The organism is Pseudoduganella sp. OTU4001, assembly GCF_038440195.1.
Lineage (GTDB): Bacteria > Pseudomonadota > Gammaproteobacteria > Burkholderiales > Burkholderiaceae_D > Rugamonas.
In genome coordinates, this window is sequence record NZ_JASATG010000004.1 from 167,825 (window position 1) to 224,383 (window position 56,559).

Below are 56,559 nucleotides of genomic sequence, written 5' to 3' on the forward strand. Positions count from 1 at the left end.
CTTGGCATGCGCACCGCCCTGGTGGAGAAGGCCGAACTAGGCGGCATCTGCCTGAACTGGGGCTGCATCCCCACCAAGGCGCTGCTGCGCTCCGCCGATGTGCTGCGCCTGGTGCGCGACGCCAGCAAGTTCGGCATCGAAGTCGCCGCGCCCAAGCCCGACCTGGCCGCCATGGTGGAACGCTCGCGCAAAGTGTCCGCGCAGTTGAACAAAGGCGTAAGCCACCTGATGAAGAAGAACAAGGTTAGCGTCATCCACGGTCACGCGCGTCTGGCAGGTCGCGGCCAGCTGCAGGTGCGTGGGGAGGCCGGGGAAACAACCGTGCTGGCCAAGCACGTCATCCTGGCTACCGGCGCCCGCGCCCGCGAACTGCCAGGTCTGAAACCGGACGGAGAAAGCGTCTGGAGCTACCGTGAAGCGCTGGTGCCGCGCAGCTTGCCGGGAAGTCTGCTGATCATCGGCGCCGGCGCCATCGGCATCGAATTCGCCAGTTTCTACAATGCGCTCGGCGTGCAGGTCAGCGTGGTTGAAATGGCGCCCCGCATCCTGCCGGTGGAGGACGAAGAGATTTCCGCGTACGTCGCCGGCCAGCTCATTGAGCAAGGCATCCAGCTGCACACCGGCTGCGCCGTGCAATCGACCAGGCGTGAAGGCAGTAAATGGCAGGTGGCCCTGACCGGCAAGACGGTCGAAGCGGACGTGATCCTGAGCGCCGCCGGCATCGTCGGCAATGTGGAGAATCTTGGCCTCGAGGGCACCGCTGTCAAGGTCGAGAAAAGCCACATCATCACCGACGCCTTCGGCCGTACCGGCGAACCCGGCGTCTATGCCATCGGTGATGTTGCCGGCGCCCCATGGCTGGCGCACAAGGCCAGCCACGAAGCCATCATCTGCGTGGAAAAGATCGCCGGCCTGCATCCGCACGCGCTGGACGCCAGCCGCATCCCAGCCTGCACCTACAGTCATCCCCAGGTGGCGAGCATCGGCATGACCGAGGCCCAGGCACGTAATGCGGGCCGTAAGACCAGGGTCGGCAAAGCGCCGTTCGCCGCCAACGGCAAGGCCATTGCCATGGGCGAGCCTGGCGGCTTTATCAAGACCGTATTCGATGCCGCCAGCGGCGAGCTGCTGGGCGCCCATATGGTCGGCGAGGAAGTAACGGAAATGATCCAGGGCTATGCCATCGCGCGCGAACTGGAAAGCACCGAGGCCGAGTTGATGGCCACCATCTTCCCGCACCCGAGCCAGTCCGAATCCATGCACGAAGCGGTGCTCGCCGCTTACGAGCGAACCGTCAATATGTAGAGGAAGCCAATGAGCCATCCAGACCTGCTGCGCCAGCAGTGCTACATCGGCGGCGAGTGGTGCGACGCCGACAGCGGCGCCACTTTCGCCATCCACAACCCTGCCAGCGGCGAATGCATCGGCGCGGTGCCCTTGATGGGCGCTGCCGAAACCCGCCGCGCCATCGCCGCCGCCAACAACGCCTGGCAAGGCTGGAAGAATACGAGCGCCAATGAACGCGCCGCCATCCTGCGCCGCTGGCACGACCTGATGCTGGATAACGCCGCCGAACTGGCGCGCATCCTGACCACCGAGCAGGGCAAACCGCTGGCCGAAGCGCTGGGCGAGATCCAGTATGCCGCCTCCTATCTGGAATGGTTTGCCGAGGAGGCCAAGCGCGTCTACGGCGACACCATTCCCGGCCCCGCCGCCGACCGTCGCATCGTGGTCACGCGCGAGCCGGTCGGCGTGTGCGCCGCCATCACACCCTGGAACTTCCCCGCCGCGATGATCACGCGCAAGGCCGGCGCCGCGCTGGCCGCCGGCTGCGTGATGATCGTCAAGCCCGCCGAACAGACGCCGTTCTCGGCGCTGGCCATGATGGCGCTGGCCGAACAGGCGGGCGTGCCGAAAGGCGTGTTCTCGGTGCTGACCGGCGATGCCCCGGCCATCGGCGGCGAACTGACCGCCAGCCCGCTGGTGCGCAAGCTGAGTTTTACCGGCTCCACCGAAATCGGCCGCCTGCTGATGCAGCAGAGCGCCGCCACCGTCAAGAAGCTGTCGCTGGAACTGGGCGGCAATGCGCCCTTCATCGTGTTCGACGACGCCGACCTCGACGCCGCCGTCGAAGGCGCGATGCTGAGCAAATTCCGCAATGCCGGCCAGACCTGCGTGTGCGCCAACCGCATCTACGTGCAGGAAAACGTGTACGACGCCTTCGCCGCAAAGCTGGTGCAGGCGCTGGACCGCCTCAAGGTGGGAAATGGCCTGGAGCCCGGCGTTACGCAGGGACCGCTGATCGATGCCGCCGCCGTGCGCAAGGTGGAGGAGCATATCGCCGACGCGCTGGAAAAGGGAGGCCGTTTGCTGGCCGGCGGCAAGCCGCACCGCCTGGGCGGACACTTCTACGAGCCGACCGTGATCGCCGGCGCCACGCAGGCGATGAAGGTGGCCAAAGAGGAGACGTTCGGCCCGCTGGCGCCGCTGTTCCGCTTCCACACTGAAGAAGAGGTGGTGGCCATGGCGAACGATACCGAATTCGGCCTGGCCTGCTACTTCTACACCCGCGACCTGGGGCGCAGCTGGCGCGTCGGCGATGCGCTGGAATACGGCATGGTAGGCATTAACACCGGCGCCATCTCCAACGCCGCCGCACCGTTCGGCGGCGTCAAGCAGTCCGGCATCGGCCGCGAAGGGTCGAAATACGGGCTGGACGACTACCTGGTCACCAAGTACCGCTGCATCGGTCTCTGATAAACTTCGGCGCATCTATGGATACGCCGGAGTTTTAAAATGGTTTCGTTGCAAGAACAATTGATGAAAGCTGGCCTGGTTGACAAGAAAAAGGTCAACAAGGTGCAGCAGGAGAAGTCCAAGCAGTACAAGGAAGGGCTGCGCACTGGCGTGCAGGCCGTGGATGAAACCAAGGAAGCGGCGCTGGAGCTGCAGCGCAAGAATGCCGAGCGGGCGCGCGAGCTGAACGCCCAGCGCGACGCCGCCGCTGCGCAAAAAGCCCTGATGGCGCAAGTGCTGCAGATGGTGCAGCAGCACCGCCAGCCGAAAGGCAATGGCGACGTGGCCTACAACTACACGCTGGGCAGCAAGATCGACCGCATCTACGTCTCGAACGCGGTGCAGCAGCACCTGGTCAATGGCCGCCTGGTGATCGTGGTCCTGGACGGCAACGTGGAACTGGTGCCGCGCGTGGTCGCCGACAAGATCGCCGAACGCGCGCCGGAAGTGGTGGTGAACGTCAAGAAGGCCGCCACCGAGCCGGTCGAGGACGATCCATACGCCGACTACAAGATCCCGGACGACTTTACCTGGTAAGCAGCACGCCCTTATCGGCCGACAGCGTATAGTTCGCCGTCGCGCCGTCATAGCTTGCCCAGTTGCGCAGGTCGAAGCTGCCACCGCCAGCCATGCGCTGTGCTTTCAGGTTGAGGTAGGTCAGCGGCTGTTTCGGCTTGCACACCTGCGGCACGCCGACCGATTGGATGAACGTCACGGCGCCCAGCCCAACGCGCGTGCCTTTGCCATCCTCCACCAGCAAGGCGGTTTCGACATCGACCGCCAGCCCGCGCGCCATCGGCGCCCAGCCATCGTTGACAATGCGTGCCAGGAACGCCACGACACGCCCCAGCCGGTCGCGTGTATCGACGTGGGCGTCGGTGATCACGCTGCCCATATCCTGCAGGTTGAGAAAGTCGCGTTCAAGCGTCATGCGCCTGTCGTAGGGATTGGCCAGCGCCTCAGCGGAAGTAATGCTGCCGTTCAGCGCAGCGAAGCCGAAGCGGCCCATCACCGCCAGGCCGGCGCTGGTGCCGCCGACCGGGATATTGCGGTTGGCCAGTTCCTGGATCGCCGCCTGCACCGGCGTGCCTTGCCAGTAGTTGATGTAATCGGACTGGTCGCCGCCGGCGATGAACAGCGCTTCCGCGCCGCGAATGCGTTGCGCCACGAAGGGATCGTTGGCTGCTTCGCGGCTGGGGATGACCAGCGTCTCGACCGACTGCACGCCGCCCATGGCGTAGATATAGGGGTTATAGGCATCTGTGCCACGGCTGCGGATCACCACGAAATTGCCGCCGCCGCCTTTCTGGATCATCCAGGCGAAAGCCGCATCGACATCCGGTCCGCCGCCCATCAGCACCATACTGGGCTTGTTCGGCTGCGGCAGCACTACATTGGTGGCATTGCCCACCACATAGTGCTGGAAAGGCTTGCCCGCGTAGGCTGCGGGGGCTGCCAGCCAGGAGGCAAGCAGCAACAGGGTGGCGGCAAATCGTGTCAGGCGTTGCATGGCAATGCTCCTCAATGGTTGGCGGCAGCTGCCAACCATTGTACGCCTGACAAGTATCCCGGGTCAGCCCCGCGCCGGAATTTTGAGCCCGCGCGCAACAGCCGGGCGCTCCAGGAAGGCGGCCAGCACGCGCCGCACATTGGCGAACTTGTCGTAGCCCACCAGGTCGCCGGCGCCGTAGTGTTCCACCAGGTTGCGTACCCAGGGGAAGATGGCGATGTCGGCGATGCTGTACTCATCACCCATGACCCACTGGCGGCCGGCCAGGCGCTGGTCCAGGACGCCCAGCAGGCGCGCCGCTTCCGTCACGTAGCGGTCGCGCGGGCGTTTGTCCTCGAAAGCCTTGCCGGCGAATTTGTGGAAGAAGCCGACCTGGCCGAACATCGGGCCGATGCCGCCTTTCTGGAACATCAGCCACTGCAGGGTTTCGTAGCGCGCCGCCGGCTCGGCCGGCAGCAGCTGGCCGCTCTTTTCCGCCAGGTAGATCAGGATGGCGCCGGATTCGAACAGCGGCAGCGCTTTGCCGCCCGGACCATCGGGATCGATGATGGCCGGGATCTTGTTGTTCGGGTTCAGCGACAGGAATTCCGGCGACATCTGGTCGTTTTTCTCGAAGTCGACCAGGTGTGCCTCATAGGGCAGGCCAATCTCTTCCAGCATGATCGACACTTTGACGCCGTTCGGCGTGGCCAGCGAATACAGCTGCAGGCGGTCGGGATGTTGCGCGGGCCATTTGGCGTTGATAGGGAAATCGGTGATACCAGTCATGAAAATTCTGCTCGTGGTTGGAGAATGTCCACGATTATGCCGTCTTTTTTTAACTAGTGAACGAAGTGCTCAGGTTCTTGTTGTGTTGTCAGAAATGCATAGTATGATGGCCCGTCGGTTACCCCCAAACAAGCAGAAAAAGACAGGAGATAATGTGAGGAAAAGTAACTTATACCGTTTTTTGAAGTTAGTCCCCCTGGCCGTGCTGGCAGCCTGCGGCAGCAGCAGCGACGATGCGCCAGCGCCTACCGGCCCCACCACGACGCCGATTACAGGCACCAATTTCGTCGCTTCGATCCGCTACACCACCCATAATGTGCCGCATATCAAGGCCGCCAATTTCAAGGGCGCCGGTTACGGCTACGGCTATGCCTTCGCCAAGGACAATATCTGCCTGTACGCGGAGGAACTGGTCACCTTGCACGGTGAGCGCTCCAAGCATTTCGGCGGCACCGGCGGCTACCTGGGCCAGCTGGGCGATACGTTCCCGAACGTCGACTCCGATTTCTTCTACAAGCTGCTGTTTACGCCGGCGCTGGCAGCCAGGATCAAGGCCGCCTCCAGCCAGGACGCGCAGGACCTGACCTCCGGCTTCGTCGCGGGCTATAACCGCTACCTGAAGGAGACCCCCCCGGCCAGCCTGCCCGCCACCTGCCGCGGCGCCGCCTGGGTGGTGCCGATGACCGAAGACGATGCCTACCTGCGCTTCGCCCAGGCCGCTATGGCCGGCAGCTCGATGGCCTTCATTAAGGCGATCGGCTCGGCCCAGCCGCCAGGCCCGAAAGTCGCATCCGCCGCGCCGAAGCAGGCCAGGGCGCGCCTGCTGGCCGCCGCCGATTACACCCAGTCCTCGATCTTCCGCAATCTGCAGGCGCTGCACGAGCACACCATCGGCTCCAACGGTTTCGGCCTGGGCAAGGAAGTCACCCAGAACGGCAAGGGCATGGTGTTCGGCAACCCGCACTTCCCATGGTGGGGCGCGCTGCGCCTGAACCAACTGCACCTGACCGTCACCGGCAAAGGTTATGACGTGATGGGCGCCACCCTGCTGGGCGTGCCGATCCCGCTGATCGGCTTCAACGACAAGGTGGCCTGGACCCACACCTTCTCGACCGACAACCGCTTCACCCTGCGCTATCTCGCGCTCGACCCGACCAGCCCGACCCGCTACATCAAGGACGGCAAGCCGGTGGCGATGACGGCGGTGCCGCTGACCATCAGCGTCAAAGGCGCGGACGGTGCGGTCACCCCGCTTTCGCGCACCCTGTACACCACCGAGTACGGCCCGATGCTGATGGACAGTTCCTTCGCCTGGGGCAGCAGCACGGCCTTCGCGATCCAGGACGCCAACTACAGCAACTACAAGCTGATTGACCAGGTGATCCTGAACGGCAAAGCCACCAGCGTGGATACCCTGCGTGAAGCGTCGGCCACCCATACCGCGCTGCCGTGGGTGAACACCATGGCGGCGGACAAGGCCGGCGACGCGTTGTACGCCAACTACTCGGTGGCGGCCAATGTGCAGGATCCGCAACTGGCCGCCTGCGTCCCGGGCCGGGCCCAGGGCGCGCCGTTCCAGGACATCATGGCCTCCACCGGCGTGGTGGTGATGGCGGGCACCACCGCAGCCTGCGACTATGCGGGCGCCATCGGCGCTGCCCAGCGTCCATGGGTCAAGCGCAGCGACTACATCGTGAACGCCAACGACAGCCACTGGTGGCCAACGGTCGGCAAGTTCCTCACCGGCTATCCGAAGATCATCGCCACCGGTCCCAATGCCGAAGGCATGCCGCAGAACAACCGTACCCGTACCGGCCACGCCATGGTGCGCGACCGCCTGGCCAGCGCGGACGGCCTGACGGGCAACCGCTTCACCATGGCCAACCTGCAGCAGCTGTACCTGCAAGCGCGCTTCTTCAAGGCGCAGAAATGGCTGCCGGAATTCACCGCCGCCTGCCTGGCTTCCACGTCGGCCAGCGCTGCGGCCAAGGATGCCTGCACGGTGCTGAAGGACTGGGACAAGACCCATGCGCCAAACAGCGCCGGCGCCATCCTGTTCTATGAGCTGTATGCGGGACTGGGCGAGCTGAATGCGGCGTCCTGGTGGAGCGTGCCTTACGACCCGGCCGACCCGCTGGAAACCCCGCGCGGCGCCGCAGCCGCCAGCGTGCCGGCCGCCCTGGCCAAGCTGGAAGCGCTGGTCGCCGGCAGCCAGTTCGACACCGCCGCCAAGCGCCGCACCACGCCGGCCGCGGTGCAGACCGTGTCGCGCCCGGACGGCGCCCTGCCGATCCCGGGCGGCCGCTACACCTTCAACAACTGGCGCGGCGTGCGCAACGAGATCTATCCGGGCATCGTGATCTATACGGCGGACTCGAAGACCAATGCTGGCGCCTACGGCAACAGCTATATCCAGTTCGTGACCTGGGACGACGGCGGGGCCCCGCAGGCGGAAGGCATCCTGACCTACAGCCAGTCGTCGGACCCGGACAGCCCGTACTTCAGCGACCAGACCAAGCTGTATGCCAAAGGACAGTGGGCCAAGCTGCCATACACCGAGGCGCAAATCACGGGCGATCCGAACTATAAGGTGATCGACATCTCCGAATAAGCTTCCAACGCCACCTCCGGGTGGCGTTTTACTGTATCCTCAAGGCATGACTGATGCATTACAGCGCCTGCCCGAGCTGCTCCTGGACGCCGTTTTCCTCGTAGAAGAGGATGGGCGCATAGCCTTTGTCAACCCTGCCTGCCATGCCATCTTTGATTACAAGCCGGAAGAGATGATTGGTCGTTATGTGCTGGAGTTCATCCATCCCGACGACAAGGCCCGCACTGTGGCGGAAATGGGACATGTGCGCGACGGCAAGCCGCGCCTGGGTTTCGAAAACCGCTACCTGCGCAAGGATGGCGGCGTAGCTCACATCATGTGGTCGGCCCGCTGGTCGCCGGAAGACCGCCTGCGCATCGGCGTCGCGCGCGATATCAGCCGCCGCAAGCGCGCCGAGGAGCGCCAGGCTGGCATGCTGGCCCTGGCCACCGCCGCCCACAGCGCGGAAATGCTGCCGGAGCTGTTCCGCAGTTTCCACGAGATCCTGCAGGACTTGCTGCCAGTGTGCGGCATGATGGTGGTGCTGCAGCCCGGCGAGCGGGTGGTGTATGCCAGTAGCCCGGCCGGCACCGCACCGTCGCGAACCCAGGGCTGGCACCACGTGTCGCTGACCGCGCCGGGCATGCTGTTTGGCGAAATGCAGCTGGACCTGGGCCGCTCCGGCAGCCTGACTGCCGAGGAACTCGATTTACTGGAATTTACCGCCGGCCAGGCCGGCGCCGTGATCGAGCGGCTGGCGCTGCATGCCGACCTGGCCCACGCCGCCCGCTACGATGAGCTGACCGGCTTGCCGAACCGCCGCCTGTTCCAGGACCGTATCCTGTCCGCCATCGCGCGCTGCCGCCGCGGCCAGTCGCGCGGTGCGCTGTTGTTTATCGACCTGGACGACTTCAAGCAGGTCAACGACCAGCATGGCCATATGGCGGGCGACCAGCTGCTGCAATCGATCGCGCGCCGCATCACCTCCTGCGTCCGCGAAGCCGATACCGTGGCGCGCATCGGCGGCGACGAGTTCGTGGCCCTGCTTGAGAACGTGCCCAACCTGGAGCAGGCCGAAGCCGTGGCCGGCAAGATCCAGCAAGTGATTTCCACCCCGCTGGTGCTGGGCGGCTGCACGCTCGTGCCGCACGCCAGCATCGGCATCGCCCTGTATCCCGAACACGGCGAAGTGATCGACCAGCTGATGCGGCATGCCGACCAGGCCATGTACGCCTGCAAAGCCGCCCGCAAAGCCGCCGAAGCGTAAAAACTGGTTAAAATGTCATCCTTTTGTACCGAATAATTACAATGGGTATTCTGTCGCGTACAGCGGGTGCAGTCATGGCATGGGCCTTCCTGGCGGCGAGCGCTCCGGCGGCGCCGGCCGCCGCACCTCTGCTGGGCGCCACGCCCGACCGCGCGCTGAGCCAGTACCGGCTGGACGGCTGGCAGGTCGAGCAGGGCTTGCCGCAGAATGCCGTGTCGGCCCTGGTGCATGCCAGCGACGGCTACCTGTGGGTCGGTACGCTGGCCGGCCTGGTGCGCTTTGACGGCAACCGCTTCACCAGCTTTGAGGTGGCCGAGTCGGCCGACATTGCCGCGCAGCCGGTGCTGGGCCTGATGGAGGACGCCCAGCACAACCTGTGGATCGGCCATAACAAGGGCGCCGCCATTTACCGCGACGGCAAGTTCCGCCAGATGTTTTCGGCCGGCCTGCTGGGCGACCAGCGCGTGTGGAGCTTTGCCCAGGCGCCCGACGGCGCGGTGTGGGCCGCCACCAGCAATGGCCTGGTGCGCTGGGACAAGGGCGTGGCGCGCTACTTCCGCCAGGCCGACGGCCTGCCCACCGACCGCCTGCGCGCGGTAGCATTCGACCGCGACGGCGTGCTGTGGATCGCCAGCTCCGGCGGCGGCCTGATTTCCTATAGCGGCGGGCGCTTCCGCGTCTACAACCCCGACAACGGTTTCCCACACTTGCAGGTGCGTTCGGTGCTGGCCGATCCGGCCGGCGGCGTCTGGGCTGCCACCGCCGGCGGCGGCCTGGCGCGCGTACTGGGCGAGCGCATCAAGGTGTACACCGTGGCCGACGGCCTGCCGACCGACCAGCTGACCGCACTGACGCGCGACCCGCAAGGCACGCTATGGGTCGGCACCTGGGGCAGCGGCGTGGTGCGCATGGTGGGTGAACGTTTCAGCGCCATCGCCAGCAATGGCGGCCTGGCGGGCGACCATATCTGGTCGCTGCTGGCCGACCGCGAAGGCAGCATGTGGGTCGGCACCTGGGTCAGCGGCCTGGCGCGCCTGCGCAGCCGGCCGTTTTCCGTGGTGGGCATGCCGGAAGGCCTGTCGCACGACAATGTGCGCGCCATCCTGCCGGCGCGCAATGGCGTGACGTGGGTGGCGACGGCGGGCGGCGGCTTGAACCGGATCGACGCCAACGGCATCCGCGTGTTGGGCAAACAGGCCGGCCTGCCGAGCGAAGAGATTTCCAGCCTGCTGGAGGAGGCCGACGGCACGCTGTGGATCGGCACCTACACCAACGGCGTGGCGCGCCTGCGCGAGGGCAAGGTCACGGTGTTCGACACGCCGCAAGGCTTGCCCAGCTCCGACGTGCGGGTGCTGTACCAGGACCGCCAGGGCGTGCTGTGGGCCGGTACCCAATCGGGCGTGGCGCGCCTGGCCGGCAAACAGTTCGAGGCGCTGCGTGCGGCCGGCGCTCCCAGCGGGGTAGTGTCGTCCATCCTGCAGGACCGCGCCGGCACGCTGTGGCTTGGCACCGCCGGCGAAGGGCTGGTGCGCTACCGCGATGGCGTGTTCAAGACCATGACCGCAGCCGACGGCCTGCTGTCGAACTGGATCATGTCGCTGTACGAGGATGCCAGCGGCACGCTGTGGATCGGCAGTAATGGCGATGGCCTGAACCGCCTGCGCGGCGAGCACCTGGGCCGTATCCGCCCGGCCGACGGCCTGTGGGACGGCACCTGCCTCAGCATCCTGGAGGACCGCGACGGCTACCTGTGGATGACCACCAACCGCGGTTTCTACCGCGTGGCGCGCAGCGAGCTCGATGCCTTCGCCGAAGGCAAGCTGGCGCGCGTGCGTTCGGCAGGTTTCGGCCCGGCCGACCTGATGCGCAGCACCACTTTTGCCGGCGGCCTGCAGCCGACCAGCGCGCTCGATAGCGCGGGCAACCTGCTGCTGCCGTCGGCCAAGGGCGTGGTCACGGTCGACCCGCGCCGCCTGCCCGATTCGGCGCGGCCGCCGCAGGTGGTGCTGCAAAGTATTACCGTGAACGGCGCCGTGCAGGCGGCGGCAGCGGAACTGCAGCTGCCACCGGGCCCGCTGACCGTATCGATCCAGTACAACGCCACGAATTTGATGAATGCGGAGCGGGTGCGCTTCCGCTACCAGCTGGAAGGCCTGGCGCGCGACTGGATCGATGTCGGGCCAAACCGCGTGGTGACCTTCCCGGCACTGGCGCACGGCAATTACCGCTTCCGCGTGGTGGCCAGTATCGACGGCCAGCGCTGGAGCGATGCCGGCAGCGCGATGTCCCTGCGCGTGCCGCCGTACTTCTACCAGACCCGCTGGTTTGCCGTGCTGCTGGCGCTGGCCACCATGGGCGCGGCATATGGCCTGTACCGCTTGCGGGTACGCCACCTGCGCCGGCGCCAGGCCGAAATGGAGCGCCTGGTGGCGGAAAAGACGGAAGCGCTGAAGCAGGCCAACGAGCATCTCTCGCGCCTGTCTTTTGTGGATGCGCTGACCGGCCTGGCCAACCGCCGCCGCTTCGACGACGCGCTGCGCGACGAATGGCAGCGCGCCGCGCGCAACGGCGCCCCGCTGGCGCTGGTGATCTGCGATATCGACTATTTTAAGGATTACAACGACGCGCTGGGCCACCAGGAGGGCGACCGCTGCCTGGCGGCGGTGGCCTCGGTGTTCCAGCACCATGTGCGGCGCGGCGGCGACCTGGCGGCGCGCTACGGCGGCGAGGAGTTCGTCTTCTTGTGCGCCAACACCGAACTGCACGGCGCGCTGGCCATTGCCGAAGAGCTGCGCGCCGCCTGCGCCGGGCTGGCGATCCCGCACCCGGCTTCCGCCGTGGCGCCGGTGATCACCCTCAGCCTGGGTGTCGCCGTATGCCAGCCGGCGCGCGGCGAGCCGCTCGAAGCGCTGGTGCAGCAGGCCGATGCCGCGCTGTACTGCGCCAAGCGCGAAGGCCGCAATCGCGTGTGCGGCCCGGCCGGCGCGCCATCAGCGGAAGTACTCGCCAGCCCGCTCGGGCTGGTATAACACCTCCAGCAGGCGCACCTGCACCAGCTGGCCGTCCGGACGCGGCCAGCTGATGCTGTCGCCCACGGACAGGCCGAGCAAGGCGCTGCCGACCGGCGTCAGGACGGAAATGCCGTCCTCCAGCTGCGGCATGTCTCTGGGGTAGGCCAGGGTCAGGCAGCGCTGCTCGCGCGAGCCTTCGATTTCAAAGCGCACGGTGGAATTCATCGTCACCACGTCGGGCGGCATGTCTTGCGGCGCGCGGATATCGGCGCGCGCCAGTTCATCGAGCAGGGCGCGGCTGGCAGCGTCGCCGGGACGCGCGGTGCCGAACAGGGCTTCCAGCCGTTCGGCGTCGAGCGATGAAATGGTGATGTGGGGTTGCATGGGTACTCTCCTGGTTGTCCGTTCAGATGGGTGCTGGGCGGCTCGGTGAGGCGAGGGTGGCCGGAGCGGATCCGGCCCAGGCCTCACCGAGCCCGGAAAAGCCAGGTAATGACAGGCGTGCGCGCAGCGCTCCCCGGCAGGGAGGCGGCATTGGGTTGCGCAGCAATGGCGGCCATGGTCATCATGGCCGCGAGTATAGCGTGGTTTAGTTTTTCAGGTTGCGCGACATCACGATGCCGTAGTTGTAGCTGTCGAATATGATGTCCGGCATGCCGTCGCCGTCCATGTCGCCGACCGCGATGTTGGGCGGATATAAGGTCTCGAACATCGGCATCCGCAATTGGTGCGAGAACTCCAGCGCGAAATTCGGACCGACCGAAACGATGGCAAACATGGCGTTACCGACCACGAACAGGTCGGGAACTTTGTCGCCATCAACGTCCTGCACCGAGAACACCAATGCATCGTGGCCAAGCGAAGCCTGGAACACTTTATCCAGTCCACCGCCGGCACGGCGGTTGAAGGCGAGCGTGTATTGCTCGGTATTGGAACCGTCGGCCAGCATGCCGGCAAAGACCAGCTCGGGCTTGCCATCGCGATTGATGTCGGCGACCTTCATGCTACGGCAATAGTTGATGTTGATGTTGCTGCAGAAGCCCGCCGTTTCATTGGTCAACGCGCTATTCAGGGTGAATGCTGCGGCTGCGCCCTGGGAGAAGATCAGCAGCTCGCTGGTCAACGGACCGGTAGCCGGCTTGGCGAACACGCGGTTGACGATCAATTCGCGCTTGCCATCCTGGTCGAAATCGGCGCTCGCGATTTCGTAATTGCCGGCGGCCATTGGAACAGGCGACAGCGCTGTGAAGCCCTGCGCGCCGCCGCGCAAGACCTGGAAGCCGCCAGTCACCTGGTCGACTGCGTCGGGCGAGCTGCCGATCAGGTCAGTCTTGCCGTCGCCGTCGATATCGACCGCCATCAGGGTCTGGGTGTACTTCGTTGCGACAAACGCGCTGGCCACGTATTTGCCGTCCGCGCCGGCCTTGAAGATGCGGATGCCGGATTGGGTATCACCCTCGCCCGCGCGGTACTCGGGCACCAGCAGTTCCGGCTTGCTGTCGCCGTCGATATCCAGCGCGATCAGGTTGTTGACGTACTTGGCGTAGCCGGTCTGGTCGGCAATCAATTCAAGCGTCTGGAACTTGTCCATTCCACCGCTGGCGTTCTGCAGGTAGATGTTGAGCCGGTAGCCGTTTGCCGCCGGCAGGTCGGAGCGCCCAAGTGCGGCCAGTTCCACCAGGTCAGGTCGGGCATCGCTGTTGATGCTGGCGATGACGATGCGCGGCAGGTTGTTCCCGTAGACGGTGCGGTCAACAGGCACCAGTTCCTTCGATTCATACTCCGCCATGACGGTCTTGAATTTCAGGATGTAGTCGCTTTTCAGCATGCTGCCATCAGCGGCGCTGGCGCCAGCCTTGATGGTCAGACGGTATTCGGTCTTGTAGCGCAAGCGAGCCGCTGGCGTAATGGTGATTGCCTGGCCGGCAATCTCGCTGCTGAACGGGACATTGTTCACACCGTCGCTGAGTTGCACGTTGCTGGCGCCCAAACCATTGGCGCCAAGGGGGGCATTGAAGGAAATTGTGAGCCTGGCGCTGGTTGCCACGGCTTTGGCGCCGTCGGGAATGTTGGAGAGGGTGACCTCCAGGGCTTTGGCCGGTACCGGCGTACCGCCGGTGTTATTGCTTGGATTGCTGCTTGTCCCGCCGCCGCCGCCGCCGCAGGCCGCCAGGACGGCGGCAATGAATAGCATCAGCGCTGCTTTTACGATTCCCATGGATCTCCTTATCTGTGTGATGGATAGTTGGTTGTCAAATTGTAAAGCAAATCAGGCGCCGAAGCGCTCGACAACGAACTCGACGAAGCTGGCCAGCTTGGGCGTTGACTGGCGGTCGCGCGGGTAGATCAGGTGCATCGGGCGCGGCACCGGCCAGTAGGGGCGCAGAATAGGCACCAGGCGGCCGCGCGCAATCTCGTCGGCCAGCACGGCGTCGGCCTGCATCACGATGCCGAGGCCGGCCACGGCGGCCAGGCGCAGCGCCTCGCCATTGTTTGAGCGCATGCGGCACACCGGCGCAGTGCCGCCGGATTCTCCCAAGGCACCCAGGCGCCAGCGCGCATCGTGGCGCCAGTGCGAGAAATCCAGGCAGCGGTGCTGCGCCAGCTGGTCCGGCGTTTGCGGGGTGCCGTGCTGCGCCAGGTAGCCGGGGGCGGCGCAGACGATCATCTGCAGCGGCGCCAGGGGCCGCGCCACCATTGAGGAATCCTTGAGCGGGCCAATGCGGATTACCGCATCCAGTCCTTCCTCCACCACATCGGCCAGGCGGTTCGACAAGTCCAGGTCGAGGTTCACTTCGGGATAGCGGGCCAGGTACTCGGCCATGGCGGGCGCCAGGCACTGGCTGCCGAAAGCGGCCGGCGCGCTGACTTTCAGGGTGCCGCGTGGTGTGGTGCGCATCGCCAGCGCGCCCGTCTCGGCGGCCTGCACCAGTTGCAGGATATGGCGGCACTGCTCGGCATATTGTTCGCCGATTTCACTGAGGCGCTGGCTGCGCGTGGTCCGGTGCAGCAGGCGCGCCCCGACCAGTTGCTCCAGCGCCGCCACGTGCTTGCTGACCATCACGGTGGACATGTCGAGCGTGCGCGCGGCAGCGCTGAAGCTGCCGCAGTCGACCACCCGCACGAAGACTTCCATGCTGCGCATCTTGTCCATCGATTGTTAAGCTGGAGTTAAAGATCTTATTAATTTTATAGGATTTTTAATTCCTTCTGCTGGCTCGATACTGGCGGCATGATGACTTTCTCTCTTTGGCTGGCCTTCCTGGCCCTGGCCCTCGCCACCACCTTCAGCCCTGGCCCGGCGGTATTGCTGGCCGTCTCCAGCACCCTCGAACTGGGGCCGCGCCGCGCGGCGTTTGGCTCCGCCGGTAATGCGGTTGGCGTGTTCCTCGTGGCTTGCGTTGCCGTCGGCGGGGTAGGGGTGCTGCTCAAGGCGTGGCCGTCCGCATTCGCCGTGCTGAAGCTGGGTGGCGCGTGCTACCTTGGCTGGCTGGGCGTCCAGCAATGGCGCCGCGCAGGCCGCGGCGGCAGTGTCGCCATGGCAGCCGCAGCGGAAGGCGGCAGCCGCCTGCTGGTATTCCGGCGCGGCATGCTGGTCGCCTGCAGCAATCCCAAAGCCATCCTGTTTTTTGCTGCGGTGTTCCCGCAATTCATGCCGGCCGGCGCGATTGCCATCGGCCGCTTCCTGCTGCTCAGCCTGACCTTTGTCTGCTGCACCCTGCTGGCGCACACCGCCTACATCGGACTGGCCGCAACTGCGGGCCCGCGCATGCTGGCCGGCCCGCGGATGGCCGGCTTACAGCGCGGCATGGCCGTGCTGCTTATCTGCCTGGCCATCGCCATGGCGCTGCTCAGCTGACGCGCCTGCTGTATTTAGAAGTAGAAGTTGCCGGAGATGCCGACCTGGTTGGCTTTCACTTCAGCGCCGTTGGATTTGGCTTCCAGCTTTTCGTTCACGAAGCGTACTTTCAGGCTGTACTGAGGCGAGAACATGTATTCGGCCTCCACCACACTGCTCAGCGTGTTGTCGAACTTGACGTCGCGGATGTCGGCCGCGCCGCTGCCGCTCAGTTTGGCACCAGTGACGTAGCGCAGGCCGGTACCGATCTTCCAGTTCTGGTCGATATGGTAGAAGGCCAGGGCTTCGATCGGGAAGCGCTGGAATTTCAGGCTGCCGTTCTCGGCGGTCTGGTCGTCGATGTGGAAGTTCACGCTGGTTTGCGCGGAGAACTGCTGGTTGATGCGGAAATCGACGCCGGCGGTGAAGTACACGCCACCGCCGGCTTTGATATTGACGCTATCGCCGTTGGTGTAGTGGGCGGTCGCCAGCTTGTCGCCGCCGCCGGTGGCGCCAATGCCAACGAAACCGCTGACAGTCTTGACTGGCAGAGGGGTTGCTACGGATTGGGCTTGGGCGGAGGCCGCGAGGGCCAAGGCAACACAGGCGAATACTGCTTTTTTCATGCTGAAGTACTGGTAAGTGAGAAAGGGCGGGAGGTTAGCATAAAGATAGTCGCCCAAAATGCGCCAATTCTCACGCGCCGTCGCAGCCGAGGTCCAACGAGGCGCGAAACGAAAAACGCCGACCACAAGGGTCGGCGTTTTCACTTTTTATTCTTGGTGGCCCGGGGCGGAATCGAACCACCGACACAAGGATTTCAAGACAAGGTTTCCCGAGTATTTAACGGTCGAGCGCAATGGCGAATTAGCTAGTCCGTCAAAGCGGAAACTGGATTTCTGACTGATTGTCTCGTACCCGCTGCGCACCGTGGAAACGTAGCAGTAATGGGGCCACGTAGGAGGCCAGCGCAACGGAACTGATGTGTTGTTGTAGGTAATGTCCGAGCGAACCTGGCGGCGCGGCGTTGCGCGAAGTTCCTACGGGAACCTTGCGACCTGCGAAATGGGTCAGAACTCCGGCAATCTGTGCATTGGTGATAAGTGCACGCGTTCCTGAGCCAAATGTAATGAGATATCCGCCATCGGGCGTGATTTCAAAGGCGAACTGAGAGCGTGCGGCCCAAGTTGGCATTATCTCCATAGGCTCGCCGACCCGCATTCTACGTGGAAACTTGACTGGTGTACTGGCTTCAAGCCGCTTCCCAAGCTGAAAATATTTCATGTCAACAAGACGACCGAAAGCGCCATGCCTGACTAACCAAAGTATCTCTCCCTCCAACATGGTGCCCAAAGGGAGAGCCGTACGAACTTCGACGGCCATCAATGCCCACAGGTCGAGAAGACGCAGTGCTGCAGGCGCGTTGGCATCTTCTGGGATCTTTTCCGATAAGCGTGTCCAGCCCGGAAAACCCTGCGCGACAAGAGCTTCGCGTACTCGACTATCGGGTGCTGGGCCGAGCCCGGTAAGCAGCATGAGCATCTTGAGAGGATAGAGCACATTTGTTGTCACTGGCGAGAAGACACGTTGTGCGAACACATGCAACAAGTGGATTGCCTCTATGTGGTAGCTCGAGCTAATTGCCGAATTCCGCCACTGACCGACCAAGCGACGTTGTCGCGTACACATACGCCGCACGTCTTCATCAGCCAGCAGCGCTTCAAAATCACTGACAGGGCCAAGCTTAGGCGCTCGGCGCATACCAGCACCGTACACGCGAAGGCAGTGACGTAGCAGCATGGCAGACTGCTTAATTTCTTCGGCGGAGCCGCTTCGATCTTCGGAAATATAGCTGGTTGCAGCCCAGACGTCATGAAACAACCGAGTATAGCTAGGCTGCTCAAGACAAAATTCTTGGCAAAGATCAATCATTTTTGCGCAGTGTATGTCGAAATCTAAGCTAAGCGTATATAGAATTCAAAAAGTTTGCAAATAGTAGTTGATACTGGTGCGGAAGGCCCTTAACTTGTGGACCGAGTACGACGATTTTCCGGTGCCGGAAACAAAAACGCCGACCACAAGGGTCGGCGTTTTCACTTTTTATTCTTGGTGGCCCGGGGCGGAATCGAACCACCGACACAAGGATTTTCAGTCCTCTGCTCTACCAACTGAGCTACCAGGCCAAGGCGCGCAATTATAGCAGAGGGATTTTCTGTTTGCCAAGGCTTGATTTTATGGCATCAGTTTCCAGCTCCAGGGCGCCAGCTCGCCGCCGGTGTACTTCTGCGTTTCACCGGACAGGTTGACGGCGACCTGCACCGCATTGCCATCTTTCTGGCGGCGGAATTCGAATACCTTGTCGTTGCCGGAGTCGAGCACCTGCACCGGGCCGCCGAACTGGCCGGCTGCCAGGGCGGGGTTGGCTTTCTTGAACTGCATCAGCCGCGTGTAGAAGCTTTCCAGCTCATAGGTTTTCCACGGGATCGGGTCTTTCTGGAAAAATTCCAGGCGCTTCTCGAGCCGCGCCTCCTGGCCGTTGTAGACCAGCGGCATGCCGGGCAGGGTGAAGGTCAGCACCGCCATGGCCTGGTAGGCCGGGCCGTACATTTCCTTGTCGGTGCCTTGCCAGGAGTTGAAATCGTGGTTGCTGGTGAAGCGCATGCGGTAGGCGCTGGCGGGGTAGGCGGTGGGCGGGCGCTCCACCCATTCCTTCAGCGCGCGGGCATCGGCCTGGCCTTTGGCGATCTTTTGCAGCACTTCGGTCAGGTCCCAGCCGTAAGTCATGTCGAAGGCCTGCTCGTGCAGCTCGGGCTCGGCCGCTTCGGCCAGCATGAACATCGGCTTGATCCTGTCCAGCTCCACGCGCGCCTTGTTCCAGAAAGCGGTCGGCAGCAGGTGGGCGGCGTCGCAGCGGAAGCCGTCGATATCGGCTTCGCGCACCCAGAACGCCATGGCGTCGATCATGCCGTCCCACAGCGCCTTGTTGTTGAAGTCCAGGCCCACCACATCGGTCCAGTATTCCGGCTCGGGGCCGTTGGTGTAGGTGACCGGATACATCTGGCCGTTGTCGTTCTTCTTGTACCAGTCCGGATGCTGCTTGACCCAGGGGTTGTCCCAGGCGGTGTGGTTGGCGACCCAGTCGAGGATCACCTTCATGTCCATGGCATGCGCCTGTTTCACCAGCGCTTTCAGGTCGGCCATGCTGCCGAATTCCGGGTTCACCGCCTTGTAGTTGGCGGAGGCGTAGTAGCTGCCCAGCTTACCTTTGCGGTTCTTCTTGCCGATCGGGTGCACCGGCATCAGCCAGATGATGTCCACCCCCATGCGTTTCAGGCGCGGCAAGTCGGCGGTGAAAGCTTTCAGGGTGCCTTGCTGGCTGTACTGGCGCAGGTTCACTTCGTAGATCGTGGCATTACGCGTCCACGGCAAGTGTTCGTTGGCGGGATTGGCGTGGGCCAGCGGCAGGCTGGCGGACAGCGCAAGCAGCAGGGCGGCAAGGCGGGTAGGGCGCATGGGCAAGACCTTTCCAGTCGGGGAGAGTGGCCATATTACGATAGAATCTTGCCATGAGCGCACCAGACCTCGATCCCGGACAAATCGCCTTCATGCGCGGCGGCGTGTCGATCAGCGTGGCCAGTTGCGGCAGCAACGGCATGCCGCAGCTCGTGCGCGCCATCGGCTGCCGGGTCAGCGACGATGGCCGCCGCGTCACGGTCTTTGTACCGGAAGCGAAATCGCAGGCGGTGCAGCGCGATATCTTTGCCACCGGTGCGATTGCGGTGGCCTTTACCCAGCCTTCCACCCACCGCACCATGCAGCTGAAGAGCCGCGATGCGCGCGTGACCGCGCTGGCGGCGGATGATGTGCAACTGGTGGAAGCCTACCGCGATGCCTTCGTGGCGGAAGTGGGCGCCATCGGCTTCCATGAGCACATGGTGCGCACCTTGCTATCCTGCCCGCCGGAGCAACTGGTGGCATTGAGTTTCTGCCCAAGCGAGGCGTACAGCCAGACCCCCGGCCCCAACGCCGGCAAGAAGCTGGAGGCCGGCGAATGAGCGACGTCACGCTGGACACCATCCGCGAGTGCTTTGAGGGTGTGGTCCCGGCGGTGCTGGGCACGGCCGGCCTGGATGGCATGCCGAATGCCTCCTACTTGTCGCAAGTGCAGTATATGGACCGCGAACACGTGGCGCTGTCCTATCAGTTCTTCAACAAGACGCGTGTCAACATCCTGGCCAACCCGCATGCGCGGCTGACGGTGATCAACCCTTACACCGGCGCCCAGTACTCGCTGGCGCTGCAATACCTGCGCACCGAGACCTCGGGCCAGCTGTTCGAGAGCATGAAAGCCAAGCTGGCCGGCCTGGCATCGCACACCGGCATGAGCGGCGTCTTCAAGCTGCTCGGTTCCGACGTGTTCCGCGTGACCGAAATCGTGTGCGTCGACCGCGATGTGGCGCCGCCGCCCCCGCCGCCGCGCAATCTTCTGGCCGCGCTGCGCCTGTGTTCCGAACGCCTGCTGGCCTGCCGCGACCTGGCGCAGCTGTTCGATGAAACCATGGCGTGCCTGGACCAGAAGCTGGGCATCAGCCATGCCATGCTGCTGTTGCACGACCCGGCGGCCGGCTGCCTGTACACGGTGGCCAGCCACGGTTATGAGCAATCCGGCGTGGGTTCGGAGATCCCGCTGGGGCAGGGCGTGATCGGGGTGGCGGCACGCGAAGGCACGCCGATCCGCATCAGCCACATGACGGCGGAGTACAGCTACAGCCGCGCCATCCGTCAGCAGACCGAGGGCACCGAACTGGCGCAGGCGCTGCAGACCGAGATCCCTTATCCCGGCCTGGCCGAATCGCGTAGCCAGCTGGCGGTGCCGATCCAGGGCTGCGAACGTTTGCTGGGCGTGCTGTACGTGGAAAGCCCGCAGGACCTGCGCTTCACCTACGACGATGAAGATGCCCTGGTCACGCTGTGCGGCCAGCTGGCGATGGCCATGCACATCCTGCAGAACGTGCCGGCGCCGGAGCCGGAACCGGAAGAGCAGGCGGCGCCCCATGTGCAGGGCGTGCCGCTGGTGGTGCGCCATTACGCCGACAATGACTGCGTCTTCTTCGGCAACGACTACCTGATCAAGGGTGTGGCGGGCGCCGTGCTGTGGGCGCTGCTGCAGGACTTTGTAGCCCATGGCAAAACGGCCTTCTGCAACCGCGAGCTGCGCCTGGACCAGCGTGTGCGGCTGCCCGATGTCAGCGACAACCTGGAGGCGCGCCTGGTGCTGCTGGCGCGCCGCCTGTGCGAGCGCGAGGCGCCGGTGCGGATTGAAAAGACGGGGCGCGGGCATTTCCGCCTGTGCGTCGAACGCCCGCTGCAGCTGGCGGAAGGCTGATCACGCAGCCAGCGCTTGCGGGGCGGCCAGAGCCGCTTCCAGCTTCTGCATATCGCGCGCGCTGATCAGGCTGCGCGTCATGGCCAATACTCCCTCGAACACCGGCGGCGGCATGCCGGCCCGCATCCCCAGCAGCATGCCCGCGCGCTCGGCCGGGTTCAGCGACGGGATCATCCAGCGCATGGTGGCCTGCATTTCTTCCGGAGGGATGGCGGCGACGATGCGGTCGTGGATCTCGTGCAGCTCCTCGTCGGTATAGCAGGCCCACAGTACGGCGTTGTTCTCGGTTTCCTCCAGGTTCATGTGCACCAGGTTTTCGCCCACGAACACCGACAGCTGCAGGTGCAGGTGGTCCAGATGCTGGAAGCGCGCGCTGCCGATGGCGGTGGCGCAGTGGTCGCACAGGGCCAGCAGCTTGTCGATGGCCCAGTCGTGGTGGTCATGGTCGCCTTCCGTCACTTGCGCGGAGCCCGGGCGGCGCGCGTTCATCGCCGGATGCACGAAGGCGCCTTCATGCTCCAGGTGTTTGCGCATGGCCTGCAGCAGCTCACGCGTCTGCGCCAGCGCGCCGTGCAGGTCTTCGTTATCGGCGGCATCGGTGCGCGCCAGGCGCGCTTGCGTATCGCTCATGAAGCTGCGCAGCGCCTTGTGGATGCCGGAATACATATTGATTCGTGGTTTGCTCATTTCATTCACCCTCTGGTTGGTACGGAGTGAATGGTAGACATTAAGGCATCGGCGCGTTCTTAAAAACTCCCTCACCAAACCTTAAAAACTTCTTAAGGGGCGCGCTGGCGGGTTTTTAAGGTGGCGCCGGCGGGGCTGAACAGCAGGACGTGCTCGCCCATGCGCGGGCGTCCGTCCGGGCCTGGCGGCAAACTGGTGGGCGGGGCGGACTGGTATAGCCATACTTCGCGTCCGCTGTCGAAGCGCAGGCGGGTCTGGGGCGGGCCGAGGGCGGCCAGGGCGGCGGCGCGGTCCTGCGGTGCGGCGGCGCTGGCGGCGGGCGGCGCGTCGGCATAGTCGAAGGACAGCAGGGTGTCGTCGGGCCAGCTGGCGTCCCAGATCGGGGCGTGGTAGCTGTGCTCAAGCAGCACCTGGCAGTCGCAGTAGGGCATTTCCTCGGCCGGTGGGTTGCCGGCGTACATGGCGTGGAAGGGCAGGGTGGCGCGCCGCTCGCCATGCTGCAGGGAGATGGCAAAGACCGGTCGTTCCGTGAAGAACATGTAGTTGCCATTGGGATCGCTGCATACGCGTTCGGGGCTGCGCAGGAATTCATCGAGCCAGGCGAACAGGTGGGCGTTGTTCGATACCAGTCCCGCCTCCATCCCGACCAGGCACTCCAGCCGCAAGTCACCGAGACGGCGCATGCCTTCCGGCACGCCGGGGCTGCGTACTTCGGCGCGCCAGGTCATGGACAAGGTTTTGCGGTTGGCCAGCACGGCGGCGTCTTCGCGCCATAGCGTTTCATCGCGCTCCAGCGTGAAACTGTGGTCGGCCGCGATGGGAACGGTTTTGCTGCCGGTGTCGCCCACCACCTTGAGGCGGATGCCGTCCATCGACATGCCCGGCTGGCGCGGCAGGAGACGGAAGCGCAGCGTGGCTTGCGGCGCCAGCGCATGCTCGCGCGCGAAACGTTCCATACCGTGCAGCATGCGGCGGTAGGACTTGTCCACGGGTGAACGGGTGCTGGGCACTTCGACCGTGGGCAGTGCCTGCAGTGCTGCGGCCAACAGGAAAACCGTTTTCCACATAATTAGAGATTGTGGCATGCTGGTCAAATTACCGCTCATTGAATGCGCCTGTCGCGCGCATCGCTACCAATGATTAACGAACTGCCAGCGCTAGAGAGTTTGTCAAACAAATTTGAACTTCTGGTGGCCAGCATCAGTGACTACGCCATCTGCATGCTCGATCCGGAAGGCCGCGTCACCAGCTGGAACGTCGGCGCACAGCGTACCAGCGGCTACTGTGAGAGCGAGGCGATTGGCATGCATTTCTCGCGCCTGCATACGCCGGATGACTGCAACGCCGGTTTGCCCGGACATGCCCTCGAGACCGCGTTGCGCGAGGGCCGCTTTGAATGCGAGGGCTGGCGCGTGCGCAAGGACGGTACGCGCTTCTGGGCCAGTGTCGTGATCGACCCGATCTATACTCCGGACGGCGAGCATATCGGCTATGCCAAAGTCTCGCGCGACATTACGGAAAGCCGCCGCGTGCTCGATGCGCTGCGCGAAAGCGAGCAGCGTTTCCGTTTGCTGGTGCAGGGTGTGACCGACTATGCGATCTATATGCTGTCGCCGGAAGGCCTGATCACTAATTGGAACCTGGGCGCCGAGCGTATCAAGGGCTATGCGCTGGATGAGGTGCTCGGCACCCATTACCGCCGCTTCTTCACCGAAGAGGATCGGCTTGATGGTGCGCCTGAGCGCGCGCTGGTCATCGCTGCGCGCGAGGGCCGCTATGAGTCGGAAGGCTGGCGCGTGCGCAGGGACGGTACGCGCTTCTGGGCCCATGCGGTGGTCGATGCGCTGTACGACGAGCACGGCAAGCTGGTTGGATTCGCCAAGGTCACCCGCGACAACACCGAGAAGCGTCTGGCGGCGGAGTCGCTGGAGCAGGCGCGCAACGCCCTGTTCCAGGCACAGAAGATGGAGTCGATCGGCCAGCTGACTGGCGGCGTGGCGCACGACTTCAATAACCTGCTGGCGGTGGTATCCAACGGTATCGACATCCTGCGCACGGCACCGCCGCCGGAAACCCGGACACGCGTGCTCGATAGCGTGCGGCGCGCCGTGGAGCGCGGCGCCTCGCTGACGCAGCAGCTGCTGTCCTTTGCGCGCCAGCAGCCGCTGGCGCCGACCGTGCAGCAGCTGAACCAGGTGGTGGCGGGTTTTGAAGGCGTGCTGCGGCGGGCGGCGGGGCCGCTGGTGCGGTTCGAACTGGACCTTGACCCTAAGCTGCGCCGTGCTTCGATCGATGAAGCGCGCTTTGAGGCTGCCCTGCTGAACCTCGTGGTCAATGCGCGCGACGCCATGCCCGACGGCGGCAGTATCGAGGTCACCACCCGCAATGTGAGCCTGGCCGCCAACCAGGCCGCCACGCTGGAAGCTGGCGACTATGTGCGGGTCAGTGTGACCGACACCGGCAGCGGCATGGCGCCGGAAGTGCGCGAACGGGCCTTCGAACCGTTCTTCACCACCAAGGAGATCGGCAAGGGTACCGGCCTTGGCCTGAGCCAGGTATATGGCTTTATCGTGCAGTCGGGCGGCGGCGTGACGATCGATACCGAACCGGGGCGCGGCAGCACCATCAACCTGTTCCTGCCAGCGCTGGCGGCGGACGTGGCGCAGCTGCCGGCGCACCGTGCCGCGCGCGAGGAACGGGTGCTGATCGTGGAAGACGACCCGCTGGTCATGGAATCTGCGCGCGATCTGTTCCAGACCATGGGCTATGCCATCCTGCATGCCAACGACGGCGCTTCCGCCCTGCGCGCGCTGCAGCGCGACGGCGAGGTGGACGTGCTGTTCAGCGATGTGATGATGCCGAACGGGATGACAGGGCTGGAGCTGGCGCGCGAAGTGCGCCAGCGCTATCCGGACATCAAGATCATCCTGGCCTCCGGTTTCCCGCAGCCGGCCATGCAGGATGCGGGCCTGAGCGAATTCGCCTTCGTCGGCAAGCCTTACCGCCTGGCCGACCTGGCCCGCCAGCTGCGTTCGGGCTGAGGTACACTCTACGGCTTTGACACAAGCCGTAGGGGAGACAATGAAAAAACTGGTATTGGGAGGCCTGGCGATGCTGATGGCTGGTAGCGCCATGGCGGCGTCGGTGCAGGACGTGGCGGAGCGCTACCGCAAACTGGCGCTGGCCATCGGTCAGCATGACAGCAGCTATGTGGATGCCTATTACGGCCCGCCGGAGCTGGAGCAGCAGGCTGCGAAGAACAAGCAAAGCCTGGCTTCGATCCGCGCCGATGTGCAGGCCGCGCAGCGCGACATCGCACAGCAGAAAGCCGGCAATCCCGACGAGGCGCTGCGCATCGAGTTCCTGTCCAAGCAGTTGAAGGCGATGCATGCCCGCGTCGAAATGATGGAGGGCCGCAAGTTCAGCTTCGACGAGGAGACGGCCCTGCTGTACGACGCGGTGAGCCCGCACCATGACCGCGCCTACTACATGGCGCTGGTGGCCCAGGTCGACAAGCTGCTGCCGGGCGAAGGCCCGCTGCCGGAACGCCTGAAAGCCTTCCGCGCCAAATTCGTGATCCCGAAGGATAAGCTGAAGCAGGTGTTCGATGCCTCCATCGCCGCCTGCCGCGAGCGCACCGCCGCCTTTATGGAACTGCCGAAGAAGGAAAGCTTCGTGCTGGAATTCGTCAGCAACAAGCCCTGGTCCGGCTACAACTGGTACAAGGGCAATGCGCATAGCCTGATCCAGATTAATACCGAGTTCCCGATCTACATCGACCGCGCGCTGGACCTGGGCTGCCACGAAGGCTATCCGGGCCACCACGTCTACAACGCGATGCTGGAGCAGGCCCTGGTCAAGCAGCGCAACTGGGTGGAGTTCAGCGTGTACCCGCTGTATTCGCCGATGTCGCTGATCGCCGAAGGCAGCGCCAACTACGGCATTGAAATGGCCTTCACCGAGGCGGAGCGCATGGCCTTTGAACAGAAGGTGCTGTATCCGATGGCGGGCCTGGACCCGGCGCTGGCGCCGAGATATATGGAGCTGCTGAAGCTGCTGGGCAAATTGAGCTATGCCGACAACGATGCCGCGCAAGCCTACCTGGAAGGGAAGTGGACGCGCGAGCAGACCATCGAGTGGATGGTGAATGTGGGCCTGTACCCGCCGGAGAAATCGGCGCAGCGCCTGTCCTTCTATGACGCCAACCGCGGCTATGTGATCAACTACAACCTGGGCAAGGACATGGTCAAGGCCTGGGTCGAGAAGCAGGTGACGGCTACCGATCCGGTAGCCGCCCGCAAGCAGCGCTGGGATGCGTTCAAGGCGCTGCTGTCGTCGCCGCGCCTCGCCAGCGGACTGCGTTAAGCGGCCTTTTTGGCGCTGAGGCATTCTTTCATGAATGCCTTGCGCTCATCGCCCTTCTTGCCTTCGGCATCTTTGTTGCACATTTTCATCTTGTCCTGCTGCGTCACTGGCGCGGCAGGCTTGTTGCTCAGGCATTCCTTCATGAACGCCTTGCGTTCGTCCCCCTTCTTGCCCTCGGCCTCTTTATTGCAGGTCGTCATTTTCGATTGCTGGGTGTTCTTCGCCGGCGCCGGGTCCGCGGCAAACGCGGCGGAGCAGCTCAGGGCCAGGGCAGCAATGATCAGTTTTTTCATGAGGGTTCCTTGTAACAGTTGAGTTGGTCTTGCGCTGTAACTATACATAGATTTTTTGTCGATGTGACCTATTCTCTAAAGATGCCGTTGAGTTCAAACAGGGAGAATGAACATGGACAACAAGAAGTTCTTTCAATCAGGTGTGGTTCTACTGGCGCTGACTGCGTGTGCAGGTACCGACCCCAAGCTGGGCGGTGCACCGACGGTGGCAACGGGTTCGGCTGGCGGCGCGACGGCGTCGAATGCCAGTTCGCAGCTGGAGAAATGCGATAAGCCGCTCGGCACGCTCGGTGTGGTAGAGGATACGGCGGCGCCGTGGTACCACCATCTATCACAATACAAACTTGGCTCGACGGTGCCGGTGCTGCGCATGATGATCCAGCAGTCGAACTGCTTCGTGGTGGTGGAGCGCGGTGCGGCGATGGGCAAGCTGATGCAGGAACGTTCGCTGGCCGCGTCCGGCGAAATGCGCTCCGGCAGCAATTACGGCAAAGGACAGATGGTGGCTGCCGACTACACCATGAGCCCGAGCATTACGTTCAGCCAGAAAGGCACCAGCGGCATGGGTGGCGCGCTGGGCGGCCTTGGTCTGCTGGGGAGCGTGGCGGGCGTGGTGGCGGGCGGGCTGAAGTCCAACGAGGCTTCGACCACCTTGCTGATGGTGGATAACCGTTCCGGCATCCAGCTGGCTGCAGCGGAAGGCAGCGCCAAGAACTTTGACTTCAACGTCGGCGGCGCGCTGTTTGGCGGCGGCGGCTTTGGCGCGGCGGGCGGCTATTCCAACACGCCGGAGGGCAAGATCCTGATTGCTTCGTTCATGGATTCGTACAACCAGCTGGTGAAGGCGGTGCGCAATTACAAGGCGCAGGAAATCGCAGGCGGCATGGGCACCGGCGGTTCGCTTGGCGTGCAGGGCGGCTCGACGCCGGCTTCCAAGGAACTTGAGAAGAAGCCGGCCACCAAGAAGAAAAACTGAGCTTACATCCAGCGCAGGAAAGCACCGATCACGGGGGCGTTGGTCAGGTCGATCAGGAAGCCTCCGGTTGGCGGCACCAGGGTGGTGGCGCGCGGGGCCTTGCCATGCTGGCGGGTAATGGCGTCCATCGCCGCGACGGCTGTCGCGGTGGAGCCGATGCCGTAGCCGGCCAGGCCGGCGGTCGCAACGGCGGCTTCGTGGTCGCGGCCCAGCAGCGGCCAGACCACGAAGGCAGCGAAGGCCAGGGTCAGCGCAATGTTGACCGAAAGGATGGCGAGCATGGGGCCGGCGACGGCTGCCAGCTCGGCCAGGTTCAGCGGCGCCAGGGTGACCACCAGGAACAATGGCAGCAGGACGGCGGCGATGCGGTTGACCGTGTCGCTGCGCAGCCATGTCCAGCCGGCGGCGTCGTGGATGGCGCGTAGTGTGAAGGCTAGCAGGAGGGCGCCCATATAGGCCGGCAGGGCGGCGCCAATCCGGTCCAGGCCGAAGCTGATCCAGGCGCCGGCTTTCACGCAGAAGGCCACCAGCAGCAAATGTCCAAGCGCGCTACGGCCCAGCGCCGCCAGCGAGCGCACATCGGCGATGAAGTCCGCCACGGCCGGCCGTGGTTTGGCCACGCCTGCTTGCGCCTCTCCCGCCGCGGACGCAGGCCGCGCGTTACGGCGGATGAGCCAGGCGCCAAGGGGGCCGGAGAGGAGGGCGCCGGCGACCAGGCCAAAGGTGGCGGCGGAGGCGCCGATGGTGGCGGCCGAAGCCATGCCTGCTTGTTCGAAGCGCGATGAGAATCCGAGCGCCGTGCCATGCCCGCCCACCAGGGTAAGCGAGCCGCACACTACCCCCAGCAAGGCCGGTGCACCAAGCGCGGTGGCAAGCGCCACTCCTGCAGCGTTCTGCACGACAGCCAGCACGGTGGTGCCAGCCAGCAGGATCACCAGCATCCGCCCGCCGCTAGCAAGCAAGCGCAACGGCGCGGCCAGGCCCACGCAAGTAAAGAAGCCCACCAGCAAAGGCAGGTTCAGATTCCTGGCCGGGCGCGCCAGCCATTCGTGGTCCGGCGTCACCAGCCAGGTCCACCAGCCGGCATTGACCTTGGTGGCGAAGCCAAGCTCCAGGCCGGCTGTGCGCAACAGCAGGCAGGCCAGCGCAAACAGCAGGCCTCCCACCACGGGAACGGGAATGCTGAAACGCGCCAGCACGGGCACGCTGCGCAAGACGAATTGGCCGAGCAGGAGCAGCGGCACGGCCAGCAGTAGCAACAACCAGGGTGAAAGTGTCATCCAGTCATATTGCTGAGATTGTGCCCCGGTGTCAAACGCCTATAGTGATAGTAGTCCAAGCGAAGGAGTCTGCCATGACCCGTAAATATATCGACTGCCGCGAGTTCCCCAGCGACACGCATTGCAGCGTCGCCATTGCGGCCGACAGTGAGGAAGAGTTGCTGGAAATCGCGGTCCAGCATGCCGTGTCCGTCCACAAGCATACCGATAGCCCGGAACTGCGCGCCGCCATCCGCGGCCTGTTCAAGGACGGCACGCCGCCTGAACATTTCCTGTCGCCCGGTACCCCTGCCGGCATACCGGAAGGCGTGCGCACACACTAAGCCGCCTTAAGCGGCGCGGATGGCTGGCTGGGCTTCGATATAGCGGATCAGTTCGCGGCCCAGCACGCGCAGGCGCGCCGTTTCGACCTGGCGCTTTTTATAGGCATCATGGCTGGCTGGGCCTTCCAGCGTGCGGCCATGGCTGGCCTTGTCCATCAGCTGGATCTCATACTCGAAGAAGAAGCCGATATCGTAATCCGGTCCCATGGCTTTCGGGTCGTCCGACGGTACATGGATCATCTTGCGCACCGTGACCTGGATGCTGTTGAAGCCGGCCCCGCTATGCGGATTGTCGGCGCGCGTCTGGGGCGCGGAAATCGCCATCAGCTCTGCATCCATCTTTTCCAGCAGCTCAGCAGGATAGCCATTGGCCGCCTCCAGCATGCAGCGGTACTTGGAAAAGATTTCCTTGGCCGCTTCCATGTCGAGCAAGGTGTTGCGGGTACGCTGGGAATCGACATTGGTCACTGAAATCACATGCGCGCGCTGCAGCGTGCGCAAGGCCAGCAGGCATTCGAAGCGTGTGTTGAAGATCAGCCGCACGCCGAGGTGGTCGAAGATATCGGCCGCCAGGTAGGCCGCCTTCTGCAGCAGCTTCAGCAGGATGCTGCCGCGGCTCTTGTTGTTCTTGCGGTCATAGTGCAGCAAGGGCAGGCAAATCTCGCCATCGCTCAGGTAATGGTGGCCTTCTTCTTCGCGGATTACTTCATCCAGGCTGGCAAACACTTGCTCGCGGATGATGTTGAAATAGCGCAGCTTAAGGTTGTTATCGATGTAGAAGATGCCGTGCATGACCTTGAGCACCGAACACGACCACATGCGCCGCAGCTCAACCTGCTCGTTGCCGTGCAACGAAGCGAATACCAGCAAGTCCAGCGGATCCTGCGGCATGCTGACTTCTTTCGGGATCAGTGCCGCCTGGTCGGGCGTCAGGAAGGTGCTGCAGATGAAATCGAGCGCCTCGCCGTGGGCGCGGGCGATCACCTGGCGTGCGTGCGGATTGTCGATGTCGAAGCCGTATTCGCGCACGAACTCGCGCGCATCGTGCTGGTTGCGCAAGGCCAGTCCGCCCAGGTCAATCGCTGATACCCCGGAGGCGATGGCATTCAGGTAGGTCCAGTTAATGGAAAATTTGCCCTGGCATTTAAGCGTGGCATCCATGGCGCTTTCGTGTGTTTTTGCAACCGTCCAGTCTTTTAAGAAAGTATCGCAGCCAAAAGTGCAGTCTGCAAGGCGGTTGTTGTTTGCTAGCGCGCCGCGCCGGCTGCCACTTCCAGCTGGCGGTAGTCCTTCGAGGTGCGCACCGCGCCAATCGATTGCCAGATCGCTTCGATGCGCTGCGGATCGCGTTCATAAGTGGGGCGGGAGATCATGAGATGCAGGTGCACGGTGCTGAAGGGCTGTTCCGCCTGCCGCACGTGGCCCTTGAAACGCGGGTCGCTGCGCGCCAGGTTGCTGGCCTCCAGGCCTTGCAATACGGCGACATCGTAACTGCCCAGGGCGAGCATGCGCAGCGCATCGGCCGCCGACTTGACCAGCTCGCGCGGCAGGAAGCCTTTGTCGCGCAGCTGCTGCGACACCAGGTAGCCGGACTGCACGATCACCACTTTGCCCGGCGCCAGCAGTTCCTTGCCATCCCAGCTGGCATTGCCGCCCACGCGCAGGAAGACCAATGCTTCATCTTCGAACATGGCGCGCGCAGGGTCTTCTCGGCCATCGGGCAATTGGGGAATGCGCGACCAGGAGCGGCGGTCGACGGAGTCGGCGGCCCCGATCACGCCATCCACCTGGCCCAGTTTCAGTTCGCTGAGGCAGCGCTTCCAGGGCTTCGGTGAATAGATGAACTGTTCATTGAGGTGGTTTTCGACGCGTCGGAGCAATTCGAAATTGAGGCCTTTACCACCGGGCGTGCTCCACGGCCTCTGGTCGACGTCTTCAAAGCAAAGGCGCAGCGGCGGCTCCTTCGCGGCATGGGCTTCCATGCCGGTCAACAACGCCAGCACCACGCAGAGGCTTTTATAGCTCATGACACAAAGAGTAGCACGGCGCTTTTCGCGATTAGGTTACTTAAAGAAAAAGATTTACGGATGTTGTATTTACGCATGGCATAACTTGAAAGAATGGACGTATGAAAATGTTGCATATACATTCACCGCTTGTATCCGTATGTATCAGCGGTTTTGGTTTTTTAATCTGTAAAGCGCAAGGAAGAAAAGTATATGAATAAACGTTTCCCGATTGCAGCATTGATGTTGTCCGCCAGCCCGTTCGTGCTGCTGGGCCAAGCTCATGCACAGGACAGCGCCGCCCCCGTCGCTGCAGCGCAGGCGGCTGACGCCACCACCGACGAGATCCAGAAAGTGGTGATCGTCTCGACCGGTAGCCGCGGCCAGCAGCGCACCATGGTCGATACCCCGGTACCGATCGACGTGCTGAGCTCGCGCGAACTGACCAAGACCGGCCAGGTATCGCTGGACAAGTCGATGCAGTTCCGCGTTCCTTCCTTCAACACCGTTCAGACCCCGGTCAACGACGCCACCTCCCTGCTGGACCCCTACGAAATCCGTAACATGGGCCCAAGCCGCGTGCTGATCCTGATCAACGGCAAGCGCAAGAACATGAGCTCGCTGGTCTACACCCAGACCTCGCCAGGCCGCGGTGAATCCGGCTCCGACATTTCCGCCATCCCAGCCGACGCCATCAAGCGGATCGAAGTGCTGCGCGATGGCGCGTCCGCACAATACGGCTCCGACGCGATCGCCGGTGTGGTCAACATCATCCTGAAGGACAACGCCGAAGGCGGTTCCATCACCGCACGTACCGGCATCACCCACGAGCACGATGGCGGCATGGGCGGCCTGAGCGTCAACCAGGGCTTCGCACTGGGCGGCGACCGCGGCTTCTTCAACTACACCATCGATGCTTCGCAGATCAACCTGGCCAGCCGCTCCGGCAAGGTCAGCGCGGAAGGCGAAGCGGGCGACTTCGGCGCCACCCTGGCTGAAGTGCAGGCTTTCCTGAACAAATACCCTGACGCGCGCAACGTCAACGGCGCGCCGAAGACCAAGGCTTACAAAGGCCTGTTCAACACCCGCTACGAGCTGGGCGACGGCGTGTCGATCTACGGTAACGGCGCGTACGTGAACAAGAAGATCAACTCGTTCGCGAACTACCGTACCCCATACTGGCGTCCGACCGACTACGGCCTGCTGCACCCGGCAGGTTCGGCATACGAGGGCTACCAGCCAACCTTCGACGGCACCCTGGATGACTACAACCTGACCGGCGGCGCCAAGATGGACCTGGCCGGCTGGGCGGCAGACTTCAGCCTGACCTACGGCGGTAACGAGCAGAAGTACGACGTGACCCACTCGGTCAACCGCAGCATGGGCGCCGCTTCGCCAACCAACTTCTACGCCGGCGGCGTGAAATTCGAACACTATGTGTTCAACGGCGACATCTCCAAGCAACTGTCCGACACCGTCAACTTCTACGCCGGTACCGAACTGCGCCACGAGAAATTTGTCGTGAAGGCTGGCGACCAGGCTTCCTGGCAAGGCACCGGCGCCGACTCCTTCGCTGGTAACCACCCAGACAACTCCTTCCCATCGTCGCGTTCCAACTACGGCGTGTACGGCGGCGCAACCTGGGACATCAGCAAGGATTGGCTGATCGACGGTACCGGCCGTTGGGAGAAGTACACCGACTTCGGCTCGGCCTTCGTGTGGAAAGCATCCACCCGCTACAAGGCGAACGATTGGGTGACCCTGCGCGCTTCGGCATCGAAGGGCTTCCGCGCTCCATCCCTGGCACAGATCTACACCCAGAAGGCGCAATACTCCTTCGTGGCTGGCGGCGGTATCCAGGTTTCCGGCCTGGTGAACAACGTATCGGCTGCTGCCGCTGCGCTGGAAGTGCCTAAGCTGCACGCTGAAAAGTCGGACAACATCACCCTGGGTCTGGGCCTGAAGCCGGATGAGAACACCAGCGTCACCCTGGACTACTACAACATCAAGGTGAAAGACCGTATCGTCCTGGGCAAGGAAATCGGTCCTAAATGCGCGCCTGGCGACACCGTCTGCTTCAACTCCAGCAAGCTGGACCAGGAACTGGCCAAGGCCGGCATCGTATCGGTGAGCTTCTTCATCAACGCGATCACCAGCCGCACCGAAGGCCTGGACTATGTTCTGTCGCGTAAGAACATTCCTCTGGCCGACGGTAAGCTGACCCTGAACCTGTCCGGTAACTACACCCACAAGAACGAGCGTGATGGCGCCGTGAACAATCCGAAGCTGGTGGCGGATGCCGGCCAGTCCGTGATGGACGCAACCCAGGAAGCGCTGATGTTCACTTCGCGTCCTAAGTTCAAGACCATCCTGGGCGCGGATTGGGACTACAAGCAGGTGAACCTGTCGCTGAACAACACCGTGTTTGGCCCGACCCGCTTCCGCCAGGCTGGCCTGGACAGCAACCTGGAGACCAAGTTCAAGACCAAGAACGTCACCGACTTCGCCGTCAACTATCACGTGATGCCGAATGTGACCGTGTCGTTCAACGTCAACAACGTGTTCAACACCACGCCTGAGTGGGAGTTCAAGGCTCTGAATGCCGAAGGTCAGAAGATCATCGACAATCCGAACCTGCGTATGATCCAGCGCAACCTGATCACCTTCAACGGCCGCTACGACATGGTGACCTACGATGGCTCGCACTTCAGCCAGCTGGGCCGCACCTTCGCAGCATCGGTGAACTACCGCTTCTAAGCAGCCTTCCGGCTGACGTAAAAACCGCCCCTCGGGGCGGTTTTTTATTGGCATAATCACTGCCACCAATATCATCGAAAGGCACCACGATGCAGCACAGCGCCATGCGGCAGGCAATCACCAACGGCGAGCAGCATCTGCGGCCGGTGCTGGATGATGCGCAGTTCGCGCAGTACGTCGCGATCGGGCTGGCGGTGCGCGAAGCATTCCGCACGCCGGCGCTGCGTGACATGTTTATCGCGCGCCTCAAGCCGCACCGCAAGCTCATTATCGGCAGCGTGCCGGCCGGCATCCAGCAGCACGGCATGCTGCCTGCGCGCGCACCGATGCGCAGCCTGGACGATATTGCGGACGCCGAACTGGCGCAATGGCTGGTGGATGACGGTCGCCTGATCTACGGCGAGTTCACGCAGCAGGAGCTTGATAACTATTTCGCGGCCATGGCGCCAATGCTGCCGGCGCAGGGTCATTTCATCGACCTTGGCAGCGGCCTGGGTAAGGTCGTCATGCACGCGGCGCTGGCCTTGCCGGGTATGCGCTGTACCGGCGTTGAGCTGCTTGGCTACCGGCACGACATGGCGCAGGCGCGCCTGGCTGGTGTGCTGGCCGCGGGTGAGGCGGAGGACGCGGCCCTCGCGGCGCAAGTCGGAGCGCGCGTGCGCCTGCTGCGGCAGGACATGTTCGAGGCCGATGTCAGCGATGCTTCGCTGGTGTTCATTTACAGCACCTGCTTCGCACCGCTGATGGACCGCCTGGGCGACAAGCTGGCGCGCGAGCTGCCACTGGGGGCGCTGGTGAGCACCACCACCTTCCCGCTGCAGCATCCCGGCTTTGAGCTGGTGCAGCAATTCGCGCCGCCGAGCGTGGCGTGGACGACGGTGTTCCTGTATCGCCGGCGCGGCGCGTTCGATACGCTGCCGCCGGCAACGGCCAGCTATATCTACGAACAGGACGGCGCGGCGTGGGAAGAGGCGGTATGCGCTGCGTTCGCTGCGCATGACGCGCTGCAGGGGGGCTGATATGGAAATTCGTGCAATGTCGCAGGACGAGCTGGAAATGGTGTTGGACTGGGCGGCGGCCGAGGGCTGGAATCCGGGCTGGCAGGACGCCGCCAGCTTCCATGCCGCCGATCCGGGCGGCTTCCTGCTTGGCCTGCTGGATGGCGAGCCGGTGGCCAGCATCTTCGCCGTGCAGTATGGCGCCGGCTTCGGCTTCATCGGCGGCTATATTGTGCGGCCGGAGTTTCGCGGCCAGGGCCATGGCATGGCGGTGTGGCGCGCCGGGATGGCGCGGCTGGCGGGGCGCAATGTCGGCCTTGATGGCGTGCCTGCACAGCAAGCCAATTACGCCCGCTCCGGTTTTAAGCTGGCGCACCGCAACGTGCGCTTTGAAGGGCAGGGCAGCGGCTTGCCGGCTGAAGACCGCGTGCTGCCGTTAGGCGCGCAGGATATCGACGAGGTGGTCGCCTACGACCGCGCCTTCTTCCCCGACCAGCGCGCGCAATTCATGCGCCACTGGCTGACACAGGACGGCAGCATCGCGCTCGGCCTGCGCGACGGCGGCGCGCTGCTCGGCTACGCCGTGCTGCGCCCGTGCCGCAACGGTTTCAAGGTTGGCCCGCTGTGCGCCGAGACGCCCGCGGTGGCGGAGGAGCTGATGCAGGCCCTTCGCGGCCGCGTCCCGGCCGGCCAGCCGATCTTCCTCGACGTCCCCGAACCGAACGCCGATGCCATGGCGCTGGCAGCCCGCCACGGCATGCAACCATGCTTCGAAACCGCACGTATGTACACCGGCGCGGACCCGCAGTTGCCATTGGGCCGCCAATATGGCATCACGACCTTTGAGCTGGGATAAAAAACGAACAATTGCTTCACCGCAAAGTGCGCTGCCTCGTGCCGCGCAAGTTGCGTGAAAACCGGCGGCGTGGTTGAATGGCTTTCCCAATCACCTGCTGGATAGGAGGAAGCCATGAAGCTCCGTCGTGTCGCGCAGTACCTGGTTGTTGTTGCGGGATTCACCCTGGCTGGCGCTGTAGCGGCGTCGGATAAGAAGAAGTCCGGCCCGCCTGACGAGAAGGCGGCGATGGAGGCGATGGCCAAGGCTTCCACCCCCGGTGAGGCGCATAAGAAGCTCGATGCGCTGGCCGGCAAGTTCAGCGTCAAATCCAAGATGTGGATGGACCCTTCCAAACCGCCTGAAGAAAGCACCGGCTCCACCGAGCGTAAATGGGTGCTGGGCAACCGCTACCTACAGGAGAGCTACCAGGGCCAGTTCATGGGCCAGCCGTTCGACGGCCTGGGCATCACCGGCTACGACAACGTGACGAAGAAGTATTTCGGCAGCTGGATCGATTCCGGCAGCACCAGCATGACGCTGGCGCGCGGCAGCATGAGCGGCAACACCATCACCTACAAAGGTATGATGACCGACCCGATGGCCGGGAAGGAAGTGCCGTACTCCATGAAGATGATCATCAAGGACAACGACAACCACGTGATGGAAATGTGGGGCCCGGGGCCGTCGGGCAAAGAGATGAAGTGGATGGAACTGAGCTACGCCCGCGTCAAATAGCGAGGCGTAGCCCTGCCCGGGCTGCGGCTTAGCTGCGGCCCAGGCGCGGCAGGCGGCGCGCTGCACCTGCCGCGCTATCGGCATCGAGCCGGAACACACCCACCGCTTGCAGCAAGGCCGCCGATTGCTGCTGCATGCTGGCCGCCGCCGCTGCGGCCTGTTCGACCAGCGCAGCGTTCTGCTGCGTCACCGCATCCATCTGCGAAATCGCCTCGTTCACCTGCGCGATGCCGGCGCTCTGCTCATTGCTGGCGGTGCTGATCTCGTTGATGATCTGGCGTACGCGGTGCACGCTGTCCACCACCTCCTGCATGGTGCTGCCGGCCTGCGCCACCAGCGAATTGCCGACGCTGACCGTTTCCACCGAGGCCCCGATCAGGTCCTTGATCTCCTTGGCCGCCGCCGCGCTGCGCTGGGCCAGGTTGCGCACTTCGGACGCCACCACCGCGAAGCCGCGTCCCTGCTCGCCGGCGCGCGCCGCTTCCACCGCCGCGTTCAAGGCCAGGATATTGGTCTGGAACGCAATGCCGTCAATCACGCTGATGATATCGACGATCTTGCGCGAAGAGCTGTCGATCGAGGCCATGGTTTCCACCACCTGCGACACCACGGCGCCGCCTTTCTGCGCCACGTCGGACGCGTTGGCTGCCAGTTCATTGGCGGTGCGTGCGCTGTCGGCGTTCTGGCGTACGGTGGCGGTCAGCTCCTCCATCGAGGCGGCGGTTTCTTCCAGCGAGCTGGCCTGGCTCTCGGTGCGGGCCGACAGGTCGCTATTGCCGGCCGCGATTTCGCTCGAGGCGGTGGCGATGGTGTCGGTCGCGGTGCGGACCGAGCTGACGATGCGCGCCAGGTCGTCGCGCATGGCTTTCAGCGCATTGACCATGCTGTTGTCGTCATCGTGCTTGACGCTGATTGGAACGGTCAGGTCGCCGCCGGCAATACTGCGCGCGATCGACGATGCGTAATCCGGTTCGCCACCCAGCTGGCGCAGCATGCCGCGTGCGATGTACACGCCTACGCCCAGCAGCAGGGCTGCCAGCAGCACGGCGCCGATCGCGAACGTGACGGCGCGGCCGCGCACCGTGGCGTCGACCGTGTCGACGTAGACGCCGGAACCGAGCACCCAGCCCCAGGGCTCAAAACCTTTGACGTAGGAGACCTTCTGCACCGGCTTGTCGCTGCCCGGCTTCGGCCACATGTATTCGACCGGGCCGCCGCCCGACTTTTTCACCGTGTTGACGAACTCGACGAAGAGGAATTTGCCGGTGGGGTCCTTGTTGGTGCTCAAATCTTTATTGTCGAGCTCTGGCTTGATTGGATGCATCACCATCTTGGGCTGCATATCGTTGAGCCAGAAGTATTCGTTGTTGCCATACCGCAACACTTTGATCGCATCCATGGCCTTCTTTTGCGCCTCGGCGCGCGGCAAGGCGCCGCTGGTTTCCTGCTTTTGGTAATAGTCGAGCACACCGTACGCGGTTTCCACCGCCTGCCGCACATTGCTGGTCCGTTCCTCCAGGATGAGGGTGCGTTCAGACACAAGGAAAATCGTGGTGAGGATGATGATGCCGAGGATCGCGCCAGCATTCAGCACTGCCAGCTTCTTCGCGATACTCATGGACTGCGTAAAGTTCATGGTTGTCTCCAGCTGATGAATGTTTTTTTGTGAAATCAGGATGGCATGGCTTGTCCAAAAAGGGAAGCGATGCACGCTGTCGCGGCGGGATGCCCGGTGCTATAGTTCGGCACTGTTTGTTAATAGAAAGGTATTAAATGCAGGTCGCGATGATGGTGGAGTTGGCGATGGTGCTGGCGGCATTCGGGCTGGGCGCCAATATGTTGTGGCAGGCGCGCAGGAACAGGCAGCGCTGGATCGATGCGATGGGCCTGCGCCTGAACGGCGCTGCGCTGCGCGACTTGCTGGCCGGATTTCTTATTGCTGCCAGCGCGATGCTGGGCATCTTCTGCACTGAACTGCGCATGAACGCGATTGCGGCCGGAGCGGCCAGCGGTGCGGCGCTGCCGGAGCTGGCGCAGACGGCGCTCATAAAATTTGCATTTACCGTCAAGGAGGAGCTGGTGATGCGCTGCCTGCTGCTGGCCGGACTGCTGCTGGTGCTGCGCGGGCGCCAGGCCTTGGCGATCGGCGTCAGCGCCGTGGCGTTTGGTCTGATCCACTTGAGTAATCCCGGCGCCACGCTACTGTCGGTGATTGGCAATTCGCTGGGCGGCGTGATTTATGGCCTGGCCTTCATCAAGGCTGGCAATGTGTGGTTCCCGGTTGGCCTGCATTTCGCCTGGAACTTCGTACAGGGACCGCTGCTTGGCTTCCCGGTCAGCGGCATGGATGCGGGCGGACTGCAGCGTATCCATGACCTGGGCCCGGCCTGGCTGACCGGCGGCGCCTACGGCCCGGAAGCGGGCGCCATCGGCATCGCGTTCCGCTTTGTGATCATTGCGCTGGTGCTGGCCTGGGTGGCGCGCACCGCAAGCGCGCGGCAGGGCACGGGTGGCGTGGCGGGCGCGGTGCTCGCCAAATAAAAAAGGCCGGCGCAATGCCGGCCTCCTCGTGCGCGGGGTGCGCTTAGAACTGGTTCATGGTGTTGTCTTTACCAGCCGCCTTCAGTGCAGCTTCGCCGCTGAAGTATTCCTTGTGGTCGTCGCCGATGTCGGAACCGGACATGTTCTGGTGCTTGACGCATGCGATACCCTGGCGGATTTCCTTGCGCTGCACGCCAGCCACATAACCCAGCATGCCTTGCGAACCGAAGTATTCCTTGGCCAGGTTGTCGGTCGACAGCGCGGCGGTGTGGTAGGTCGGCAGGGTGATCAGGTGGTGGAAGATGCCTGCTTCGCGCGCTGCGTCGGCCTGGAAGGTGCGGATCTTCTCGTCTGCTTCCAGTGCCAGCGGGGTGGCGTCGTAGTCGGCGTTCATCAGCGCGGCGCGGTCATAGGCCGACACGTCTTCACCGGCGTTCTTCATGCGGTCGTAAGCCTGCTGGCGGAAGTTCAGGGTCCAGTTGAACGATGGGCTGTTGTTGTACACCAGCTTGGCGTTCGGGATCACCTTGCGGATTTCCTTGACCATGCCGCCGATCTGGCCGATGTGCGGTTTCTCGGTTTCGATCCACAGCAGGTCGGCGCCGTTCTGCAGCGAAGTGATGCAGTCGAGCACGCAGCGCTCTTCGCCGGTGCCGGAGCGGAACTGGAACAGGTTGCTTGGCAGGCGCTTAGGACGCAGCAGCTTGCCGTCGCGCTTGATCAGCACGTCGCCGCTGTTGACGGTGTCGGCGGTCACTTCGTCGCAATCGAGGAAGGAGTTGTACTTGTCGCCCAGGTCGCCCGGTTCGTTGGTGACGGCGATCTGCTTGGTCAGGCCGGCGCCCAGCGAGTCGGTACGGGCCACGATGATGCCGTCGTCCACGCCCAGTTCGAGGAAGGCGTAGCGCACGGCGCGGATCTTGGCCAGGAAGTCTTCATGCGGAACGGTGACCTTGCCATCCTGGTGGCCACACTGCTTCTCGTCCGATACCTGGTTTTCCAGCTGGATGCAGCAGGCGCCAGCTTCGATCATCTGCTTGGCCAGCAGGTAGGTCGCTTCCGCGTTGCCGAAGCCGGCGTCGATGTCGGCGATGATCGGCACGACGTGGGTCACGTGGTTGTCGATCTTTTCCTGGATGGCTTTCTTGGCCTCGCCCTGGGCTGCGTCCAGCTGGCGGAACAGGCCGCCCAGTTCACGCGCGTCAGCCTGGCGCAGGAAGGTGTACAGCTCCTTGATCAGGGCCGACACGGCGGTCTTTTCGTGCATCGACTGGTCCGGCAGCGGGCCGAACTCGGAACGCAGCGCGGCGATCATCCAGCCGGACAGGTAGAGGTAGCGGCGGTCGGTGCTGTTGAAGTGCTTCTTCACCGAGATCATCTTCTGCTGGCCGATGAAACCGTGCCAGCAGCCCAGCGACTGGGTGTACTGGGAGGAGTCGGCATCGTAGCGGGCCATGTCGGCGCGCATGATCTTCGCGGTGTAGCGGGCAATGTCCAGGCCGGTCTTGAAACGGTTCTGGGCGCGCATGCGGGCGGCCGATTCAGGATTGATGGCGTTCCACGAGCTGCCGTTCTTGTTGCGCAGGGCAGCGATGGCTTGGATGTCGTCTTGGTATTGGGACATGGTCATATTCCTAAAAAGAAGGATTAAGAAAGCGAAGCACTTGGAATAATGATAGGCCATTTGCTGCGCCGCACCCATGTCTTATATAAGACATATAACTTAAAAAATGTTCCTGTATTTTCAGTTACTTAGTTGCGTAATTTCATGATGCGCAATGTCTTTTCGCGGGATGAACTGATGAGGGAGCTGCTCGGTGCTGCAGCGTTCTACGATGTGGATGCGGGATTCCGCATTATGAAAAAAGGCCGGTGGGAGCCGGCCTTGTGGGGAGAGTTACTTGCGTTTTGCTGCGCTCTGGTCGCGGATGGTGCGGAATTCGGAGTCGCTCGACCAGTTCGGCCAGGACTTCGATTCGGCCAGGTCGCGGCCTACGCTATATAGCACCTGCAGGTCGCGCACCATGCCGGTGAAGGGCCACTTGGCGTCCCACTCGTCGGAAGGCTGGTGGTAGCTGTTGCTGTCGTACGCTTGCTTCCACTCTTTGGCGGCGGCCATGCCGCCTTCTTCCCAATCCTCGCCGGAACCGATGGAGAAGGCCGGCACGCCGCGCTTGGCCATCGGGAAGTGGTCGGAGCGGAAGAAGTAGCCGGCCGCGGTGTGCGGATCAGGCGCGTAGCTGACGTTGACCTGTTTGAATTTGGCGATCAACGCATCCAGCAGGTCCAGCTTGGCGCTGCCGGAAATGGTGAAGTCGCGTGCCGGGCCCCATGGGCTCAGCGCGTCCATATTGATCATGCCGGCGGTGGTGGCCAGTGGATAGAGCGGGTTGGCCGCGTAGTACTCGGAACCGAGCAAGCCTTTTTCTTCCGCTGTCACGGCCAGGAACACCACGCTGCGCTTCGGCGCAGGGGCCTTGCCGTAAGCGCGCGCCAGTTCGATCAGGGCGGCGATGCCGGTGCCGTTGTCGATGGCGCCGTTGTAGATCTTGTCGCCTTTGGCGTCAGGCAGGCCTACGCCCAGGTGGTCCCAGTGGCCGCTGTAGATCACGGTTTCCTGCGGTGCTGCCGAACCTTCGCGCAGGCCTACCACGTTCTTCGACTTGATTACCTGCGTATCGACCGCGTAATGGGCCGACAGGCTGACACCTTTCAGTTCCATCGGCTTGAAGCCGCGTGTTTGCGCCTGCTTCTTGGCCGCTTCGAAATCGAGGCCGGCGCGCTTGAACAGGTCAGCCGCCACGTCGCGCTGGATCCAAGCTTCCATTTGTGCGTGCGATTTCTTCGGGTCCTTGCGCACGATGTCGTACATCACATTGGTGTTGGAGTTCTTTACCGTCGCCCAGCCGTAGGAGGCCGGTGCGGTTTCGTGCACGATGATGGTGCCGACCGCGCCCTGGCGCGCCATCTCTTCGTACTTATAGGTCCAGCGGCCGTAGTAAGTCATGGCTTTGCCGCCGAATTCACCTTCGCCGGTTTCGAAGTCCGGGTCGTTGATCAGCACCACGGCCAGCTTGCCTTTCAGGTCCACGCCCTTGAAGTCGTTCCACTTGCGCTCAGGCGCGGTCACGCCATAGCCGACGAAGACCAGCGGCACCTTGTCGAAGTCGACGCGCTTGGCGCCGTTCATCGCGGCGCGCACCGCCATCTGCTCGCCCTGTGCGAACGGGATGGTGTCTTTGCCGTGGTGGGCATTCAGCACCACCGGGCCGTTGATTTCAAAGCGGCCCAGCGGCACTTCCTGGAACCAGCTGCGCTTGCCCTTGACCAGGTCACCGCCCGGTTTCAGGCCGGCGGCTTCGAATTGTTTGGCGATGAAGCTGACGGTCTTTTCCTCGCCGGCGGTGTTTGGGCCGCGGCCTTCGAATTCATCGGAAGAGAGGATCTTGACGTCTTGCGACAGGCGCTGCGGATCGAGCTTCGGCGCGTCCTGTGCCTGGGCCGCGGTGGCGGCCAGCAGCACGGTGGCCAACATGGCGTTTTTCACAACTAATCTCCTTGTGGGATAGAAAACCCGGCAAGTATCGGCTCTGGCAGGCCGGCGGTCAAATGGCGCACGGATGTGTAACGCAGTGTTGCAGGCGGGCCGCAAGCAGCCCATATGCGGGCGGGCTGCGGCATACTTTCGGCAGTGATTTATCTGAACGGAGGCAACACATGAAACGCACCATCCTTGGCGGGCTGATTTTCGCCCTGGCCGCTACCCAGGCATTCGCCGAGCCGGTATCCGGCATCGACGTCGCCGGCATCGACCCGCAAGTCCGTGCGCAGGACGACTTTTTCCGCCACTCCCAGGGCAAGTGGCTGAGCGGCGTGGAAATCCCGGCCGACCGTTCCAGCTGGGGCGCGTTCAACGTGGCGCAGGAAAACGTGGAAGGCCAGGTCAATTCCATCATTGAAAAGGCGGAAAAGGACAAAGCCCGCAAAGCCGGCTCCGACGCCCAGAAGATCGGCGACTACTACGCCAGCTTCATGGACGAAGCACGCCGCAACGCGCTGGGCATCAAGCCGCTGAAGGCCGAGCAGGCGCGCATCGCCGCCCTGTCCAGCAAGAAGGGCATTGGCGCCCTGGTGGCGCACCTGAACCGCATCGACGCCGGCGGCCCGCTGGACATGGGCGTGCGCCAGGATGCCAAGGATTCCACCCGCTACGTGGTGGGTGTGCGCCAGTCCGGCCTGGGCTTGCCGAACCGTGACTACTTCCTGTCCGAAAAGGATGCGCGCCTGGGCGAGATCCGCGCCAAGTACCAGCAGCACGTGGAGAAGATGCTGGCGCTGGCCGGCCACGCCAAGGCCGCTGAAGAAGCCGCCCAGATCGTCGCGCTGGAAACTGAAATCGCCCGCGCCCACTGGTCCGCGGTGGAAAACCGCGACCCGATCAAGACCTACAACAAGCTGTCGCTGGCCGAACTGAAGGCGCTGATGCCGGGTTTCGACTGGGACGCTTACCTGAAAGGTGTCGGCATTGCCGGCAAGGTGGATTCGCTGATCGTCAGCCAGCCAAGCTACCTGGCCGCGCTGGACAGGCTGATTGAAGCTACCCCGCTGCCGGTGTGGAAAGCCTACTTCGAATTCCACATGGTCAGCTCCTTCGCGCCTTACCTGTCGAAGGAATTCTCGGACGAGAACTTCGCCTTCCGCGGCGCGGTGCTGACCGGCGCCAAGGAACAGCGCTCGCTGCAAAAGCGCGGCATCGCCGAAGTGAACCGCGCACTGGGTGAGCTGGTGGGCAAGGCCTACGTCGCCGAGTACTTCCCGGCCGAGCGCAAGCAGCAGGTGGCGGAGATGGCGAAGAACTTCCTGGCCGCTTTCCGCGAAGGCATCGAACTGCTGGAGTGGATGAGCCCCGAGACCAAGGCGCAGGCGCAGATCAAGCTGTCCAAGATCAACGTCAAGATCGGCTATCCGGACAAATGGCGCGACTACTCGGGCCTGAAGGTGGCCCGCAACGACCTGGTTGGCAACGTGCTGCGCACCCGCGAGTTCAACCATGTCTTCAACACCAGCAAGCTGGGTAAGCCGGTGGACCGCCTGGCGTGGAGCATGACGCCGCAAACGGTCAACGCCTACTACAGCCCGACCCTGAACGAAATCGTGTTCCCGGCCGCACGCCTGCAGTACCCGCTGTACGACGCCAAGGCCGAACCGGCAGTGAACTACGGCGCGGTCGGCATTTCGATCGGCCACGAGATCAGCCATGCCTTCGACGACAAGGGCTCGCAGTACGACGGCGACGGCAACCTGCGCAACTGGTGGACCAAGGAAGACGGCGAGAAGTTCGCCGCGCGCGGCAAGATGCTGGTCAGCCAGTACAACGGCTACAGCCCGCTGCCGGGCTATAACGTGAACGGCGAACTGACCCTCGGCGAAAACATCGCCGACAACGCCGGCCTGATCATGGCAACGCGCGCCTACAAGATCTATATGAAAGGCCAGCCAGGCCCGGTGATTGACGGTTATACCGCCGAGCAGCGCATCTTCATGGGCATGGCGCAGGCGCGCCGCGGCAAAGGCCGCGACAACTTCCTGATCCAGCAAGTGAAGTCCGACCCGCACTCGCCATCCGAATTCCGCGTGAACGGCAGCCTGAAGAACCACCCCGGCTTCTACGACGCCTTCGGGGTGAAGGAAGGCGACAAGATGTACCTGCCGCCGGAACAGCGCGTGATCTTCTGGTGAAAATTCGGGGTCGGATCTGTCAATCGGACCCCAAATCTTAAAGGTAGCGGGACAGCAAGGCGCCTTCGAGGCCGGCAGCCAGCGGGATGCGGACGATGTGGCCGCTGCCGGGCGCGATGCGGATTTGCTGGCCGTCGTCGGCCAGCATGTGCTCCAGCGTGATGTCGCGGTTGCCGCTGGGGTGCATGACCTCGATGCGGTCGCCTACTGCAAAGTGGTTCTTCACCTCAACCCGCGCCCAGCCGTCGGCGATGCCGAGCACGTCGCCGACGTACTGGCTGCGGTCGGTCTCGGAGGCGCCGCGCATATAGTTCTGGTGCGCCTGGGTGTGGTGGCGCTGGTAGAAGCCGTCGGTGTAGCCGCGGTTGGCCAGGCCTTGCAACTGGCCGAGCAGGCTTTCGTCGAAGGGGCGGCCAGCCACCGCATCGTCGATGGCCTGGCGGTAGACCTGGGCCGTGCGGGCGGCGTAGTAGGCGGACTTGGTGCGGCCTTCCACTTTCAGCGAGGTGACGCCGATTTTCACCAGGCGCTCGACATGCTCGACCGCGCGCAGATCCTTGGAGTTCATGATGTAGGTGCCGTGCTCGTCCTCGAAGATCGGCATCAGCTGGCCGGGGCGGCCTGCTTCTTCCAGCAGGTAGGTCTGGCTGGCCAGTGGATGGCGCGGCTCCTGGTGCAGCACGGAGATATCGCCGGTGGCGTTCTCGCAGCCATGGCCGACTTTGTAGTCCCAGCGGCAGGCGTTGGTGCAGGTGCCCTGGTTGGCGTCGCGGTGGTTGAAGTAGCCGGACAGCAGGCAGCGGCCGGAATAAGCCATGCACAGTGCACCGTGCACGAACACTTCCAGCTCCATGTCGGGGCAGCGCTGGCGGATTTCTTCGATTTCGTCGAGCGACAATTCGCGCGACAGGATCACACGCGTCAGGCCCATGCGCTGCCAGAATTTGACGTCGGCCCAGTTGACGGCATTGGCTTGCACCGACAGGTGGATCGGCATGTCGGGCCATTCCTCGCGCACCAGCATGATCAGGCCCGGATCGGCCATGATCAGCGCGTCCGGCTTCATTGCGATCACCGGCGCCATGTCGCGCAGATAGGTCTTCAGCTTGGCATTGTGGGCGAAGATATTACTGGCGACGAAGAACTGCTTGCCGCGTGCGTGGGCGCCTTCGATGCCTTCCCGCAGCGCATCCAGGGTGGAGAAATCGTTATTGCGCACGCGCAGGCTGTAGCGCGGCTGGCCGGCATAGACGGCGTCGGCGCCGTAGTCGAAGGCGGCGTTCATTTTCGCCAGGGAGCCGGCGGGCAGGAGAAGTTCTGGTGCGGTGAGCATGGACAAAAACCGTGCAGCTTAGCCAACCGCGCCCGGCGCAGCCATGACCTGGATCAAATTTGACCCCGAATTTCAGCCGAGGCGGGCGACGGTGCGCAGCAAGTCGGCCTGGCGCTCGCTGCCGGTCTTGGCCAGCAGGCTGCGCACCTGGGTGCGGACGGTGGCGATGGAGCGGTCTTTCAGTTGCGCCACCTGTTCGGCCGACAGGCCGTTCACCAGGCCGGTCAGTACTTCCAGCTCGGCGGCGGTCAGGTTGTACAGCTGGCTGTATAGCTGCAGGGTTTCGCGCATGTCGTCGCGCGGCAGTTCGATCAGCAGCAGGCAGCAGGGGCGGCCGAAAATGCCGAAGTGGGTCTCTGCATCCGCCGGCAGGGCGTTCAGGGTGGCGCGGAATAGCTCGCCGCTGCCTTCTTCGCGCACCAGCATGCGGACGGCGTGGCGGGTGGCGCGGCAGCGTGCCAGGGCTTCGGCCAGGCTGGGCGAGGATTGCTGGCCCAGCGCGAGCAGGTGGCCATCCTTGCAGCGCAGCAGGGCGCGGCTGCCGGCCAGCAGGGCTTCGGCGCGGGCGTTGCAGGAGGCGATGCGGCCGCCCCAGTCCAGCACGATGCTGGCGAGCGGCGGGCCCACCCCGGCATAGCCGGCGGCCAGGTCGTTCAGGCGCATGCGCTGCATTTGCCATTGCAGCTTCAAGCCTTGCTGGAGGTGCGGCAGCAGGGTTTTCAGTAACTGCTTGTCGCCTTTGCTGAAAGGGTGCTTGCCGGCAGGGCGGTACCAGCACAGGTTGGTGAACGGGATGTCGCCGCCAGGTTCCTGGCCGTCGAACAGGATGGTGCCGAGCATGCTGTCCATGCCGGCGTTCTTGCTGAATTCATTGTAGAAGCGGCTCTGCCGCAGGCGCTGCTTCGATAGCAGGTCTTCGTCCACGACCACCACGCCGCGCTGCATCAGCCCCTGTGCCCGGGCCGCTGCGGCCCACACGTCTTCCTGCGCCCAGTAGCTGGCGAAGTCCTTGACCACGGCGGGGTCCATGTTCTGGCCAAGCAGGATCGCTTCCGGTGCGGTCTCGGAGTGGGAGGTGAACAGGAAGGCCGATTCCGCATCCAGGCGGCGGCCCAGCTTCTCCATCAGCTCCACTATGCGGCCGGGCTGGGTGATGCTTTCGTACACCTCTTGTATGGGATCGCTGGCCATGGTCCTGTCCTTTTGTCATTATGCAAACAAATTATAGGCAGCAGGCGCGGCCGGCTCATCATCCAAATGGATGATTTGGTGTGGCTTGTAGTTCCTTGTATAACGCAAGGAATTCCTGGCTCAGCTTGTGGCTGCGGTCGAGGTGGATCATCGGCAAGTTGCGTTCGTGCGATTCGCGGATGCGGATCGAGCTCGATAGCTTGTTCTCGAAGACCGGCAAGCCTTCGTCCTTCAGCTGGTCCACCATGCGCTGCGGCAGCAGGGCGCGCGGCTGGAACTGGTTGACCACGATGCCTTCAATCTGCAGGCTGGCATTGTGGTCGGCCTTGATTTCCTTCACGTTATTGACCAGGGTGTACAGCGCCTGGCGCGAGAAGTCGTCGCAGTCGAAGGGGATCAGGCAGCTGTCGGCGGCGATCAGGGCGGATTGGGTGAAGAAGTTGTAGGCGGGCGGTGTATCGACGTAGATTTCGTCGTATTCCTTTTCGAGTTCGCGCAGGGTGTCGCGCAGCTTGTAGATCTTATGGCGCGATTCGAGCTTGGATTGCAGGTCGCCCAGCTCGGGATGCGCCACCATGATGGACAGGTTGTCGAACGGCGTGGCATGCACATATTCGCCGGCGGGCTTGGCGAACATGCTGAAACTGAGCATCTGTTCGAAGTAGGCGCCCAGGGTGGGGGCTACGCCGGCGGTGGCTTCGCCCAGCACGTAGCGGCTGGAATTGCATTGCGGGTCGATGTCGATCAACAGCGTGCGCTTGCCATGGTGCGCCGCAATAGCCGCGAGGTTGACTGCAATGGTCGACTTACCGACGCCGCCCTTCTGGTTGAAGATCACGCGTTTCATCTGCTTGCCCCTGCTGTGGCCAATATTGCAACGATTCTAGCATGATGCGGCGCAGCAAATGCAAGCCGTTTCGAAGTGCAGTAAGATCGCGTGTCTTTTTACCAATCTTATCGAGAATCCCTTTGAATTCCTCCCCTGTGAAGCCATGGCAATGGAGCCTGGCCTTTGTTGCGCTCTTTGCCGCCTATCAGGCGCCGCAAGGCCTGGGCATGCAGAATCTGATGCTGGCGGTGGTGCCGCTGGCGTGGTTGCTGGCGCGCTTACTCGGGTTCAAGGGGATGGATGCCTGGTACCTCTCGTTTTCACCGCGCTGGTTCGCGGGCTTGCTGGGAACATTCCTCTTCGCGATGGCAGTCAAGTTTGGGGCGATCGCTGCCGGCGCCGCGCTGGACGTCTATCGCGTGTCGCCTGCTGCGGGGGCGGGGGTGGGCGGCGTGCCGGTTGCAGCGTTGCTGATACTGCTTCCATTCACCTTCATCCCGTCGATCTCGGAAGATATCCTGACACGTGGCTTCGTCGCGCGCGCGTTGCCGCGCTTGGCAGCGAACTGGCTGATCGTTCCCATTTCCGCCGCGGTGTATGTGTTGAACCATATTTACCGGCTCGCCAATGGTCCGCTGGAATGGATCACCCTGTTTGCGTTTGGCGTGGCTTATGCCGCCGCCTTGTATCGCACTGGTTCGCTATGGCCGGCCGTTGGTCTGCATTGGGGCTGGAATTTTGCCAATGGGGTGCTGGACCGCTTGTTTGACGTGGAAGTCGTCAGTACGGTTGGCGCGCCGCTTGTTTCCGTGGCGGCGCATGTGTTGATGCTGGCAGTAGTCCTGGGCGCGACCCAAAGCGCTGCGGTCAAGGAGCACTTTAAACTTTCTGGCAGGAGGTCGACGCCATAATGCCTTTCAGGTAAGCGCGCCGGATCTTGCCGGCCAGGATGGCGGCCTGGGCTTCGCGCGAGTGGCGTTCGGCACCGCTCAGTTTGCGCAGCCAGCCGCGGAAGGGGATGGCGCCTTCCACCGTGTTCTGTAGCGCGCCAGTGGCGGCGTTGCCGAGGGCGGCGCGCGAGGCGTCCATTCGGCCCTGTTTTTCTTCGGGGACGTCGATGTCCGGCCCCAGCTCTTCATCCAGCCCGGCAAGCTGCGTCTGCAAGGCGGGGCAGCTCTTGTCGGCAGGCGCCAGGTAAGGGTTGGCCATGGCGTCGCGCAGGACCGGCGGAATTTCAACTTTGGCGATATTCAGGTCGCGCAGCGGTGTGGCGCCAATGTCTTCGATACGGTTCTGGTCTTTGGTGGCGCAGGCGCTCAGGGCCAGTGCCAGCATGGGAAGGGCCAGGGTCAGTCTTTGCATAACAGCTCCATGATGGTTTTTCGGTAGCGCCGGCTCATACGCAGGCGCTGGCCGGTGCGAAGCACCACTTCGTATTCGCCGTCTTCGCGGATTTCCAGGGCGCGGATGCGCTCCAGGTTGACGATGGCGGAGCGGTGGATGCGATGGAAGCCGTGCGGCGCCAGCTCGGTGTCCAGGTCGGCCAGGCTGCGGCGCAGCATGTGGCTGCGTCCATTGGCATGCAGGGTGGTGTAGTAGTCGCTGGCTTCGACCCAGTCGATGTCGGCGAACTTCACCACCTGCAGCGCGTTGCCGTTCTTGATGATGAAACGCCGCGTTTCGCCGGGCGCGCGCATGCGCTCCTTGACGCGTTCCAGCACGCGCCCGAAGCGGCGGTCGTCGAAGGGCTTGAGCAGGTAGTCCAGCGCACCCACTTCGAAGGCGCGCAGGGCGAACTGGTGGTGGGCGGTCACGAACACGATGGCGAACGGCGGCGCGGCGCCAATCAGTTCCAGCAGTTCAAAGCCGTCGCATTCGGGCATCTCCACGTCGAGGAAGACCAGGTCGGGGCGCGCAGCCGGCAGCGCGGCCAGCGCTTCTTCGGCCGACCCGCACTGGCCGACGATGGCGATGCCAGGATCGTCCGCCAGCAGGTGGGCGATATTGCTGCGCGCCAGCGGTTCGTCGTCGATGATCAGGGCGCGCAGCATGCCGGCTCCGTGTAGGGCAGGGTGACCGTCGCCAGCACGCCTTGCGGCACGTCGCTCAGAGTGAGCGAATGGGCTTCGCCATACAGCGCGCGCAGGCGCTGGCGCGTGTTGGCCAGGCCAACGCCGTCCTGCGTACCGGCTGCCAGCGCTGGGCCTTCGTTGAAGACGCTGAACCTCAGCAGCTCGCCTTCGCGCGTGGCGCCGATATGCAGCTCGCCGCCCTTGGCGCGCCGCGCGATGCCGTGCTTGATCGCATTTTCAACCAGCGGTTGCAAAATGAAGTCGGGTACCTGGGCGCGCCGCAGGCTAGGCGGGATATCGACCCGCACGCGCAGGCGTTCGGCGAAGCGCAGCTGCTGGATCTCCAGGTACTTGAGGAGGAAATCAAGTTCGTCGTCGAGTGCTACGAACTGGCGCTCGGAACCGTCGGTCACGCGCCGCAGCAGGTCGCCCAGCGAGGCGACGGCGGCGATGGCTTCGTTGCCGCGCTTTTCGCGGATCAAGCCGGTGACGGCATTCAGGGCGTTGAAGATGAAGTGCGGTTCGATCTGCAAACGCAGCGCCGCCAGCTGCGCCTGCGCCAGCAATTCGCGCTGCTGCGACAGGCGGCGGTGGGTGTCGATGGCGATGCCCAGCGTGGCCATGGTGCCATACAGGATCACGCTGCCCACCAGGTTGCCCACCTGCCGGTTCTTCCATAACTGGATAAAGGGATCGGAGCCCTTGGGATAGGCGAAGGGGTTGGTGGCGTGCTCCAGCCAGGCGCTCCAGACGGCCCAGGTGGCGCTGATGGCCATGCACAGCGCCATGTGCACCAGCCACGGTGCGGCACGGCGCGCCGGCAGCGGATAGCGCTGCAGCAGGGCCAGTGCCAGCGGCGCGCTGGCAATCCAGACGCCCCAGCCGGCCAGCGTGACGAAGAACAGGGTCCACCAGGCGTGCTGCATGCCCATGGCCTGCATGGAGACCACGACCTGCGTCGCGTCGAACAGGCCGATGGCCAGCCATGCGCCGGCAACGTAGCGCCATGCGTTTGTAGAGATAGCGGTCATGGGCGCCATCATAGGGGAATTCGCGGGGCGTGGCGAAGCTTTGCAGCGAATCCACGCCGGCTTGCAGCGAGTTGCCTCGTCATGGCAGGGGGCGCGATGGGAGACTACGGTCCTCACCCCCAACAAGGAATAACACCATGAACCGACGCGAACTTTTCCGAATCTCCAGCGCCATGGGACTGGCGGCGGCACTGCCGGCAGCCGCTGCCGCAGCAACGCGCGCCGCCGCTCCGGCGGCGCCGTTGCAGCCGCCGGCGAGCGGTCCCATCCCGGTGGCGTTTGTCATATCCGACGGCGCGGTGGTGATCGACTTTGCCGGGCCGTGGGAAGTATTCAGTAATGTAAAGGCCGCTGGCTGCGACTCCGGCTCTTCATTCCAGCTGTACACCGTGGCGGCCACGCCTGACCCGATCACCGCCAGCGGCGGCATGAGCGTCGTGCCCAACTACACCATCGCCAATGCTCCCACGCCCAAGGTCATCGTGATCCCGGCGCAAAGTGCGCGCGATCCGAAACTGCTGGCTTGGATACGGGAAGCAGCGCGGACGGCGGATTTGACGATGTCGGTCTGCACCGGCGCCACCGTGCTGGCGCGCACCGGCCTTCTGGCCGGCAAATCTGCGACCACCCACCATGGCGCCTTCAACGAGTTCGCCATGCAGTTCCCGGACGTGAAGCTGAAGCGCGGCGCGCGCTTCGTGGAAGAGGGCAATCTGGCCAGCGCGGGCGGCCTGTCGTCCGGCATCGACCTGGCGCTGCGCGTGGTGGAGCGCTATTTTGGCCGTACGGTCGCGCGCAATACCGCCAATGTGCTCGAATACCAGGGCCAGGGCTGGCTCGACCCGATGTCGAACAGCGTCTATGCCAAACGCCGCGTGTCCACCGACCAGCAGCCGGTGTGCCCGGTGTGCGAGATGGATGTGGACAATCGCACGTCCCTGACATCGCTCTACCGCAAGCGCAAGTACTACTTCTGCATGAAGGAATGCAAGGCCACGTTTGACGCCAGCCCGGCGAGCTTTACCTGACACAGGGTATATCATGCGGGAAGTTTCAACGAATTGGACTTCCCATGGTCATAGTGACTCACAGCGGCAAATTCCACGCGGACGATGCGTGGGCTGTCGCTGCCCTGAAAGTGTTATTCCCTGCGGCGCAAGTGGTGCGCACGCGCGATGCCGCCACCATCGAGGCGGGCGACTTCGCGGTCGACGTCGGCGGCATCTGGGACCCGGCCAGCGGCCGTTTCGACCACCACCAGAAGGGCTTCAGCGCGGCGCGCCAGACCGGCGTGCCATACGCCAGCGCGGGCCTGGTGTGGCGCGAGTATGGCGCGCGCTGCGTCAGCGCAATGGCGCTGGCCCACACTGGCCACCAGCTGCCGGAGGATAAGGCGCGCGAGATCGCCTACGGTATCGATGCCGATGTGGTGCAGTACCTGGATTTGTCGGACGTGGGCGCGGCGAAAAGCGCGCCTGGCAGCTATGGCTTGTCGGCCGTGGTGTCCGGCTTCAACCCGAACTGGCTCGACGAGCAGAGGCTGGGCGAAGCGGCGGACGACTACCGCCTGGAGCAATTCCTGCGCGCGGTGCAGGTGCTGACCGACATCATGGTCAACGGCGTGAAATACCGTGTCGGCGCACTGCTGGCGCTGGAGCAGGTGCGCCAGTCGGAAGTGCTGGAGGACGGCAAGGTCCTGTTCCTGAAAAATGCCGCGCTGCCGTGGAGCCAGGTGGTGCGCAAGGAGATGCCCAAGGTGCTGTTCGTGATCAGCCACAGCATCGCCGAGCAGCGCTACCTGATCAGCACCGTGCCAGTTAGCCCGGAGACCTTCGACGCCCGCGCCAACCTGCCCGAATCCTGGGCCGGCCTGCGCGATGCCGAACTGGCGGCGGTGACCGGCGTGCCGGATGCGGGCTTCTGCCACAACGGCCGCTTCATCGCCTCGGCCAAGTCGTATGAGGGCATCCGTACCATGGCCTCGATCGCGCTGAAAGAGGCCTTGGCCGGATCCTGAGGCTTAGCCCGCCAGGGCGGCTTCCAGCTTGTCGAAGGACACGCTCCAGCCCATCGTCATGCTGGCGCGGTGCGCCACGAAGGCCGCCACTTCTTCCGCTGTCGCTTTGCCCGCAATATCGGTGGTAACGGTGACGCGCGTGCGGTTTTCGGCTTCGGCCGCAAAGGCCACGGTGACGCGCATGGATTCCGGCCATACCGGCAGCATCGGGTGGCGCGCAATGTTTTCGCTCTCGTCGCAGAACTGCTGGGTGTAGACCAGCAGGTCGGGGCGGCGAATCAGTTCGTATTGCGCGCGGCCATGCAAGGTGAATGCCTCGTTTCCCATGCTGAAGAAGGACTTGCCGCCGGTGCGGATGTCGGCGTGCATGAAGCGCATCTCCATGCCGGTCGGCGGCAGCCAGCGCGCCAGGTGCTCGGGATTGGTCCACATGTCGAACACCACTTCGCGCGGCGCTTCGAAGCTGCGGTTGATGACGAACTTGTCCTCGTCGGCCAGGCGCTTGCCGAGGTATTCGGCCAGGCGGTCCCAGGTCGAATCGCCGCCGGCCTGTTTGATGAAGGCGCGCGTCTGACGCGCCGTTTCAGCGTCGGCCAGGCCCATGGTCATGTCCATGCGGGTCTTGCCGTCCACTTCCTCAAACAGCACGGTGACCTTGAACAGCGGCGGCGTGTCGTCGGTGCCGCCATGGTCGTAGACCAGTTTGCGCAGCGGTTCGACCACATGGTACAGCGTGACATTCGGCCAGTCTTTACCATCCGGCCCGTGCATAGTGTAGCGCCATTTACCGCCGACGCGCAGGTCCTTGCTATGGGTGGTGAGCGTGAAGCCGCGCGGTCCCCACCATTGCGCCACCTGGGCCGGGTCGGTCCAGGCATCCCACACCGCCTGCACTGGCGCGTCGTAGGTGCGGATGATGCGGATTTCGTTCGGGGCGCTGAAGTCAGACATTGTCATCTCCTTTTTTTCCTGTGACGGTTTTCAGGTAAGCATCGAGGCGGTCGAAACTCTCTTCCCAGAACACCCGGTACTGCTCCATCCAGTCGGCGGCATCCTTGAGTCCATCGCCATTGATCTTGCAGGAGCGCCATTGCGCCTTGCGCGTCTTGGTGATGAGGCCGGCCTTCTCGAGCACCTGCAAATGTTTGGTCACTGCCGGCAAGCTCATCTCGTCCAGGAAAGGTTCGGCCAGGTCGGAGACGTTGGCTTCCCCCAGCGACAGCCGGGCCAGCATGGCACGCCGGGTCGGATCCGCCAGGGCGGAAAAAGTCTGGCTGAGACGGTCTTGCATCGAATTTCACCAATTGATTAATTAACTTATTAGTTAAATATAGGCCGGAAGTGGGCAGCCGTCAACTGTCATGTGATACTTGTCGCTCATTCCATATGGGAGGCGGCAATGACGGGCTTGGCGACTTTGGTGGCACTGGCAGCATTGGCGGCGACGCCGCAGCTTGATGGTCTTGACGCCATCTATCCGGCGCTCGATGCGCTCTATATCGACCTGCACCGCAATCCCGAGCTGTCGCTGCAGGAAGAGCAGACCGCCGCCAAAATGGCGAAGCAGTTGCGTGAGGCCGGCTACAGCGTGACGGAGCGCGTCGGCGGCTGGGGTGTGGTGGGCGTGATGAAGAATGGTGCGGGGCCGATCATCATGCTGCGCACCGATATGGATGCGCTGCCGGTCAAGGAGCAGACCAAGCTGCCTTACGCCAGCACGGTGACCGCGACGGATTCCAAAGGCAATGTGGTGCCGGTGATGCATGCGTGCGGCCACGATATCCATATGGCGTCCTGGGTTGGGGCTGCCCGATTGCTGGCGCGTGCAAAGGACAAGTGGCGCGGCACCCTGGTGTTCGTCGGGCAGCCGGCCGAAGAGCTGACCAGCGGCGCCGAGGCCATGGTCAAGGATGGCCTGTTCACGCGCTTCCCGAAACCGGATGTGGTGCTGGGCCTGCACGACACCAATCTCATCCCGGCCGGCCAGGTCGGCATTGTGGCGGGGCCGGCGTCGGCGGCCAACAACGCGGTCGACATCACCTTTTACGGCAAGGGCGGGCACGGCGCCTCGCCGCACCTGACGGTTGACCCGGTGCTGCTCGGCGCACGCACGGTGGTGGCGCTGCAGTCCATCGTCGCGCGCGAGAACAATCCGTTCGACCCGGCGGTGGTGACGGTGGGCACCTTCCACAGCGGCAGCAAGCGCAACATCATTTCCGAGGAGGCCAAGCTGGAGTTGACGGTGCGCTCCTACAAGCCGGAAGTGCAAAAGAAGCTGCTGGCCTCGATCGCGCGCATCGCCAAGGCCGAGGCGCTGGCGGCCGGTGCGCCGCGTGAGCCGCTGGTCTTCGTCAATCCGGAAGAAGCGTCGGAAGTGGTGGTCAACGACGTCAAGCTGGCCGGCCAGTTGCTCACCGCCTTGCGCGGCAAGATGGGCGAAGCCAATGTGCTGCCCATCGGACCCACCACCGGATCGGAAGATTTCGGCGTATTCGGCCGGGCAGCAGGCGCTCCCGCCATCCAGCTGCGGGTGGGGATGGTGGAGCCAGGGCTGTATGCGCAGGCCAAGGCTGCCGGTGGCCTGACGCCGGGCGCGCACACGCCGTTCTTTGCGCCGGACCGCGAGCCGACCATCCGCGCCGGCGTGGCGGCGCTGACGTATTCCGCGCTGGAGCTGTTTGCGCACCCGGCGGCCAAATTGTCGCCGTAGAAGTTCCTGGGGTTATATAATTTGTAACCTTAATTTTTTTATAGGAACTTCCAACAGTGAAGCTGCTTACCGCCATCATGCTGAGCGCAGGGATCCTGTCGCCAGCGTTCGCCGCTGCGCCGGCCGTACCGGCCAAGGCCGCCGTATCCAAGGCTGCCCCTGTCAAAGTCACCTCGGTTGAGGGCATCACCGAATACCGCCTGGCCAACGGCCTGCGCGTGCTGCTGTTCCCGGATGCGAGCAAGCCGACCCTGACCACCAACATCGTCTACATGGTGGGTTCGCGCCACGAGAACTACGGCGAGACCGGTATGGCGCACTTGCTGGAACACCTGCTGTTCAAGCCGACCGCCAACTTCGGCATCAAGAAGGGCACCAAGTCGCCGGTGGAAGTGCTGAACCAGATCGGCGGCCGCTTCAACGGCACCACCTGGTACGACCGCACCAACTACTTCGCCACCTTCCCGGCCAACGACGAGAACCTGAAGCAGATGCTGGCGCTGGAAGCCGACCGCATGGTCAACTCGCCGATCAGCCAGGACGACCTGTGGAACAACAAGACCCAGAAGGGTGAAATGACCGTTGTGCGCAACGAGTTCGAAAGCGGCGAGAGCGATCCGTTCCGCGTTACGCTCGAGCGCACCATGTCGGTGGCGTTCGACTGGCACAACT

49 protein-coding genes and 1 tRNA gene (2 of these 50 only partly in view) are annotated in these 56,559 nt (G+C 63.6%); 24 read left to right on the forward strand and 26 right to left on the reverse strand.

What is annotated here, in order from left to right:
• The 3 genes in view from lpdA to AAHE99_RS05720 are tightly spaced (at most 39 nt apart) and all read left to right on the forward strand, a layout consistent with a single transcriptional unit that may run on beyond the window.
• A protein-coding gene (gene lpdA / locus AAHE99_RS05710; protein ID WP_342115320.1) for a dihydrolipoyl dehydrogenase crosses the window boundary here: on the forward strand, positions 1 to 1,305 show its 3' portion. The gene continues 78 nt to the left of window position 1, outside the view; the window shows 1,305 of its 1,383 coding nt (coding positions 79-1,383); the start codon falls outside the window, past its left edge; the stop codon is at positions 1,303 to 1,305.
• Between the two features lie 9 nt (positions 1,306 to 1,314).
• A complete protein-coding gene (locus tag AAHE99_RS05715; protein ID WP_342115321.1) occupies positions 1,315 to 2,757 on the forward strand; it encodes an NAD-dependent succinate-semialdehyde dehydrogenase in 1,443 nt (480 codons plus the stop codon).
• A 39-nt stretch (positions 2,758 to 2,796) separates the two neighbouring features.
• On the forward strand, positions 2,797 to 3,333 hold the full coding sequence (locus tag AAHE99_RS05720; RefSeq protein ID WP_342115323.1) for a DUF2058 domain-containing protein: 537 nt from the start codon (positions 2,797 to 2,799) through the stop codon (positions 3,331 to 3,333).
• On the opposite strand, the gene AAHE99_RS05725 is transcribed toward AAHE99_RS05720, so the two are convergent.
• Together AAHE99_RS05725 and AAHE99_RS05730 are read right to left on the reverse strand one after the other, a co-directional pair.
• Entirely contained in the window at positions 3,323 to 4,306 is a 984-nt protein-coding gene (locus AAHE99_RS05725) for a cyanophycinase (RefSeq protein ID WP_342115325.1), read from the reverse strand. The genes AAHE99_RS05720 and AAHE99_RS05725 overlap by 11 nt on opposite strands.
• Before the next feature lie 63 nt (positions 4,307 to 4,369).
• Complete coding sequence (locus AAHE99_RS05730; protein ID WP_342115328.1) at positions 4,370 to 5,074, reverse strand: glutathione S-transferase N-terminal domain-containing protein; 705 nt, start codon at positions 5,072 to 5,074, stop codon at positions 4,370 to 4,372.
• Between the two features lie 181 nt (positions 5,075 to 5,255).
• Here AAHE99_RS05730 and AAHE99_RS05735 point away from each other — a divergent pair, with 181 nt between their 5' ends.
• From AAHE99_RS05735 to AAHE99_RS05745, 3 genes are all read left to right on the forward strand, one after another.
• Positions 5,256 to 7,685 (forward strand): penicillin acylase family protein, encoded by a 2,430-nt coding sequence (locus AAHE99_RS05735; RefSeq protein ID WP_342115329.1) that lies wholly within the window; start codon positions 5,256 to 5,258, stop codon positions 7,683 to 7,685.
• Positions 7,686 to 7,731: 46 nt separating this feature from the next.
• The gene (locus AAHE99_RS05740) at positions 7,732 to 8,931 is read left to right on the forward strand and encodes a diguanylate cyclase domain-containing protein (protein ID WP_342115331.1); all 1,200 of its coding nucleotides are present in this window, start codon (positions 7,732 to 7,734) and stop codon (positions 8,929 to 8,931) included.
• A 74-nt stretch (positions 8,932 to 9,005) separates the two neighbouring features.
• The gene (locus AAHE99_RS05745) at positions 9,006 to 11,960 is read left to right on the forward strand and encodes a ligand-binding sensor domain-containing diguanylate cyclase (protein WP_342115333.1); all 2,955 of its coding nucleotides are present in this window, start codon (positions 9,006 to 9,008) and stop codon (positions 11,958 to 11,960) included.
• Here the strand turns inward: AAHE99_RS05745 and rnk are convergent.
• The 3 genes from rnk to AAHE99_RS05760 form a co-directional block, all read right to left on the reverse strand.
• Entirely contained in the window at positions 11,922 to 12,326 is a 405-nt protein-coding gene (gene rnk, locus AAHE99_RS05750; protein WP_342115335.1) for a nucleoside diphosphate kinase regulator, read from the reverse strand. The genes AAHE99_RS05745 and rnk overlap by 39 nt on opposite strands.
• A gap of 205 nt (positions 12,327 to 12,531) precedes the next feature.
• Entirely contained in the window at positions 12,532 to 14,160 is a 1,629-nt protein-coding gene (locus AAHE99_RS05755; protein WP_342115337.1) for an FG-GAP-like repeat-containing protein, read from the reverse strand.
• A gap of 51 nt (positions 14,161 to 14,211) precedes the next feature.
• A complete protein-coding gene (locus tag AAHE99_RS05760; RefSeq protein ID WP_342115339.1) occupies positions 14,212 to 15,096 on the reverse strand; it encodes a LysR family transcriptional regulator in 885 nt (294 codons plus the stop codon).
• Between the two features lie 78 nt (positions 15,097 to 15,174).
• On the opposite strand from AAHE99_RS05760, the gene AAHE99_RS05765 reads away from it, so the two are divergent.
• The gene (locus AAHE99_RS05765) at positions 15,175 to 15,801 is read left to right on the forward strand and encodes a LysE family translocator (protein WP_342115341.1); all 627 of its coding nucleotides are present in this window, start codon (positions 15,175 to 15,177) and stop codon (positions 15,799 to 15,801) included.
• Between the two features lie 14 nt (positions 15,802 to 15,815).
• Here the strand turns inward: AAHE99_RS05765 and AAHE99_RS05770 are convergent, their stop codons facing one another.
• The 4 genes from AAHE99_RS05770 to AAHE99_RS05785 form a co-directional block, all read right to left on the reverse strand.
• Complete coding sequence (locus tag AAHE99_RS05770) at positions 15,816 to 16,406, reverse strand: outer membrane beta-barrel protein (RefSeq protein WP_342115343.1); 591 nt, start codon at positions 16,404 to 16,406, stop codon at positions 15,816 to 15,818.
• A gap of 253 nt (positions 16,407 to 16,659) precedes the next feature.
• Positions 16,660 to 17,712, reverse strand: coding sequence for a hypothetical protein (locus AAHE99_RS05775; protein ID WP_342115345.1), 1,053 nt, complete (start codon positions 17,710 to 17,712; stop codon positions 16,660 to 16,662).
• Positions 17,713 to 17,887: 175 nt separating this feature from the next.
• Positions 17,888 to 17,963: transfer RNA gene (locus AAHE99_RS05780), tRNA-Phe, on the reverse strand.
• Between the two features lie 49 nt (positions 17,964 to 18,012).
• Positions 18,013 to 19,293 (reverse strand): alpha-amylase family glycosyl hydrolase, encoded by a 1,281-nt coding sequence (locus AAHE99_RS05785; protein WP_342115347.1) that lies wholly within the window; start codon positions 19,291 to 19,293, stop codon positions 18,013 to 18,015.
• A 53-nt stretch (positions 19,294 to 19,346) separates the two neighbouring features.
• Here AAHE99_RS05785 and AAHE99_RS05790 point away from each other — a divergent pair, with 53 nt between their 5' ends.
• Positions 19,347 to 19,835, forward strand: coding sequence for a hypothetical protein (locus AAHE99_RS05790; RefSeq protein ID WP_342115349.1), 489 nt, complete (start codon positions 19,347 to 19,349; stop codon positions 19,833 to 19,835).
• The gene (locus tag AAHE99_RS05795; RefSeq protein WP_342115351.1) at positions 19,832 to 21,166 is read left to right on the forward strand and encodes a GAF domain-containing protein; all 1,335 of its coding nucleotides are present in this window, start codon (positions 19,832 to 19,834) and stop codon (positions 21,164 to 21,166) included. The genes AAHE99_RS05790 and AAHE99_RS05795 overlap by 4 nt, the downstream gene beginning before the upstream one ends.
• Here the strand turns inward: AAHE99_RS05795 and AAHE99_RS05800 are convergent, their stop codons facing one another.
• Together AAHE99_RS05800 and AAHE99_RS05805 are read right to left on the reverse strand one after the other, a co-directional pair.
• Entirely contained in the window at positions 21,167 to 21,853 is a 687-nt protein-coding gene (locus AAHE99_RS05800; protein WP_342115354.1) for a hemerythrin domain-containing protein, read from the reverse strand.
• A 92-nt stretch (positions 21,854 to 21,945) separates the two neighbouring features.
• A complete protein-coding gene (locus AAHE99_RS05805) occupies positions 21,946 to 22,899 on the reverse strand; it encodes a hypothetical protein (protein WP_342115355.1) in 954 nt (317 codons plus the stop codon).
• 144 nt (positions 22,900 to 23,043) lie between these two features.
• Here AAHE99_RS05805 and AAHE99_RS05810 point away from each other — a divergent pair, with 144 nt between their 5' ends.
• Both AAHE99_RS05810 and AAHE99_RS05815 read left to right on the forward strand, forming a co-directional pair.
• Positions 23,044 to 24,894, forward strand: a complete 1,851-nt coding sequence (locus tag AAHE99_RS05810; RefSeq protein ID WP_342115357.1) for a hybrid sensor histidine kinase/response regulator — start codon at positions 23,044 to 23,046, stop codon at positions 24,892 to 24,894.
• Between the two features lie 40 nt (positions 24,895 to 24,934).
• Positions 24,935 to 26,218, forward strand: coding sequence for a hypothetical protein (locus tag AAHE99_RS05815; protein ID WP_342115359.1), 1,284 nt, complete (start codon positions 24,935 to 24,937; stop codon positions 26,216 to 26,218).
• On the opposite strand, the gene AAHE99_RS05820 is transcribed toward AAHE99_RS05815, so the two are convergent.
• A complete protein-coding gene (locus AAHE99_RS05820; protein ID WP_342115361.1) occupies positions 26,215 to 26,511 on the reverse strand; it encodes a PsiF family protein in 297 nt (98 codons plus the stop codon). The two genes, AAHE99_RS05815 and AAHE99_RS05820, sit on opposite strands and share 4 nt — an antisense overlap.
• A gap of 112 nt (positions 26,512 to 26,623) precedes the next feature.
• Between AAHE99_RS05820 and AAHE99_RS05825 the strand changes: the two genes are divergently transcribed.
• Positions 26,624 to 27,487 carry a CsgG/HfaB family protein gene (locus tag AAHE99_RS05825; RefSeq protein WP_342115363.1) on the forward strand — a complete coding sequence of 288 codons (864 nt, stop codon included), beginning with the start codon at positions 26,624 to 26,626 and terminating at the stop codon, positions 27,485 to 27,487.
• Between the two features lie 2 nt (positions 27,488 to 27,489).
• Here the strand turns inward: AAHE99_RS05825 and AAHE99_RS05830 are convergent, their stop codons facing one another.
• Positions 27,490 to 28,767, reverse strand: coding sequence for a sodium/glutamate symporter (locus AAHE99_RS05830; protein WP_342115365.1), 1,278 nt, complete (start codon positions 28,765 to 28,767; stop codon positions 27,490 to 27,492).
• A gap of 74 nt (positions 28,768 to 28,841) precedes the next feature.
• On the opposite strand from AAHE99_RS05830, the gene AAHE99_RS05835 reads away from it, so the two are divergent.
• On the forward strand, positions 28,842 to 29,090 hold the full coding sequence (locus AAHE99_RS05835; protein WP_342115367.1) for a DUF1059 domain-containing protein: 249 nt from the start codon (positions 28,842 to 28,844) through the stop codon (positions 29,088 to 29,090).
• A 6-nt stretch (positions 29,091 to 29,096) separates the two neighbouring features.
• Here the strand turns inward: AAHE99_RS05835 and AAHE99_RS05840 are convergent, their stop codons facing one another.
• Positions 29,097 to 30,251, reverse strand: coding sequence for a TIGR04552 family protein (locus tag AAHE99_RS05840; RefSeq protein ID WP_342115368.1), 1,155 nt, complete (start codon positions 30,249 to 30,251; stop codon positions 29,097 to 29,099).
• An 86-nt stretch (positions 30,252 to 30,337) separates the two neighbouring features.
• Positions 30,338 to 31,117, reverse strand: coding sequence for a substrate-binding periplasmic protein (locus tag AAHE99_RS05845; protein WP_342115370.1), 780 nt, complete (start codon positions 31,115 to 31,117; stop codon positions 30,338 to 30,340).
• A 192-nt stretch (positions 31,118 to 31,309) separates the two neighbouring features.
• Here AAHE99_RS05845 and AAHE99_RS05850 point away from each other — a divergent pair, with 192 nt between their 5' ends.
• From AAHE99_RS05850 to AAHE99_RS05865, 4 genes are all read left to right on the forward strand, one after another.
• Positions 31,310 to 33,853, forward strand: coding sequence for a TonB-dependent receptor plug domain-containing protein (locus AAHE99_RS05850; RefSeq protein ID WP_342115372.1), 2,544 nt, complete (start codon positions 31,310 to 31,312; stop codon positions 33,851 to 33,853).
• A 104-nt stretch (positions 33,854 to 33,957) separates the two neighbouring features.
• Complete coding sequence (locus tag AAHE99_RS05855; protein ID WP_342115374.1) at positions 33,958 to 34,872, forward strand: histone methylation protein DOT1-like protein; 915 nt, start codon at positions 33,958 to 33,960, stop codon at positions 34,870 to 34,872.
• Between the two features lies 1 nt (position 34,873).
• Entirely contained in the window at positions 34,874 to 35,707 is an 834-nt protein-coding gene (locus AAHE99_RS05860; RefSeq protein ID WP_342115376.1) for a GNAT family N-acetyltransferase, read from the forward strand.
• 114 nt (positions 35,708 to 35,821) lie between these two features.
• The gene (locus AAHE99_RS05865) at positions 35,822 to 36,424 is read left to right on the forward strand and encodes a DUF1579 domain-containing protein (RefSeq protein WP_342115378.1); all 603 of its coding nucleotides are present in this window, start codon (positions 35,822 to 35,824) and stop codon (positions 36,422 to 36,424) included.
• 28 nt (positions 36,425 to 36,452) lie between these two features.
• Here AAHE99_RS05865 and AAHE99_RS05870 read toward each other — a convergent pair whose 3' ends face one another.
• On the reverse strand, positions 36,453 to 38,060 hold the full coding sequence (locus AAHE99_RS05870; RefSeq protein WP_342115380.1) for a methyl-accepting chemotaxis protein: 1,608 nt from the start codon (positions 38,058 to 38,060) through the stop codon (positions 36,453 to 36,455).
• Positions 38,061 to 38,197: 137 nt separating this feature from the next.
• Here AAHE99_RS05870 and AAHE99_RS05875 point away from each other — a divergent pair, with 137 nt between their 5' ends.
• Complete coding sequence (locus tag AAHE99_RS05875) at positions 38,198 to 38,965, forward strand: CPBP family intramembrane glutamic endopeptidase (RefSeq protein WP_342115382.1); 768 nt, start codon at positions 38,198 to 38,200, stop codon at positions 38,963 to 38,965.
• A 43-nt stretch (positions 38,966 to 39,008) separates the two neighbouring features.
• On the opposite strand, the gene AAHE99_RS05880 is transcribed toward AAHE99_RS05875, so the two are convergent.
• Together AAHE99_RS05880 and AAHE99_RS05885 are read right to left on the reverse strand one after the other, a co-directional pair.
• Positions 39,009 to 40,589, reverse strand: a complete 1,581-nt coding sequence (locus tag AAHE99_RS05880; protein WP_342115384.1) for an isocitrate lyase — start codon at positions 40,587 to 40,589, stop codon at positions 39,009 to 39,011.
• 273 nt (positions 40,590 to 40,862) lie between these two features.
• A complete protein-coding gene (locus AAHE99_RS05885) occupies positions 40,863 to 42,512 on the reverse strand; it encodes a M28 family metallopeptidase (protein WP_342115386.1) in 1,650 nt (549 codons plus the stop codon).
• Between the two features lie 170 nt (positions 42,513 to 42,682).
• On the opposite strand from AAHE99_RS05885, the gene AAHE99_RS05890 reads away from it, so the two are divergent.
• A complete protein-coding gene (locus tag AAHE99_RS05890; protein WP_342115388.1) occupies positions 42,683 to 44,704 on the forward strand; it encodes a M13 family metallopeptidase in 2,022 nt (673 codons plus the stop codon).
• Positions 44,705 to 44,741: 37 nt separating this feature from the next.
• Here AAHE99_RS05890 and trhP read toward each other — a convergent pair whose 3' ends face one another.
• The 3 genes from trhP to AAHE99_RS05905 form a co-directional block, all read right to left on the reverse strand.
• Entirely contained in the window at positions 44,742 to 46,037 is a 1,296-nt protein-coding gene (gene trhP / locus AAHE99_RS05895) for a prephenate-dependent tRNA uridine(34) hydroxylase TrhP (RefSeq protein ID WP_342115390.1), read from the reverse strand.
• Between the two features lie 72 nt (positions 46,038 to 46,109).
• Positions 46,110 to 47,228 carry a helix-turn-helix transcriptional regulator gene (locus AAHE99_RS05900; RefSeq protein WP_342115392.1) on the reverse strand — a complete coding sequence of 373 codons (1,119 nt, stop codon included), beginning with the start codon at positions 47,226 to 47,228 and terminating at the stop codon, positions 46,110 to 46,112.
• Positions 47,229 to 47,286: 58 nt separating this feature from the next.
• Positions 47,287 to 48,075 (reverse strand): ParA family protein, encoded by a 789-nt coding sequence (locus tag AAHE99_RS05905; protein ID WP_342115394.1) that lies wholly within the window; start codon positions 48,073 to 48,075, stop codon positions 47,287 to 47,289.
• Positions 48,076 to 48,197: 122 nt separating this feature from the next.
• Between AAHE99_RS05905 and AAHE99_RS05910 the strand changes: the two genes are divergently transcribed.
• Positions 48,198 to 48,968, forward strand: coding sequence for a CPBP family intramembrane glutamic endopeptidase (locus AAHE99_RS05910; protein ID WP_342115396.1), 771 nt, complete (start codon positions 48,198 to 48,200; stop codon positions 48,966 to 48,968).
• Here AAHE99_RS05910 and AAHE99_RS05915 read toward each other — a convergent pair.
• Genes AAHE99_RS05915 through AAHE99_RS05925 form a run of 3 tightly spaced genes read right to left on the reverse strand, consistent with a single transcriptional unit; the run spans position 48,937 to position 51,160 of the window.
• Positions 48,937 to 49,419 (reverse strand): hypothetical protein, encoded by a 483-nt coding sequence (locus AAHE99_RS05915; RefSeq protein ID WP_342115398.1) that lies wholly within the window; start codon positions 49,417 to 49,419, stop codon positions 48,937 to 48,939. The genes AAHE99_RS05910 and AAHE99_RS05915 overlap by 32 nt on opposite strands.
• On the reverse strand, positions 49,407 to 50,108 hold the full coding sequence (locus tag AAHE99_RS05920; RefSeq protein WP_342115399.1) for a LytR/AlgR family response regulator transcription factor: 702 nt from the start codon (positions 50,106 to 50,108) through the stop codon (positions 49,407 to 49,409). The genes AAHE99_RS05915 and AAHE99_RS05920 overlap by 13 nt, the downstream gene beginning before the upstream one ends.
• On the reverse strand, positions 50,093 to 51,160 hold the full coding sequence (locus AAHE99_RS05925; protein WP_342115401.1) for a sensor histidine kinase: 1,068 nt from the start codon (positions 51,158 to 51,160) through the stop codon (positions 50,093 to 50,095). The genes AAHE99_RS05920 and AAHE99_RS05925 overlap by 16 nt, the downstream gene beginning before the upstream one ends.
• 137 nt (positions 51,161 to 51,297) lie before the next feature.
• On the opposite strand from AAHE99_RS05925, the gene AAHE99_RS05930 reads away from it, so the two are divergent.
• Both AAHE99_RS05930 and AAHE99_RS05935 read left to right on the forward strand, forming a co-directional pair.
• Positions 51,298 to 52,188: a DJ-1/PfpI family protein gene (locus AAHE99_RS05930; protein WP_342115403.1), complete on the forward strand. Its 891-nt coding sequence runs from the start codon at positions 51,298 to 51,300 to the stop codon at positions 52,186 to 52,188.
• A 44-nt stretch (positions 52,189 to 52,232) separates the two neighbouring features.
• A complete protein-coding gene (locus AAHE99_RS05935) occupies positions 52,233 to 53,177 on the forward strand; it encodes an MYG1 family protein (RefSeq protein WP_342115405.1) in 945 nt (314 codons plus the stop codon).
• Between the two features lie 3 nt (positions 53,178 to 53,180).
• Here the strand turns inward: AAHE99_RS05935 and AAHE99_RS05940 are convergent, their stop codons facing one another.
• Complete coding sequence (locus AAHE99_RS05940) at positions 53,181 to 54,128, reverse strand: SRPBCC family protein (protein WP_342115407.1); 948 nt, start codon at positions 54,126 to 54,128, stop codon at positions 53,181 to 53,183.
• Positions 54,121 to 54,468 (reverse strand): ArsR/SmtB family transcription factor, encoded by a 348-nt coding sequence (locus AAHE99_RS05945; RefSeq protein WP_342115409.1) that lies wholly within the window; start codon positions 54,466 to 54,468, stop codon positions 54,121 to 54,123. The genes AAHE99_RS05940 and AAHE99_RS05945 overlap by 8 nt, the downstream gene beginning before the upstream one ends.
• Positions 54,469 to 54,576: 108 nt before the next feature.
• On the opposite strand from AAHE99_RS05945, the gene AAHE99_RS05950 reads away from it, so the two are divergent.
• Positions 54,577 to 55,887 carry an amidohydrolase gene (locus AAHE99_RS05950; protein ID WP_342115411.1) on the forward strand — a complete coding sequence of 437 codons (1,311 nt, stop codon included), beginning with the start codon at positions 54,577 to 54,579 and terminating at the stop codon, positions 55,885 to 55,887.
• A gap of 56 nt (positions 55,888 to 55,943) precedes the next feature.
• Positions 55,944 to 56,559, forward strand: partial view of a M16 family metallopeptidase gene (locus AAHE99_RS05955; protein ID WP_342115413.1) — the 5' portion only. Its footprint extends 2,204 nt past the window's final position; 616 of the gene's 2,820 nt are visible here — the first part of the coding sequence; it begins with the start codon at positions 55,944 to 55,946; its stop codon lies off the right edge, out of view.

Bases quoted from the DNA above. Each gene is read 5' to 3' on its own strand.
- AAHE99_RS05755 (WP_342115337.1), bottom strand. From the start codon at position 14,160: ATGGGAATCGTAAAAGCAGCGCTGATGCTATTCATTGCCGCCGTCCTG.
- AAHE99_RS05760 (WP_342115339.1), bottom strand. From the start codon at position 15,096: ATGGACAAGATGCGCAGCATGGAAGTCTTCGTGCGGGTGGTCGACTGC.
- AAHE99_RS05900 (WP_342115392.1), bottom strand. From the start codon at position 47,228: ATGGCCAGCGATCCCATACAAGAGGTGTACGAAAGCATCACCCAGCCC.
- AAHE99_RS05830 (WP_342115365.1), bottom strand. From the start codon at position 28,767: ATGACACTTTCACCCTGGTTGTTGCTACTGCTGGCCGTGCCGCTGCTC.
- AAHE99_RS05840 (WP_342115368.1), bottom strand. From the start codon at position 30,251: ATGGATGCCACGCTTAAATGCCAGGGCAAATTTTCCATTAACTGGACC.
- AAHE99_RS05785 (WP_342115347.1), bottom strand. From the start codon at position 19,293: ATGCGCCCTACCCGCCTTGCCGCCCTGCTGCTTGCGCTGTCCGCCAGC.
- AAHE99_RS05890 (WP_342115388.1), top strand. From the start codon at position 42,683: ATGAAACGCACCATCCTTGGCGGGCTGATTTTCGCCCTGGCCGCTACC.
- AAHE99_RS05765 (WP_342115341.1), top strand. From the start codon at position 15,175: ATGATGACTTTCTCTCTTTGGCTGGCCTTCCTGGCCCTGGCCCTCGCC.
- AAHE99_RS05870 (WP_342115380.1), bottom strand. From the start codon at position 38,060: ATGAACTTTACGCAGTCCATGAGTATCGCGAAGAAGCTGGCAGTGCTG.
- AAHE99_RS05950 (WP_342115411.1), top strand. From the start codon at position 54,577: ATGACGGGCTTGGCGACTTTGGTGGCACTGGCAGCATTGGCGGCGACG.
- AAHE99_RS05745 (WP_342115333.1), top strand. From the start codon at position 9,006: ATGGCATGGGCCTTCCTGGCGGCGAGCGCTCCGGCGGCGCCGGCCGCC.
- AAHE99_RS05880 (WP_342115384.1), bottom strand. From the start codon at position 40,589: ATGTCCCAATACCAAGACGACATCCAAGCCATCGCTGCCCTGCGCAAC.
- AAHE99_RS05720 (WP_342115323.1), top strand. From the start codon at position 2,797: ATGGTTTCGTTGCAAGAACAATTGATGAAAGCTGGCCTGGTTGACAAG.
- rnk (WP_342115335.1), bottom strand. From the start codon at position 12,326: ATGCAACCCCACATCACCATTTCATCGCTCGACGCCGAACGGCTGGAA.
- AAHE99_RS05855 (WP_342115374.1), top strand. From the start codon at position 33,958: ATGCGGCAGGCAATCACCAACGGCGAGCAGCATCTGCGGCCGGTGCTG.
- AAHE99_RS05905 (WP_342115394.1), bottom strand. From the start codon at position 48,075: ATGAAACGCGTGATCTTCAACCAGAAGGGCGGCGTCGGTAAGTCGACC.
- AAHE99_RS05800 (WP_342115354.1), bottom strand. From the start codon at position 21,853: ATGAGCAAACCACGAATCAATATGTATTCCGGCATCCACAAGGCGCTG.
- AAHE99_RS05725 (WP_342115325.1), bottom strand. From the start codon at position 4,306: ATGCAACGCCTGACACGATTTGCCGCCACCCTGTTGCTGCTTGCCTCC.
- trhP (WP_342115390.1), bottom strand. From the start codon at position 46,037: ATGCTCACCGCACCAGAACTTCTCCTGCCCGCCGGCTCCCTGGCGAAA.
- AAHE99_RS05825 (WP_342115363.1), top strand. From the start codon at position 26,624: ATGGACAACAAGAAGTTCTTTCAATCAGGTGTGGTTCTACTGGCGCTG.
- AAHE99_RS05860 (WP_342115376.1), top strand. From the start codon at position 34,874: ATGGAAATTCGTGCAATGTCGCAGGACGAGCTGGAAATGGTGTTGGAC.
- AAHE99_RS05875 (WP_342115382.1), top strand. From the start codon at position 38,198: ATGCAGGTCGCGATGATGGTGGAGTTGGCGATGGTGCTGGCGGCATTC.
- AAHE99_RS05795 (WP_342115351.1), top strand. From the start codon at position 19,832: ATGAGCGACGTCACGCTGGACACCATCCGCGAGTGCTTTGAGGGTGTG.
- AAHE99_RS05770 (WP_342115343.1), bottom strand. From the start codon at position 16,406: ATGAAAAAAGCAGTATTCGCCTGTGTTGCCTTGGCCCTCGCGGCCTCC.
- AAHE99_RS05865 (WP_342115378.1), top strand. From the start codon at position 35,822: ATGAAGCTCCGTCGTGTCGCGCAGTACCTGGTTGTTGTTGCGGGATTC.
- AAHE99_RS05945 (WP_342115409.1), bottom strand. From the start codon at position 54,468: ATGCAAGACCGTCTCAGCCAGACTTTTTCCGCCCTGGCGGATCCGACC.
- AAHE99_RS05820 (WP_342115361.1), bottom strand. From the start codon at position 26,511: ATGAAAAAACTGATCATTGCTGCCCTGGCCCTGAGCTGCTCCGCCGCG.
- AAHE99_RS05925 (WP_342115401.1), bottom strand. From the start codon at position 51,160: ATGACCGCTATCTCTACAAACGCATGGCGCTACGTTGCCGGCGCATGG.
- AAHE99_RS05715 (WP_342115321.1), top strand. From the start codon at position 1,315: ATGAGCCATCCAGACCTGCTGCGCCAGCAGTGCTACATCGGCGGCGAG.
- AAHE99_RS05730 (WP_342115328.1), bottom strand. From the start codon at position 5,074: ATGACTGGTATCACCGATTTCCCTATCAACGCCAAATGGCCCGCGCAA.
- AAHE99_RS05775 (WP_342115345.1), bottom strand. From the start codon at position 17,712: ATGATTGATCTTTGCCAAGAATTTTGTCTTGAGCAGCCTAGCTATACT.
- AAHE99_RS05835 (WP_342115367.1), top strand. From the start codon at position 28,842: ATGACCCGTAAATATATCGACTGCCGCGAGTTCCCCAGCGACACGCAT.
- AAHE99_RS05845 (WP_342115370.1), bottom strand. From the start codon at position 31,117: ATGAGCTATAAAAGCCTCTGCGTGGTGCTGGCGTTGTTGACCGGCATG.
- AAHE99_RS05740 (WP_342115331.1), top strand. From the start codon at position 7,732: ATGACTGATGCATTACAGCGCCTGCCCGAGCTGCTCCTGGACGCCGTT.
- AAHE99_RS05815 (WP_342115359.1), top strand. From the start codon at position 24,935: ATGAAAAAACTGGTATTGGGAGGCCTGGCGATGCTGATGGCTGGTAGC.
- AAHE99_RS05920 (WP_342115399.1), bottom strand. From the start codon at position 50,108: ATGCTGCGCGCCCTGATCATCGACGACGAACCGCTGGCGCGCAGCAAT.
- AAHE99_RS05930 (WP_342115403.1), top strand. From the start codon at position 51,298: ATGAACCGACGCGAACTTTTCCGAATCTCCAGCGCCATGGGACTGGCG.
- AAHE99_RS05915 (WP_342115398.1), bottom strand. From the start codon at position 49,419: ATGCAAAGACTGACCCTGGCCCTTCCCATGCTGGCACTGGCCCTGAGC.
- AAHE99_RS05935 (WP_342115405.1), top strand. From the start codon at position 52,233: ATGGTCATAGTGACTCACAGCGGCAAATTCCACGCGGACGATGCGTGG.
- AAHE99_RS05940 (WP_342115407.1), bottom strand. From the start codon at position 54,128: ATGTCTGACTTCAGCGCCCCGAACGAAATCCGCATCATCCGCACCTAC.
- AAHE99_RS05790 (WP_342115349.1), top strand. From the start codon at position 19,347: ATGAGCGCACCAGACCTCGATCCCGGACAAATCGCCTTCATGCGCGGC.
- AAHE99_RS05850 (WP_342115372.1), top strand. From the start codon at position 31,310: ATGAATAAACGTTTCCCGATTGCAGCATTGATGTTGTCCGCCAGCCCG.